The sequence below is a fragment of the Rhodococcus sp. UYP9 genome (assembly GCF_040547235.1).
Taxonomy (GTDB): Bacteria; Actinomycetota; Actinomycetes; order Mycobacteriales; family Mycobacteriaceae; genus Rhodococcoides.
The window spans coordinates 229,684-287,354 of record NZ_JBEPPH010000006.1; the positions used below are offsets into that span (position 1 = coordinate 229,684).

The 57,671-nt window shown below is 62.4% G+C and carries 42 protein-coding genes and 1 pseudogene (2 of these 43 only partly in view); 18 read left to right on the top strand and 25 right to left on the bottom strand.

The genetic code is table 11. The features are described from left to right. A protein-coding gene (locus ABIB36_RS17960) for a TetR/AcrR family transcriptional regulator (protein WP_084345995.1) crosses the window boundary here: on the top strand, positions 1–124 show its end. Its footprint begins 533 nt before the window's first position; the window shows 124 of its 657 coding nt (coding positions 534–657); its start codon lies off the left edge, out of view; its stop codon occupies positions 122–124. Between the two features lie 161 nt (positions 125–285). Here ABIB36_RS17960 and ABIB36_RS17965 read toward each other — a convergent pair whose 3' ends face one another. The 6 genes from ABIB36_RS17965 to ABIB36_RS17990 all read right to left on the bottom strand — a co-directional run bounded on the left by ABIB36_RS17965 (position 286) and on the right by ABIB36_RS17990 (position 11,509). After that, positions 286–4,077 carry a multifunctional oxoglutarate decarboxylase/oxoglutarate dehydrogenase thiamine pyrophosphate-binding subunit/dihydrolipoyllysine-residue succinyltransferase subunit gene (locus ABIB36_RS17965; protein ID WP_354561528.1) on the bottom strand — a complete coding sequence of 1,264 codons (3,792 nt, stop codon included), beginning with the start codon at positions 4,075–4,077 and terminating at the stop codon, positions 286–288. A gap of 111 nt (positions 4,078–4,188) precedes the next feature. Further along, complete coding sequence (locus tag ABIB36_RS17970) at positions 4,189–7,995, bottom strand: ABC transporter ATP-binding protein (protein ID WP_354561530.1); 3,807 nt, start codon at positions 7,993–7,995, stop codon at positions 4,189–4,191. Positions 7,996–8,031: 36 nt separating this feature from the next. Continuing rightward, positions 8,032–8,793, bottom strand: coding sequence for an ABC transporter permease (locus tag ABIB36_RS17975; RefSeq protein ID WP_084345992.1), 762 nt, complete (start codon positions 8,791–8,793; stop codon positions 8,032–8,034). Next, the gene (locus ABIB36_RS17980) at positions 8,790–9,842 is read right to left on the bottom strand and encodes an ABC transporter ATP-binding protein (protein ID WP_354561533.1); all 1,053 of its coding nucleotides are present in this window, start codon (positions 9,840–9,842) and stop codon (positions 8,790–8,792) included. Before ABIB36_RS17980 ends, ABIB36_RS17975 begins: the two co-directional genes overlap by 4 nt. Before the next feature lie 91 nt (positions 9,843–9,933). Continuing rightward, positions 9,934–10,782: an LLM class F420-dependent oxidoreductase gene (locus ABIB36_RS17985; protein WP_502944925.1), complete on the bottom strand. Its 849-nt coding sequence runs from the start codon at positions 10,780–10,782 to the stop codon at positions 9,934–9,936. Positions 10,783–10,819: 37 nt separating this feature from the next. Beyond that, a complete protein-coding gene (locus tag ABIB36_RS17990; RefSeq protein ID WP_179142246.1) occupies positions 10,820–11,509 on the bottom strand; it encodes a hypothetical protein in 690 nt (229 codons plus the stop codon). Between the two features lie 115 nt (positions 11,510–11,624). Between ABIB36_RS17990 and ABIB36_RS17995 the strand changes: the two genes are divergently transcribed. Both ABIB36_RS17995 and ABIB36_RS18000 read left to right on the top strand, forming a co-directional pair. Further along, the gene (locus ABIB36_RS17995; protein ID WP_502944926.1) at positions 11,625–12,458 is read left to right on the top strand and encodes a helix-turn-helix domain-containing protein; all 834 of its coding nucleotides are present in this window, start codon (positions 11,625–11,627) and stop codon (positions 12,456–12,458) included. Positions 12,459–12,490: 32 nt separating this feature from the next. Beyond that, positions 12,491–12,883, top strand: coding sequence for a VOC family protein (locus tag ABIB36_RS18000; protein WP_502944928.1), 393 nt, complete (start codon positions 12,491–12,493; stop codon positions 12,881–12,883). Here ABIB36_RS18000 and ABIB36_RS18005 read toward each other — a convergent pair. Further along, entirely contained in the window at positions 12,865–13,872 is a 1,008-nt protein-coding gene (locus ABIB36_RS18005; protein ID WP_354561540.1) for a glutathione S-transferase family protein, read from the bottom strand. The genes ABIB36_RS18000 and ABIB36_RS18005 overlap by 19 nt on opposite strands. A gap of 10 nt (positions 13,873–13,882) precedes the next feature. After that, entirely contained in the window at positions 13,883–14,593 is a 711-nt protein-coding gene (locus tag ABIB36_RS18010; RefSeq protein WP_354561542.1) for a GNAT family N-acetyltransferase, read from the bottom strand. A 147-nt stretch (positions 14,594–14,740) separates the two neighbouring features. Between ABIB36_RS18010 and ABIB36_RS18015 the strand changes: the two genes are divergently transcribed. Next, a complete protein-coding gene (locus ABIB36_RS18015) occupies positions 14,741–14,944 on the top strand; it encodes a cold-shock protein (RefSeq protein ID WP_068369974.1) in 204 nt (67 codons plus the stop codon). A 176-nt stretch (positions 14,945–15,120) separates the two neighbouring features. Here ABIB36_RS18015 and ABIB36_RS18020 read toward each other — a convergent pair whose 3' ends face one another. Beyond that, the gene (locus tag ABIB36_RS18020) at positions 15,121–16,266 is read right to left on the bottom strand and encodes an acyl-CoA dehydrogenase family protein (RefSeq protein WP_354561544.1); all 1,146 of its coding nucleotides are present in this window, start codon (positions 16,264–16,266) and stop codon (positions 15,121–15,123) included. 83 nt (positions 16,267–16,349) lie between these two features. Between ABIB36_RS18020 and ABIB36_RS18025 the strand changes: the two are divergent. After that, positions 16,350–17,158, top strand: a pseudogene (locus tag ABIB36_RS18025) (enoyl-CoA hydratase/isomerase family protein). Between the two features lie 10 nt (positions 17,159–17,168). Next, positions 17,169–18,101, top strand: a complete 933-nt coding sequence (locus ABIB36_RS18030) for an adenosine deaminase (protein WP_084345985.1) — start codon at positions 17,169–17,171, stop codon at positions 18,099–18,101. Here ABIB36_RS18030 and ABIB36_RS18035 read toward each other — a convergent pair. Both ABIB36_RS18035 and ABIB36_RS18040 read right to left on the bottom strand, forming a co-directional pair. Continuing rightward, entirely contained in the window at positions 18,094–19,593 is a 1,500-nt protein-coding gene (locus tag ABIB36_RS18035; RefSeq protein ID WP_354561547.1) for a molybdopterin-dependent oxidoreductase, read from the bottom strand. The genes ABIB36_RS18030 and ABIB36_RS18035 overlap by 8 nt on opposite strands. A 50-nt stretch (positions 19,594–19,643) precedes the next feature. After that, entirely contained in the window at positions 19,644–20,960 is a 1,317-nt protein-coding gene (locus tag ABIB36_RS18040) for a D-arabinono-1,4-lactone oxidase (protein WP_354561549.1), read from the bottom strand. Positions 20,961–21,037: 77 nt separating this feature from the next. Between ABIB36_RS18040 and ABIB36_RS18045 the strand changes: the two genes are divergently transcribed. Then, positions 21,038–21,679, top strand: a complete 642-nt coding sequence (locus ABIB36_RS18045; protein ID WP_084345983.1) for a TetR/AcrR family transcriptional regulator — start codon at positions 21,038–21,040, stop codon at positions 21,677–21,679. Between the two features lie 132 nt (positions 21,680–21,811). Then, positions 21,812–23,098, top strand: coding sequence for a type III PLP-dependent enzyme domain-containing protein (locus ABIB36_RS18050; RefSeq protein WP_354561594.1), 1,287 nt, complete (start codon positions 21,812–21,814; stop codon positions 23,096–23,098). A 28-nt stretch (positions 23,099–23,126) separates the two neighbouring features. On the opposite strand, the gene ABIB36_RS18055 is transcribed toward ABIB36_RS18050, so the two are convergent. Further along, positions 23,127–26,555 (bottom strand): TM0106 family RecB-like putative nuclease, encoded by a 3,429-nt coding sequence (locus ABIB36_RS18055; protein WP_354561552.1) that lies wholly within the window; start codon positions 26,553–26,555, stop codon positions 23,127–23,129. Between the two features lie 56 nt (positions 26,556–26,611). Here ABIB36_RS18055 and ABIB36_RS18060 point away from each other — a divergent pair, with 56 nt between their 5' ends. Continuing rightward, positions 26,612–27,241: an alpha/beta hydrolase gene (locus ABIB36_RS18060; protein WP_084345982.1), complete on the top strand. Its 630-nt coding sequence runs from the start codon at positions 26,612–26,614 to the stop codon at positions 27,239–27,241. Positions 27,242–27,311: 70 nt separating this feature from the next. Here ABIB36_RS18060 and ABIB36_RS18065 read toward each other — a convergent pair whose 3' ends face one another. Next, positions 27,312–29,099: an AMP-dependent synthetase/ligase gene (locus ABIB36_RS18065; protein WP_179142213.1), complete on the bottom strand. Its 1,788-nt coding sequence runs from the start codon at positions 29,097–29,099 to the stop codon at positions 27,312–27,314. A 336-nt stretch (positions 29,100–29,435) separates the two neighbouring features. Here ABIB36_RS18065 and ABIB36_RS18070 point away from each other — a divergent pair, with 336 nt between their 5' ends. Further along, positions 29,436–31,223: a DEAD/DEAH box helicase gene (locus ABIB36_RS18070; RefSeq protein ID WP_084346338.1), complete on the top strand. Its 1,788-nt coding sequence runs from the start codon at positions 29,436–29,438 to the stop codon at positions 31,221–31,223. A gap of 105 nt (positions 31,224–31,328) precedes the next feature. Here the strand turns inward: ABIB36_RS18070 and ABIB36_RS18075 are convergent, their stop codons facing one another. The 4 genes from ABIB36_RS18075 to ABIB36_RS18090 are packed head-to-tail and all read right to left on the bottom strand — an operon-like array spanning position 31,329 to position 34,651. Next, positions 31,329–32,075, bottom strand: a complete 747-nt coding sequence (locus ABIB36_RS18075) for an amino acid ABC transporter ATP-binding protein (protein ID WP_084345980.1) — start codon at positions 32,073–32,075, stop codon at positions 31,329–31,331. Continuing rightward, complete coding sequence (locus ABIB36_RS18080; RefSeq protein WP_084345979.1) at positions 32,072–33,559, bottom strand: ABC transporter permease subunit; 1,488 nt, start codon at positions 33,557–33,559, stop codon at positions 32,072–32,074. Before ABIB36_RS18080 ends, ABIB36_RS18075 begins: the two co-directional genes overlap by 4 nt. A 41-nt stretch (positions 33,560–33,600) precedes the next feature. Continuing rightward, positions 33,601–34,083 carry a RidA family protein gene (locus tag ABIB36_RS18085; protein ID WP_354561557.1) on the bottom strand — a complete coding sequence of 161 codons (483 nt, stop codon included), beginning with the start codon at positions 34,081–34,083 and terminating at the stop codon, positions 33,601–33,603. Between the two features lies 1 nt (position 34,084). Next, positions 34,085–34,651: a histidine phosphatase family protein gene (locus ABIB36_RS18090; protein ID WP_084345977.1), complete on the bottom strand. Its 567-nt coding sequence runs from the start codon at positions 34,649–34,651 to the stop codon at positions 34,085–34,087. 75 nt (positions 34,652–34,726) lie between these two features. Between ABIB36_RS18090 and ABIB36_RS18095 the strand changes: the two genes are divergently transcribed. The 3 genes from ABIB36_RS18095 to ABIB36_RS18105 all read left to right on the top strand — a co-directional run bounded on the left by ABIB36_RS18095 (position 34,727) and on the right by ABIB36_RS18105 (position 38,104). Beyond that, the gene (locus tag ABIB36_RS18095; RefSeq protein ID WP_084346337.1) at positions 34,727–35,902 is read left to right on the top strand and encodes an acyl-CoA dehydrogenase family protein; all 1,176 of its coding nucleotides are present in this window, start codon (positions 34,727–34,729) and stop codon (positions 35,900–35,902) included. A 10-nt stretch (positions 35,903–35,912) separates the two neighbouring features. Beyond that, positions 35,913–37,010, top strand: coding sequence for an acyl-CoA dehydrogenase family protein (locus ABIB36_RS18100; RefSeq protein WP_084345976.1), 1,098 nt, complete (start codon positions 35,913–35,915; stop codon positions 37,008–37,010). Positions 37,011–37,195: 185 nt separating this feature from the next. Next, positions 37,196–38,104 (top strand): phosphodiesterase, encoded by a 909-nt coding sequence (locus ABIB36_RS18105; RefSeq protein ID WP_084345975.1) that lies wholly within the window; start codon positions 37,196–37,198, stop codon positions 38,102–38,104. On the opposite strand, the gene ABIB36_RS18110 is transcribed toward ABIB36_RS18105, so the two are convergent. The 4 genes from ABIB36_RS18110 to ABIB36_RS18125 form a co-directional block, all read right to left on the bottom strand. Continuing rightward, positions 38,101–39,516, bottom strand: a complete 1,416-nt coding sequence (locus ABIB36_RS18110; RefSeq protein ID WP_084346336.1) for a stealth family protein — start codon at positions 39,514–39,516, stop codon at positions 38,101–38,103. The two genes, ABIB36_RS18105 and ABIB36_RS18110, sit on opposite strands and share 4 nt — an antisense overlap. 228 nt (positions 39,517–39,744) lie before the next feature. Beyond that, the gene (locus tag ABIB36_RS18115; protein WP_256895523.1) at positions 39,745–40,119 is read right to left on the bottom strand and encodes a VanZ family protein; all 375 of its coding nucleotides are present in this window, start codon (positions 40,117–40,119) and stop codon (positions 39,745–39,747) included. Positions 40,120–40,159: 40 nt separating this feature from the next. Continuing rightward, positions 40,160–40,783 (bottom strand): class I SAM-dependent methyltransferase, encoded by a 624-nt coding sequence (locus tag ABIB36_RS18120; RefSeq protein ID WP_084346334.1) that lies wholly within the window; start codon positions 40,781–40,783, stop codon positions 40,160–40,162. Between the two features lie 75 nt (positions 40,784–40,858). Further along, positions 40,859–41,878: an NADPH:quinone reductase gene (locus tag ABIB36_RS18125; RefSeq protein ID WP_084345974.1), complete on the bottom strand. Its 1,020-nt coding sequence runs from the start codon at positions 41,876–41,878 to the stop codon at positions 40,859–40,861. 181 nt (positions 41,879–42,059) lie between these two features. Between ABIB36_RS18125 and ABIB36_RS18130 the strand changes: the two genes are divergently transcribed. After that, on the top strand, positions 42,060–42,572 hold the full coding sequence (locus ABIB36_RS18130; protein WP_084346333.1) for a mycothiol transferase: 513 nt from the start codon (positions 42,060–42,062) through the stop codon (positions 42,570–42,572). Between the two features lie 24 nt (positions 42,573–42,596). Here the strand turns inward: ABIB36_RS18130 and ABIB36_RS18135 are convergent, their stop codons facing one another. Genes ABIB36_RS18135 through ABIB36_RS18145 form a run of 3 tightly spaced genes read right to left on the bottom strand, consistent with a single transcriptional unit; the run spans position 42,597 to position 45,446 of the window. After that, positions 42,597–43,091: an SRPBCC family protein gene (locus ABIB36_RS18135; RefSeq protein WP_084345973.1), complete on the bottom strand. Its 495-nt coding sequence runs from the start codon at positions 43,089–43,091 to the stop codon at positions 42,597–42,599. Further along, a complete protein-coding gene (locus ABIB36_RS18140) occupies positions 43,088–43,912 on the bottom strand; it encodes an SDR family NAD(P)-dependent oxidoreductase (RefSeq protein WP_084346332.1) in 825 nt (274 codons plus the stop codon). Before ABIB36_RS18140 ends, ABIB36_RS18135 begins: the two co-directional genes overlap by 4 nt. Before the next feature lie 52 nt (positions 43,913–43,964). Next, a complete protein-coding gene (locus ABIB36_RS18145) occupies positions 43,965–45,446 on the bottom strand; it encodes a cryptochrome/photolyase family protein (protein WP_084345972.1) in 1,482 nt (493 codons plus the stop codon). Between the two features lie 148 nt (positions 45,447–45,594). Here ABIB36_RS18145 and ABIB36_RS18150 point away from each other — a divergent pair, with 148 nt between their 5' ends. From ABIB36_RS18150 to ABIB36_RS18160, 3 genes are read left to right on the top strand one after another with little or no spacing between them, the layout of a single operon-like run. Continuing rightward, complete coding sequence (locus ABIB36_RS18150) at positions 45,595–47,268, top strand: alkaline phosphatase D family protein (protein ID WP_084345971.1); 1,674 nt, start codon at positions 45,595–45,597, stop codon at positions 47,266–47,268. 44 nt (positions 47,269–47,312) lie between these two features. Then, positions 47,313–48,155 carry an oxygen-dependent tRNA uridine(34) hydroxylase TrhO gene (gene trhO / locus ABIB36_RS18155; protein ID WP_354561567.1) on the top strand — a complete coding sequence of 281 codons (843 nt, stop codon included), beginning with the start codon at positions 47,313–47,315 and terminating at the stop codon, positions 48,153–48,155. Further along, positions 48,148–49,032, top strand: a complete 885-nt coding sequence (locus tag ABIB36_RS18160) for a pseudouridine synthase (protein WP_084346331.1) — start codon at positions 48,148–48,150, stop codon at positions 49,030–49,032. The genes trhO and ABIB36_RS18160 overlap by 8 nt, the downstream gene beginning before the upstream one ends. Before the next feature lie 90 nt (positions 49,033–49,122). Here ABIB36_RS18160 and ABIB36_RS18165 read toward each other — a convergent pair whose 3' ends face one another. Continuing rightward, positions 49,123–54,588, bottom strand: coding sequence for an ATP-binding protein (locus ABIB36_RS18165; RefSeq protein ID WP_354561569.1), 5,466 nt, complete (start codon positions 54,586–54,588; stop codon positions 49,123–49,125). A gap of 875 nt (positions 54,589–55,463) precedes the next feature. Here ABIB36_RS18165 and ABIB36_RS18170 point away from each other — a divergent pair. Continuing rightward, positions 55,464–57,671, top strand: the beginning of a protein-coding gene (locus ABIB36_RS18170) for a PDDEXK-like endonuclease domain-containing protein (RefSeq protein ID WP_354561598.1). The gene runs 2,457 nt beyond the window's last position; only the first 2,208 of its 4,665 coding nucleotides appear in the window; the start codon lies at positions 55,464–55,466; the stop codon falls past the right edge of the window.

A 57,671-nucleotide genomic window follows, 5' to 3' on the forward strand; every position in this document is an offset into this window, starting at 1 on the left:
CTCCTGGCTCCGCGACCCTGAAGTAAGCCGCGAAGAAGTCATCGCGCTCAACGTCGCGGCTCTGCCGGCGGTTGCACTCACACCCGACATGGTCAACGCGCTGTTCGGAGCGGACCTCGGCTAGCTCTTCAGTCTTCGCCCGTTTGCTTGAATGGCGCACTGAAGTTATCTGATCGTATGAGTGGACCATTGAAGCGATGGGGCGGGCGCCTACAGTCCCGAAACGCCGAATGGCGCACCCGGTCGCTCGAAAGTGACCGAATGCGCCATCAGGCGTTGAGTGAACTACTCGCCGACGCCCGAGAAGGCCTCGTCGATGATTTCGAGCTGCTCGACGGCATGCACCTTGCTCGAACCCGAGGAAGGTGCCGACATCGCACGACGCGAAACCCGCTTGATGTTGCTGAGAACGTCCGGCATCAATTCTGGGAACGCGAGACCGAAGAACGGCCATGCACCCTGGTTCGCAGGCTCCTCTTGGACCCAGCGGAACTCGGTTGCGTTGGGGTAACTGTTGATCGCTTCGGTGATCCGGTGGACCGGGACCGGGTAGAGCTGTTCGATCCGGACGATCGCCACATCTTCGCGGTTGTCCTTCTGCTTGCGAGCGAGAAGCTCGTAGTAGAGCTTTCCGCTCACCATCAGGACGCGCTTGACCTTGCTGCGATCACCGGTACCGGAGTCGTAGGTCGGCTCGTCGAACACGGAGTGGAACTTGCCGTCGGTGAAGTCCTCGATGTTGGACACCGCGGCCTTGTTCCTCAGCATCGACTTCGGTGTGAAGACGATCAGCGGGCGACGGATTCCGTCCCGCGCGTGGCGACGCAGGAGATGGAAGTAGTTCGCCGGCGTCGACGGAACCGAGACGGTCATCGAACCCTCGGCGCAGAGCGTGAGGAATCGTTCGATGCGGCCCGAGGTGTGGTCCGGACCCTGTCCTTCGTGACCGTGCGGCAACAGCAGCACGACGTCGGCCAGCTGTCCCCACTTCGCCTCACCGGAGGAGATGAACTCGTCGATGATGGACTGCGCACCGTTGACGAAGTCGCCGAACTGCGCTTCCCACATGACGAGTGCATCGGGGTCACCGACGGAGTAGCCGTACTCGAAGCCGACGGCTGCGAATTCGCTCAGTGCGGAGTCGTAGACCATGAACTTGCCGGGATTCTCGCTGCCGATGTTGTGCAGCGGGGTGTACTCGGCGCCGGTCTTGCGGTCGATGATGACCGAGTGCCGCTGGGAGAACGTTCCGCGACGGGTGTCCTGGCCGGAGAAACGAACGTTGCGTCCCTCGTCCACGAGGCTGCCGAGAGCCAGAAGCTCACCGAATGCCCAGTCGACCTTGCCTTCGTACGACATTTCGCGACGCTTTTCGAGTACCGGCTTCACGCGCGGGTGCACGCTGAAACCGTCCGGAACCTCGAGATGCGCGTCACCGATGCGGTGCAGAACCGACTTGTCGACCGCCGTCGTGAGCTTGGCGGGCAACTGCTGGTCGAGTTCGACCGACTCGCTGGGCTCCGGTGTGTACTTCTCGAGTTCGCGAACCTCGTTGAAGACGCGTTCGAGCTGGCCCTGGTAGTCGCGAAGCGCGTCCTCGGCCTCCTTGAGGGAGATGTCGCCACGGCCGATCAGCGATTCGGTGTAGCTCTTGCGAACGCTGCGCTTGGTGTCGATGAGGTCGTACATCGCCGGCTGCGTCATCGATGGGTCGTCGCCTTCGTTGTGTCCACGCCTGCGGTAGCAGATCATGTCGATGACGACGTCCTTGTGGAACTTCTGCCGGAAGTCGACGGCGAGATGCGCAACGCGTACGCAGGCCTCGGGGTCGTCTCCGTTGACGTGGAAGATCGGTGCGCCGATCATCTTCGCGACGTCGGTGCAGTACTCGGACGAGCGGGAGTGCTCGGGTGCGGTGGTGAAGCCGACCTGGTTGTTGACCACGATGTGCACGGTTCCGCCGGTGCGGTAGCCGCGCAGAAGCGCAAGGTTCAGCGTTTCTGCGACGACGCCCTGGCCTGCGAACGCTGCGTCGCCGTGGAGCATCAGCGGTAGCACGGAGAATCCGCCTTCGCCTGCACCCTTGTCGAGCAGATCCTGCTTGGCGCGGACGAGCCCTTCGAGGACGGGGTCGACTGCTTCGAGATGAGACGGGTTCGCGGTGAGCGAGACCTTGATGTCGTTCTCGCCGAACATCTGGATGTACGTGCCCTCGGCGCCGAGGTGGTACTTCACATCGCCCGAGCCATGTGCGGCTGCGGGGTTCATGTTGCCCTCGAACTCGGTGAAGATCTTCGAGTAGGGCTTGCCCACGATATTGGCGAGGACGTTGAGACGACCGCGGTGCGGCATGCCGATGACGACTTCGTCGAGTGCGTACTCAGCACTCTGGTCGATGACCGCATCCATCATGGGGATGACGGATTCGGCGCCTTCGAGCGAGAAGCGCTTCTGGCCGACGTACTTCGTCTGCAGGAACGTCTCGAATGCCTCGGCTGCATTGAGCTTGCTCAATGTGTACTTCTGCTGTGCCACGGTCGGTTTGACGAGTGTCGTCTCGACGCGGTCCTGCAGCCAGGCGACCTGATCGGTCTCGAGGATGTGGGTGTATTCCACACCTACGTGGCGGCAGTAGGAGTCACGTAGGACGCTGAGTACGTCGCGAAGACGCATCTTGTCCTTGCCGTGGAATCCGCCGACCTTGAACTCGCGATCGAGGTCCCACAGCGTGAGGTCGTGGCTGATTACATCGAGATCCGGGTGCATCCGGAACTTGTCCTTGGTGAACTGCAGCGGATCGGTGTCGGCCATCAGGTGACCGCGGTTGCGGTACGCGGCGATCAGTTCGAGAACGCGAGTGTTCTTGTCGACCGTTCCCTCGGGCAGATCCTTGCGCCAGCGAATCGGCTCGTACGGGATCTTGAGTGAGTGGAACAGTTCGTCGTAGAACTCGTCGCTGATCAGCAAGTTGTGGATCGTGCGAAGGAAGTCGCCCGATTCCGCACCCTGGATGATTCGGTGGTCGTACGTCGAGGTGAGGGTCATCAGCTTGCCGACGCCCAGCTCGGCGAGACGTTCGTCGCTCGCGCCCTGGAACTCCGCAGGATATTCCATTGCGCCGGCGCCGATGATCGTCCCCTGGCCGCTCATCAGACGTGGAACCGAATGCACGGTTCCGATACCACCGGGGTTGGTCAGCGAGATCGTGACGCCCTGGAAGTCCTCGCCTGTCAGCTTGCCGTCACGCGCACGACGGACTACGTCCTCGTATGCGTTGTAGAACTGAGCGAAAGTGTGATCCTGTGTGCCCTTGATCGCGGCGACGACGAGGGTGCGGTTGCCGTCCTTGCCGGGTAGGTCGATGGCAAGACCGAGGTTGGTGGCACTGGGTGTGACCGCGTTCGGCTTGCCGTCGATCTCGGCGAAGTGGGTGTTCATGGTCGGGAACGACTTGATCGCCTGAACGATCGCAAATCCAAGGATGTGCGTGAACGAAATCTTTCCGCCGCGTGTACGCGCGAGATGGTTGTTGATCACCAACCGGTTGTCGACCATGAGCTTCGCCGGGATCGCGCGCACGCTGGTCGCTGTCGGGATCTGCAGAGAAGCAGTCATGTTCCGCGCGACGGCTGCTGCAGCTCCGCGAAGAATTTTGTTGGTCGGTTCGCCGGCGTCGCTCGTGGACGCAGTAGCGGGCTTTGCGGCAGCAGCGGTCAAGGTTCCACCTGCGGCTTTCGACGTCGCGGGCTTGGAGGTCGGCGCAGGCTTGACTGCGGCGGCCTTGGGCGATTCGGTCTTCACCGGTGCACTTCGGGGAGCTGGAGCGGTGCCGTTCGATCCGGAAGCGCTCGTCGCCGATGCGTTGCTCTCGGAAGTAGCGGCGCTGCTGGAGGCGGGCTTCGCTGTACTGCCATTCGGGACAGACGCAGTGTCACCTGCCGGAGCGTCCGGGTCGTAATCGGTGAGGAATTCGTGCCAGCTCGCATCCACAGACGCTGGGTCTTCCTTGAATCGCTGGTACATCTCGTCGACCAGCCATTGGTTTTGTCCGAATTGGGTAGTAGAGCTGCTGCTCACGGCAGTAGTTCGCCTCGTCTCTTCTCTTTGTTCCCGATCAACGCGCGTACATAGCCAGGCTAACCCGCTCCCGGTATGTGCAAGCGCCCGGGACGGAGCCGTGATAAGTACTCACGAGTAACTATCGGCTTCATTGCTGATGACTCCTCGGTCTATCGGTTTATTCCCTCCTCGTGTTTCGGCCGCATTCCACAGCTGTGTGTAGAAGCCTCCGCGAGCGCGTAAACGATCGTGTGTGCCTACCTCGACGATACGTCCGGAGTCCACGACGACGATCATGTCGGCGCGCGCCGCAGTCGCCAGCCGGTGCGCCACGACGACAGAGGTCCGCTTGCGGAGCACGGCGTCACTCGCCGTGAGAACTATTCGCTCGGTAGCGGGGTCGAGCGTGGCTGTCGCCTCGTCGAGGAGCAATAGGTCGGGGTCGACCAATTCGGCTCTGGCCAGCGCGATCAGCTGTCTTTGGCCGGCGGACAAGCCTTGCCCGCGCTCACCGACCGGCTGGTACATACCGCTGCGAAGTCCGGCGATGATGTCCAAAGCCCCGACCGCGCGGGCGGCGGATTCGATGTCGGCACGGCTCGCATCGGGGCGTCCGAAGGCGATGTTGCTTGCTACATCGCCGGTGAACAGGTGCGCTTCCTGCGGTACGACTCCGAGTCGGCGACGGTATTCGGAGAGCCGATATCGACGCAGATCGGTGCCTCCCACACGAACCGAACCTGACGTCGGATCGTAGAAACGGGCCAGCAATTTGATGACCGTCGACTTGCCGGCGCCGGTGTGGCCTACGAGTGCAACGGTGGTTCCCAGGGGGATTGTGAGATTGACCTCAGTGAGTGCATCGGTCTGGGCGCCTGCGTAGCGAAAGCTCACATTGTCGAGATGAACATCGCTGCGCAGCTGACCGCCCTCGATCGGCACGGTGTCGGTGTCCGAGCCGGCCTCGATGGAACTCGGCGTCCGCAACAGATCGCCGATCCGGCTCACACCCACACTGGCCTGTTGGTAACCGTCGAAAATCTGGGACAGCTGCTGGATCGGTCCGAAGAGTAGACCGAGGTAGAGCACGAACGCGACGAATGTGCCTGCCGAAGTCGAACCGGTCGCCACCTGATGGGCCCCGACGAAGACGACGAAGGCCAATGCCACGTCCGAGAGCAGTGTGATGAACGGGAAGAACACCGAGATCGCTCGCTGAGAGCGCATCCGGCTCCGACGGTATCGATCGGCACGTTCGGCGAACTGGGTAGCGGCGAACTCTTCGCGACGATATGCCTGTGCGGACCGGAGTCCGGCGACGTTTTCCTGGAAGTCGGCGTTGACGGTCGAGATTCGTTCGCGGGATTGGGAGTACGCGACGGCGGAGACCTTGCGGAAGATGATCGTCGCGAGTATCAGCGGTGGGACCACCGCGAGTGCGACGAGTCCGAGTGTGAGATCGGTGACCAGCAGTGCGGCGGCGATGCCGATCACGGTGAGCAGTGAGACGACGGCGGTGGATGCACCGGTCTGGATGAACGACGACAGCGCGTCCACGTCGGTCGTCATCCGAGTCATGATGCGGCCGGAGAGTTCGCGTTCGTAGTAGTCCAAGCCGAGTCTCTGGATGTGCGCGTAGCTTTTGACCCGTAAGCCGAACAGGACTCGTTCTCCGGCCCGTGCGGTGATCATGGTGGTCGCGGCGATGACGAACCATCCCACTGCTGCGAGTACGACGCCGAGTGTTGTCGCGGCCCACAGTGCACTCGGATTCCCTTTGCTGACTCCGTCGTCGACGGCAAAACGCACGATCGAGGGAAAAGCAATCGCCGACAGTGAGTCGAGCGCCAGCAACACCACGACGGTCGCAAGGAGGAGTCGGACGGGTTTCAGTAGACGTGAGAGTCGAAAATGTGGGTCCGCGGCTCGTATCTCCGCATCGGAGGCATGCGGATCCTCGGTTGCCGGTGGTAACGCGTCGACTGCAGCTTGCAGTTGCGGCGTCGATGCGACATTGCCGAGTGAGCCCGATGTCGGTCTGCCCCTGCCCGTCGGTGGGGCGGAGGTGAGCGTGCGGTGGGAAGCGGAATCGACCGGCTTGTCGAGTTCGGGCCACAGCATCGCCTCGGTCGGCTCGGCACTTCTTTCGCTGGTGCCCGCGGGGATGTCTTCGTGTCCTTCTCCGTTTGCGAGCAGCAGGCGGAACAGTGGGCAGCGCTCGTCGAGTTCGGCGACCGTCCCGGAATCGATGATGCGGCCGTCATCGAGTACTGCCACGCGGTCTGCCAGGGTCAGCGTCGAGCGTCGGTGCGCGAGTATCAGGGTTGTTCTCTTACGCCCAGCGCGAAGCGCATCGAATATTGCTGCCTCGGTGGTTGCATCGACAGCCGAAGTCGCATCGTCCAGGACGAGGATTCGCGGATCGGTCAGGAGTGCTCTGGCCAGTGCGATCCGTTGCCGCTGCCCACCGGACAGGGTGAGGCCGCGTTCGCCGACGACCGAGTCGTAACCGTCTGGCAAGGCGTCGATGAACGAGGATGCTTCGGCCAGAGTTGCCGCGCGGGCGATGTCCTCGGCGGTGGCGTCGGGTCGGCCGAGGGCGATGTTCGCGGCAATGGTGTCCGAGAACAGAAACGGTTCGTCGAAGACGAGACCGACGGCGCCGCGGAGTTGCTCGGCGCTGATGTCGGCGACGTCGAATGTCCTCCCGTGCGACGTCAGCGCAACCGAGCCGATTCGGGGGCTGTAGAAGCGGGGGAGCAGTAGCGACAGTGCGGTCTTTCCTGAGCCCGCGTGCCCGACTATCGCGACGCTTTCCCCTGGCGCGACGGTGAGATCGAAGGATCGAAGCACGTCGCGTTCTTCCTCGAAGCCGAAGGTCACGGCGGAGAGGTCCACTCCCAGTGGTCCGTCGGGGAGGTGGGTGGGATGCTCGGGCTCGGGGACCGAAGGCTCGGTGTCGATGACCTCGTAGACACGCTCGACGGCTGCTCGGGAGAGTTGCGCCATGATGATGACCGAGGACAGCGTGCGGGTTACCGCCGACAGCGTTGCCACGTACGTCGCGAAGGCGAGGAAGGTACCGATAGTGATGTGGTCGGTCATGGCGAGGTATCCCCCGAGTGCGATGACACCGACGAGTCCCAGTTGGGGGATTGCCGCCATCGACGGAGTGAATCGGGAGTTGATTCTGGCCGAGCGCATGCGTTCGGCGAAGAGTGTGCGGCTCAGGTTCTCGAGCCGGTCGACCGCTCTGGCTTCCTGCCCGAAACCTTTGACGACGCGCACTCCGGTGACGGTTTCCTCGACGTGCTGGGCAAGGTCGCCCGCGCGTTGTTGCGCCGACCATGTTGCTGCATACAGGGTCGGCCGAATGCGATAGACGACGATCGACACTGCTGGAACGATCAACAGTGCTACTGCGGTCAACAGTGGCGACAGATACGCCATCACGACCAGGGCGAGGACGAACTGCAGCAGTGCCCCGGCCGACAACGGCACCATCGCCAGCAACCCCTGAACGAGTTGCAGATCGGTGATGGTCCGCGAGACGACCTGCCCGGTTCTGATGTCGTCCTGGCGTCGACCGTCCAGGCGTTGCAGTGACGCGAGTAGACCGAGCCTCAGATCGTGTTGGACGTCGATCGACAGTCGGCCGGCCAGGAATCGTCGACCGAACTGGCAGCCGAACCGAACGACGCCGAGTCCACCGATCGCGATGGCGATGGCACCGATGGTGCTGCCTTCGTCTGCGCTTGCGTCGTCGATTGCGATGCGTGTGAGCAACGGGAAAGAGATATCGATGACGGCGGCGATCATGGTTACCGCCAACGCACCCGCGGCGGTGCGGCGGTGAATCCAGCATTGAGCTCCGAGACGGCGGATCCAGCCAGGGGATCTTCTCACCGATCGTTGGGCGCTAGGGGTAGTCGACATCACGGTCAAAGGTAGACCGCGCTACCGACATGGTTCTCAGCTGATATCGCGTTCCCTGGTCCGCAGCCAGCCGACACCGGCAATGGCGAGACCCCACACGAGCAGGCCGAACGGCGCCACCGGCCATGGCATGAAGAATTCGCTCTCGACCTCGCCCACACTGACCGTCGCGAGAGTGACCGCCGACGGCGTCACCACCGAGATGTTGCCGAGGCCGATACCCGACACTATCGAGGTCGCAACGAGTTCGCCGATCGGATACCACGCGACGATGATGATCGCGGGCCAGGTCGGGGAGCCCATCAGGAGTCCGAGCCCCGCCCCGATCAAGGACCAGACGACGACGGCGAACAACCCCATGGCGAGCATGCCGATCACCGCGCCGGACAGCACGAAAGGTTCGCTCGAGAACAGCAGCAGGCACACCAGGCTGACGATCTCGACCAGGAGGCCGTATCCGAGTGCGAACAGAGCGGTGACACCCAGCTTGGCGGCGATGACGCGGTCACGACTCGTCGAGGTCAGAAATGATGTGGTGATCGTGTCGTACCGGAATTCGGTGCCACCGTTCACCGCTCCGAACACCGCGACGAACATCATCGTGAACCCGAGGGCGACGTAGAGCCCCACGATTCCGAAGCCGCCCGACAGTTCGAACTCGTAGTCGGAGGTGGAGTTGGCTATCGACGCGGCGATCGCGCTGGCGCAGATCCCGACGAAGACCGGTGGTATGGCCAGCGCCCACCAGAATTTGAGGGTGGTCACCTTGCGTATCTCTGAGGTGATCAACGTAGTCATCGTCGACCTCCGTCCCAGGGAGACTGGCCGTAACCGAGGGGAGGAGCGTAAGCAGGGGGCTGGGGATAACCCGGTGGTGGTCCGTACCCAGGCGTTCCGATAGTGCCCGCGGGTGTCGCGGTGTACTGCCCGGCAGTCATCGAAAGAAATACTTGCTCGAGGTCTGCGTGCTCGTAGGAAGCACCGAAGACGGTCAACCCGGACTCCGACGCTATGCGCGTGACGGTGTCCGTGTCGCTCCCGGCGACGCCGAGTCGGCCGTCGGGAAGCAGTTGTGCGTTCGTGATTCCGTTGGATGCAAGTGCCAGGGCGAGTGCGGCCGGATCCGATACGGCAACGAGTGTTCGGCTCGGCCGCGAGGCACGAAGCTGATCGATCCCACCCTGATACATCAGTGAACCGCCACTGATGATCACCAGATTGTCGACCGTCGCCTCGACTTCGCGGAGTAGGTGGCTGGAGATGAGTACGGTCCTTCCGCCTGCCGCGTAGGACTTCAGAAAGTCGCGGAGCCAGGCGATTCCCTCGGGGTCGAGTCCGTTGGCAGGCTCGTCGAGTACCAGAATCTCGGGATCGCCCAGGAGTGCCGTCGCCAAGGCGAGTCGCTGACGCATTCCGAGGGAAAATCCGCCGACCTGACGGTTTGTCGCGTCCCCGAGGCCGACGAGTCGGAGAACGTCGTCGGCGCGGCTGTCGGGCACACCGATCGACGCGGTGAAGATGCGGAGGTGGCCGGCCGCGGTGCGCTTGGGGTGCAGACTGCGTGAATCGAGTACGGCACCGACGGCGCGAGCCGGGTGGCGCAGAGCCGAGAAGGGTGCACCGGCCACGAGACCGACTCCGGCGCTCGGTTTCGCCAGGCCGAGCAGCATCCGCAGAGTTGTGGTCTTACCGGATCCGTTGGGGCCGAGAAATCCTGTGATGGATCCGCGTGGGACCACGAAGCTGAGGTCGGACACTGCGCGAATCGAGCCGAAGACCTTGGTGAGGCCTTGCGCTTGCAGTGCGTGGACCGCGAAGCCGTTCGTCCCTGCGTAGCCGCCTGTCATGGATTCGATTCCCCCGGATCGTCGAACGTGAGCTACCCGGGATCGAGTGAACTTCCCGACCCCGGGTTCAGGTTACGACGTTCGCGAGTGCTCAGAGAAACGCGGCAGCAATCTCGCGATACACCTCGGACGGATCCGCCTGGTCCGGCAACGCATGCACGATGACGTGGGAGGCGCCGGCGTCGATGTGCTGGCCGAGTCGCTGGGCGATCGCGGCTGCATCTCCATGGGCGACAAGGGCATCGATCAACCGGTCGCTGCCGCCGTCGCCGATCTCCTCTTTGGAGTATCCGAGGCGCTCTAGGTTGTTGGTGTAGTTCCGCAGGTGCAGGTACGGATTGTTCACCGGTGGCCGCCCGATGTCTCGGGCCCTTTTCGGATCGGTGTCGAGGACCACTTTGTGCTCGGGGGCGAGGACTTTGTCCGGTCCCAGAATCGCCCGAGCCTCGGCTGTATGTTCGGGAGTCGTCAGATAGGGGTGGGCTCCCGCGGTGCGGTCTGCGGACAGCTTCAACACTTTCGGTCCCAAGGCCGCGAGTACCCGACGCCCGATGGGGACCCCGCCCTCGTCGAGGGCATCGAGGTAGTCGACCAGTGCCTCGTACGGCTTCTTGTATTCCTGCGTTGCCTCCGGGTGCCCCGCACCGACACCGAGCAGGAATCGCCCCGGGTGTTTCTTTTCGATGCGGTGGAACGATTCTGCGACCTCCGGTGCGTCCGCGGACCAGATGTTGACGATCCCGGTCGCCACGACGATCGACTCGGTTGCATCGAGAACCTCCTCGGCCGAGGCCAGATTCGCAGGCGGGGAGCCGCCGAGCCAGATGGCGCCGTAACCGGCTCCTTCGATCGTGTGGGCCAACTCGGGTGGGATCCCCGAATAGTGACGCCAGATTCCGATCGTGCCGAGTTCAGGTGTGACGGTGATGGTCATGTCCATGACCAACACCGCTGCGCACGGCTCTAATTCCTGCGGACTACTCGTCCGGCTCGATGATCCGGGTCTCCGGCCACGCGCGCGGTGCCGGTCCGAATGCTTCGCGTGAATTCTTGATGACGCCTTTGCCGATCATGCGGTTGCCTGTTCCACCGATCACCGCGCCGATTCCGGCAGGCAGAAGTTTGCCGAACAGCAGAGCGCTACGTTTGGCGAAATACTTCGAGACGAACTTCTTGGCGAGGGACTTGTTCATGTTGGTCATCGCTCCACCCGGAATTCGAGTGGTGACGAGCGATCCCCAGTTACGTGCGCTGGTCCCGACGGTCTTCTGCACGATCTGCATTCCCGATTCGCCGAGCGCGACCGACAGGACGAGCGCACGTCGCTGCTGGTGGTCGTGGACCGCGATACCGTGCACCGAGGCCACCGACAGCGTCAACAGTGCGGAAGACTCGATGAAGAATGCCGTCTCTGCACCGACTGCAGCAAGGGAAGCTACGGTCCCGATCGCCGGTACCGCTGCGGCGCCACCCACCGCGCTTCCGCTTCCGGTCACTGCGAGCAGAAAGCGATTCTCCAGGCGCTCGATCAGCTGCGCGGGAGTGTCGTTCGGATGGGCTCGACGCATGTACCCGACGTACTTCTCGACGGCCGGTCCCTGGATCCTGCTGCCGTGGTCGAGGATTTTCACGAGCGCCTGTTCGAGGCGACCGCCCTCCTTGATCATCTCGACCTGATCCTTGTTCTTGTCCTTGCTCGCCATCCGCACTCCGATCGATGTGAATTCTTTGGTTTTCGGTCGTTGAGCGCTGGTACCCGTTCACATTCGGTTCTACCCTGCAATGGTGGCCGGTGTATCCGAGGGCGCGCGCGGAACCCCGAGCGCTCGGCTGCGTCCGTATGTCGCGTCGTACAGCGGATATCGACTGTCGGGTTACGAGCCCGGTGAGCATATCGGGATGCCGAGTCCGCATCTGACTGTGATCATCGCCATCGGCCCCGAGCTCGAGATCGCAGATTCGCCGCGACAGGGGTCCTGCGCTTTCGAGACACTTGCCAGTGGCATCTCCGCCGAACCTGTCATCATCACGCACGACGGCAACCAACACGGGATTCAGCTGTCGTTCACCCCCGCCGGTGCCCGTGCGCTGTTCGGGATCCCCACTGCCGCGCTCGGTGACTGGATGGTCGACCTCGGCGACGTCATGTCCGGCGCTGGCGAACTCCTCGATCGAGTCGCCGCGACCGAAGACTGGGACAGACGGTTCGACGTTGTCGACGAGATCCTGGCTCGCAATCTGGAAGAACGGCCCATCGATCCGACGCTCGCAGAAGCATGGCGGCAGTTGGTCGGGTCGGGTGGCTCGGCACGGGTGGGTGAGGTAGCCCAGAACGTTGGATGGAGCCGGCGACATCTGATCAACAAGTTCACCGCCGAGTTCGGTGTCGCGCCGAAGGACTCGGCCCGCATTTCGCGGTTCCACCGCTCACACCAAGCTCTGCGCAGGCCGTCAGTACCTCTGTTGTCCGAGGTCGCTGCAGGCTGCGGCTACTACGACCAGGCGCACATGGCCCGGGAATGGCGTGAGTTCGCGGGCATGTCTCCGTCGCAGTGGCGTCGAGTGGAGGAGTTCGCATTTGTCCAAGACCACGACGGCAGTCGGAGCGCACGATGATGTCCATGACCGAAACAACGATGACTTCCAAGATGACCACCAACACTCGAACAACGATCTGGCCCACCCTCAACTACAACGACGCGCATGCCGCCATCGGATACCTCGTCGACGTTCTCGGCTTCGTGGAGAAGGCCGTCTACGGCGAAGGCGACCGTGTCGACCATGCAGAACTGCTGTGGCCGACAGGAGGAGGCGTGATGCTCGGGAGCGTCCGCGAGGGCAGCGCTCTCGGCGGCCTCCCCCCGGGAGTCGGGTCCGTCTACATCGTCACCGACGAACCCGACGCGATTCACGACCGCGTCGTGTCCGCCGGTGGCAACGTCACTCAGGGGTTACAAGACGAGGACTACGGCAGAGGGTTCACTTGCCGCGACCCCGAGGGCGTTCACTGGAGTTTCGGGACCTATGCCGGAACCCAATGATCGGCGGGCACCACTTCGTCGGCCTTGGGCGGTGAGGGGGCGGTGCCCTCGCCGAATGGTCGACCGCCGAGTGATTCGCGTCCGTGCGGCTCCAGCCAGCCGTGCAGATACGGGCCCTCGGGCACGATGCCTGTCGGGTTGATATCGGTGTGCACGAGGTAGTAATGCCGCTTGATGTGGTCGAAGTCGACTGTGTCGCCGAAGCCCGGTGTCTGGAACAGATCGCGCGCGTAATTCCACAGCACTGGGATTTCGCTGAGTTTGCTGCGGTTGCATTTGAAGTGGCCGTGGTAGACCGGATCGAACCGCACGAGCGTGGTGAACAGGCGGACGTCGGCTTCGGTGATGGTGTCGCCGACGAGATAGCGCTGGCCGCTCAGACGTCCGGCGAGCCAGTCGAGGGCGGTGAACAGTCGGTCGTACGCCTTGTCGTAGGCCTCTTGCGATCCGGCGAAACCGCAGCGGTAGACACCGTTGTTGACCTCGGTGAACACTCGCTGGGCTACCTCATCGATTTCGGCGCGCAGCGGCTCGGGATACAGATCCGGTGCGCCCGGGCGGTGGTACTGCTTCCACTCGGTGGACAAGTCGAGTGTGATCTGCGGGTAGTTGTTGGTGACGACCTCGCCGGTAGCGATCTCGACCATCGCGGGCACGGTGATGCCCCGCGGATAGTCGGGGAAACGCGCGAAGTACGCCTCCTGCAGGCGCTCGATCTTCAGCACTGGATCTACCCCGCCCGGCTCCTCGTCGAAATTCCAACTGCGCGGGTCGTGCGTAGGGCCGGGAATCGACAGCGACAGCACATCCTCGAGTCCGAGCAGACGACGAACGATGATCGATCGGTGCGCCCACGGGCACGCCCGAGCGGCGACGAGTCGGTAGCGACCGGGCTCTACGGGATAGCCGTCGCGCCCGTCGGCGGTTATCCGCGTTTCGATGTAGTTGGTGTCTCTGTTGAATTCCTTGCCTGGTTCGACGTAGGTCATGGAGCCAACGTTACGTAGTTCCCAGCTCGACGGAGATGAACACGCCCCACTCCTCATAACCGAGACGTGAACCGAGCCTTCGGGCGGTCCCGTTCTCCGTGCTTGTCTGCCACTGCGGGATCAGTCCCTCGTCTATCGCGTCGTTCGTTGCGAGCCGTGCGACGACCTGAGCGTTGCCGCGTCGGCGCGCGAGCGGTGCGGTCAGAACGCCGACGTCGGCGAGAATGCCTTCCCACTCGAGGTACGCCGCGCAGGACAGGGGCGCGGCGGACTCTGCCGGGCGATCGTCGGAGAGGAGAGTGAACCACGACCGCTTGCGCGTCAGATCCGCACTGAGTAGGTCATCCGGCGCGCACAGGGCGTCCAGTGCGAGAACGTGCCCTAGGTCGTGGGAAATGAGTGGGTCGTGAAGATCGATGGTCGTGCCGATGTCGGCGGCATAGGACAAGACGATGGGTCCGCGGCTGCGTCCGGACACCGAGGAATCCAGTAGCGAGAGAGTTCCACGCTCGGCCAGCTCGTCGTCGGATCGGTGTTCTGCGGCCTCCAGCGCCTGCTCCGGCCCCACCAGGACGCTTGCGTCCCCTAGCCGCAGGAACGTGACCTCGGTCGCATCGGGATCTACCTGCAGATATCGGATACCGGGCTTCAGCGCCGCGTCGGGCAGTCCGAGGCGGCGGGACCAGGCGAGTCGGACAATGTCGTGATGATGTGAATCCACCGGTCCAAGGGTATCCGGGCCCGCCGAAAAATAAGTTTTAAGACTTTTTTCACCCCGGCGTATCGCAAATGCCAAATGAATGGCATGATCGGGAGTGAGATTGGAGCTTCGACGTGAAGGTCCAGCTCGCTACAGAAGGTTTACGGTATGACGCAGGGCAGTGTTAAGTGGTTCAACGGCGAAAAGGGCTTCGGCTTCATCGAGCAGGATGGTGGCGGACCTGACGTGTTCGTTCATTACTCCGAGATCCAGGGAACTGGCTTCAAGTCTCTCGACGAGGGTCAGCGCGTGGAGTTCGAGGTTGGACAGGGCCAGAAGGGCCCCCAGGCCACCGGCGTTCGCGCTATCTGATCCCCCTAAAGGATCGCCACCCGGAAATGCTGACGGCTTAAGCTGTCCGACTCCGAGTTTTCAAAGGCCGGATATCCGAAGAGAAATCTTCGAGTATCCGGCCTTTGTGCTGTGCGCCTCCGCCGCAGGTGAGTGGGAGTGCGGCCCATCAGGTCGTACTCCCACTCGCGTGCGCGCTACAACCCGAGATCGCGCCCGATCAGTTCCTTCATGATCTCGTTCGATCCGGCCCAGATCTTGGTGACGCGTGCGTCCTTCCATGCGCGAGCCGCTCGGTATTCGTTCATGAACCCGTAGCCGCCGTGCAACTGCACGCAGTGATCGAGGATCTCGTTCTGCACCTGCGAACTCCACCACTTTGCTTTCGCGGCATCGATGGCAGTGAGTTCACCGGCACCGTGAGCGACGATGCAGTTGTCGATATATGCCTGCGCCACATCGAGTTTCGTGGTCAGCTCGGCGAGCAGAAACTTGTTCCACTGAAGCGAACCGATTTGCTGGCCGAAGGCCTTACGGTCCTTGGCGTACTGCAGTGTCTCTTCGAGGATCGGTCGTGTGTGCCCAAGATTGGCAACCGAGCAGCTGATGCGCTCCTGAGGGAGCAGTTGCATCATGTGGATGAACCCTCCGTCGAATTCACCGATCATGTTGCTCGCGGGCACGCGAACATCTTCGAAGAAGAGTTCGGCGGTGTCGGACTCGGGCTGGCCCACCTTGTCGAGCTTGCGTCCACGGGAGAACCCCACCGCGTCCTTCTCGACGGCGAACAAGGTGATGCCCTTCGCCTTCTTCTCAGGCGTGGTGCGCGCGGCGACGATGACGAGGTCGGCGCTGTTCCCGTTGGTGATGAACGTCTTGGATCCGTTGATGATGAAGTCGTCACCATCCCTGACTGCGGTGGTCTTCAACGCGGCGAGGTCGGAGCCCCCGGAAGGCTCGGTCATCGCGATCGCGGTGAGCAACTCGCCGGTGCAGAACTTCGGCAGCCAACGCTGTTTCTGCTCCTCGGTCGTCAGTTTTACCAAGTACGGCGCGACGATGTCGACGTGAATGCCGAAGCACGACGCTACTGCCGCGCTCGAGCGGGAGAGTTCCTCACCGAGGACGGCGTTGAAGCGGTAGTCCTCGGCGCCGCTACCACCGTATTCTTCTGGAACCTCGAGCCCCAGGAACCCGTTTCGGCCGGCTTCGAGCCAGATGTCGCGGTCGATGAAGCGCTGTTCGATCAGCTTCTCTTCGCGCGGGGTGATGGTGCGGGTGACGAACTCGCGGACGGATTCGCGGAACGCGTCGTGGTCCGCGTCGAACAAACTGCGCTTCATGTATTCCTCCAAGTAAGGGCACTCTTGGAAAATGTACCCGTTGGTAACTTCTGCTTCTGTGGCGATGTGGCACGCTGAACCACATGGCTGACCACCCCACTTCGCTAGTTCGATACTTCACCGATGCCGGCGCCGAGGTTGCCGTCCTGACTTTCGATCACGGACCGCTCAATTTGTTCGATCAGGCGATGTTCGACGCCGTCGCCGCGGATGTAGCTGATCTGACTGCACGCCCGCCGCGCGCGGTGCTGCTGCGCGCGGAGGGCAAGGTCAATTCCGCAGGGGTGGATGTGCAGGTCTTCGAGGGACTCACTGCGCAGCAGGGGGCCGATATGTGGCGTCAGCTTTTTGCTGACATCGCCCACCCGCTCGAGGCGCTGCCGTGCCCGGTCGTCTACGCCGCTCATGGGCTGACTCTGACCGCGGCATTCGAGATTTCCCTCGCCTGCGACATCATTGTCGCTGGGCCCAAGGCAAGATTCGGCCTCGTCGAAACCGTCGTCGGGCTGACTCCGTCGATGGGCTGACTCCGTCGATGGGCGGCCCGCAGCGCTTGGCCGAACGGGCAGGTTCGGGTCGCGCTCGCGAGCTCGTCATGACCGGTGATCTGTACGACGCCGAAACGATGCGTGAGTGGGGCGTCGTCAACGCCATCCACCCCGATGTCGACGCGGCAGGAAGTTCCCTGGTCGAGCGGTTGGCCGCCGGTCCGACGGTGGCTCACGCTGCCACGAAAAAGATTGTGGCAGCGTGGCGCTCGGGAGGTGTCGCGCATGCTGACGAGATCACGTCGGAGGTGTCGGGTGCGTTGTTCGAGACGGATGATCTACGCGGTGCGGTGAAGAGTTTTCTGGAAAACGGCCCCGGTAAGGCGGTTTATTCGGGCAAGTAGTGTGGGGTGGATGAGTTTGCCTCTCGCTGAATTGCACATGCACATCGAGGGTTCGTTGGAGCCCGATCAGATTTTCCAGTTCGCGGAGCGTAACGGTATTCGGTTGCCGTATGCGGATATCGACGAGTTGCGTGGGTTGTACGAGTTCACGGATCTGCAGTCGTTTCTCGATCTTTATTATGCGAATACTTCGGTGCTGCGTACTGCTGAGGATTTCGCCGATCTGGGGCGGGCGTATTTCGCGCGTGCCAAGGTTGCCGGTATCACGCATGCGGAGGTTTTTTTCGATCCTCAGGCCCACACCAGCAGGGGTGTTGCGTTGGAGGCGGTGGTGGAGGGGTTGGCCGATGCTGCGGCGTCGAGCGAGCGGGAGTTCGGTGTCACGAGCGGTTTGATCGCTTCGATTCTGCGGGACAAGCCGGTCCTGCATGCCAACAAGTTGCTCGAGGATTTGTTGGCGATGAAGGCGCCGATCATCGGCCTCGGTCTCGATTCGGCGGAGGTGGGTTTCCCGCCTTCGTTGTTCGTGGATGTGTTCGCGCGCGCGCGGGCGGAAGGCTTGCATGTCGTTGCTCATGCGGGGGAGGAAGGCCCGGCCGAATACATCTGGCAGGCGCTGGACTTACTGGGCGCCGAACGTATCGATCATGGGGTTCGCTGTCTGGAAGACGAGGCGTTGGTGAATCGTCTTGTCGAAGAGGAAATTCCATTGACCGTCTGTCCGTTTTCGAATGTTCGGCTCAAGGTCGTCGATACGCTTGCCGATCATCCGATTCGTCAGATGATCGAGCGGGGGCTCGTGGTGACGGTGAATTCGGATGATCCGGCTTACTTCGGCGGCTACGTCGACGACAACTTCGCTGCCCTGACCGATCAGCTCGGTCTGACCGAACGTGAGCGAGAGATTTTGTACGACAACTCGATTCGCGCGTCGTTCAGCTGACGGATACCGAAATTTGCGGGTATCCGGTTGCGCCGTCGGGTACGGTGTCGGCGGTCATGGATGTCTGGATGTCGCCGTTCGCGTCGCTGGCTCGTGCACGAATGGTGTGATTGCCCGGTGGCGCGTCCCATTCGAGGACCCATTGCCGCCAGGTATCTTTCGAGTATTCCTCGGACAGCGTCGCGGGCATCCAGTTGCCTTCGTCGATCTGGACGTCGACCCCCGAAATTCCGAGGTGCTGGTGCCAGGCGACGCCGGCGATCATGGTCTTTCCTGCCTGGACGGTTCTGCCGGAGCGGGGCGTGTCGATGCGTGAGGCGGTCTTGATCGGTCCGAGTTCGCCCCATCCCCGGTCGGTCCAGTATGCGGTGACCTTGTCGAATCGGGTCACTTCGAGGTCGGTGACCCATTTGGTGGCGGAGACGTAGCCGTAGAGTCCGGGCACCACCAGTCTGGCTGGATAGCCATGGCGGACGGGCAGTGGTTGGCCGTTCATACCGACTGCGAGCAGTGCATCGCGGCCGTCGAGCAGCACCTCCAGTGGGGTTCCTGCGGTGAACGCGTCGTAACTCGAGGAGAGTACCATGTCGGCGCCGTCTTGGATACCGGCTTCTTCTAGAAGATCTTTCAGCGGGTAACCGATCCAGGTGGCATTGCCGACCAGGTCGCCGCCGACGATGTTGGAGACGCAGGTCAGGGTCACGGTCTTTTCGACGGCTTCGCGTTGCATCAGATCCTCGAAGGTGATCTCGAGTTCCCGCTCCACCATGCCGTGGATGCGGAGTTTCCAGGTGTCCGATGGCACTTGCGGTAGCACCAGTGCGGTGTCTATTCGGTAGAAGTCCTCGTTCGGGGTGATGTATGACGGAAGGCCGTCGATGTTCATCGTGGTGTTCAGATCGGCGCCGGGCGGGATCGGAACTTGTGGTTTCGGTGTCGGAAGCAGAAATGCGAGGCGGTTGGCCGTGACGTTGCGGGCTTGTCCGATCATCCGGCCGGCGGTTCCGGCAACTACCGCGAGCGCTCCCGCAGCAACGGCAAGGCCGAGGAAACTCCGTCTGCTCATACCTTGTGTCGGCTCGGGTGATTCGGCGGCGCGGATCAGCGCGTTCAACACCACGATCCCGACGGCGACGCCCGTGACGGTCGGGATGGCGTCGAGCAGGTTGTTTCCGGTGCGAGTCAGCGCTGCAATCACCCCGACGGCGCCGAGTCCGACGAACAGCACGGCGCCGTGTGGAGCGCGCATTATGCCCGCGAGGGCTGCGAGCGCGGCGATGATCAGTGACATCCCGACGAAGAGGGCCGTTTTGTCGGAGGTGCCGAAGGTGTCGATCGCCCATTCGCGGACTGCTTCGGGGGTGTTGTCGACCACCGCCGAGCCCACGGCATAGAACGGAGAGGAGTTCGGGCCGAAGGGAACCGAGACGAGTTCGCCGACGCCGAGAATCACTCCTGCCGCAAGGAGACCGGATAGTGCACGCTTCAACATCACTCCACGATAAGCGGTGCTCTCGCCGGACCCGGGTCTTCGGCTCGCGTCTACTTGCGTAACCGCTGCTGAAGGTACTCGTTGTCGAACAACCTGTCCGGATCGAACTTGTCACGGATGTCGCAGAAGTCGTCGAAGTGCTCGTACGTTCCGGCGAACTCCTCGGCCCGAAGCGAGTTCAGCTTTCCCCAGTGCGGCCTGCCACCGACACTGCGCGCAATCGCTTCGACCGCGTCGAAATACTCGCGATGGTCCACGCGGTGATATTGATGGACGGCGATGTAAGCGGTATCTCGGCCGTAGGCGGTCGAGAGCCAGATGTCGTCCCCCGCAGCGAACCGCACTTCTACGGGAAACGCGACCGTGACGGCAGAAGACTCCAGCCATCGATCGATTTCGCGCAACACATACGTGGTCGATTCTGCCGGTACCGCGTACTCCATTTCGCGGAACCTGACGGTGCGGGAGGACGCGAATACCCGATAGCTACGGTCGGTGAACTCGCGAGCAGACAATGCCCGTGCAGAGAACATGTTGATGCGCGGAGTTGCACGGGGAAACCTCGTCACTGCTCGATTGACGACCTCGAAGACCGTGTTGGACAACAACTCGTCGTCGATGTAGGCCCGAACCGACCCGAGCGGGGACAGTGGCGTGTCCGCCGGTAGCCGCGTGTTTCGCTTGGTCAGCACCCGATCGGTGTGCGGAAACCAGTAGAACTCGAAGTGGTCGACGCCGGAGACGGACTCGTCCAGGTGCGCAAGCGTTCCGTCGAGCGTCGCCGGTGCCTCGACGGCGTGCAGCGCAAAGGCAGGCTCGCAGGCCAAAGTCACCTTGGTGATGATGCCGAGCGCACCGAGCCCGACACGGGCAGCGTCGAAGAGGTCGGTATCGAACATCGCCGAACAGTTGATCAGCTGTCCGTCGGCGGTGAGTATCTCGAGGGCCCGAACCTGTGTGGCGAGGCCACCGAACCGTGCACCGGTCCCGTGGGTACCCGTCGAGATTGCCCCCGCCACGGATTGAGAGTCGATGTCGCCGAGATTGGTCATCGCCAGCCCGAGGTCCCACAGACGAGCCGTCAGCTCCCGCAATCGAGTCCCGGCGAGCACGGTCACCAAAGTGGAGCCGTCGGCCCCGGGGACAACCGATTCGATTCCGTAAAGCATGTCGAGGCTGACTTGCACTCCGTCGGTCACGGCAATCGAGGTGAACGAATGGCCGGCGCCGACGCATTTGACGCGAAGGCCACTCTCGGCTGCCCGTAGGACCACCGACCTCAGCTCGTCGATCGTTCGAGGCGCGAGGTACTCCGCCGGACGTGCGATCTGATTTCCGGCCCAATTTTTCCACGTATGCCCCGTCATGGCATAACTATGGATCGCACGCCCGACACGGTCAATTTTTCCGGCGTATTGCTCTGCCTGGGCCTACTATCGTGGGCATGCAGACCCAGTTGTCGGCAGATGCGCGCCGCGCGCAGTTGGTGGCTTATGCGGTGCAGCGAGCCGAGCACGTCGGCCTCGAGGCGTTGACCGTTCGCGGCGTCGCCGAAGAAGCGGGCGTCACCCAGGCTGCTGTCTACTACTGGTTCGAATCGAAGGAAGCTCTCGTTATTGCCATGGGTGAGCGGCTGATCGCCGAGGTGATCGGCGCGTTGCACGGCGCATTCGAACGAGCGGTGGATGCACGCGAACTTACCGGCGTCCGCGGACTTCGAGAACTTCTGCACAGCGGCCTGAGCGGTATCTGGCCGGTCATCGAGCAGTCCGCAGACCGCCAACTGCTGTCCTACGAGATCAAGACGTACCTCTTGCGCCACCGCGCACTCGGTTCGGAACAGGCAGCCCAGATCGCCACCGGTCAGTACGCCATCCGCGACACCGAAGCCCTGGAGTTCTTCGAGCGCTGCGCCGCTCATGCCGGTATCCGATGGCTGGAGCCACCTGACGCGGTGGCACGGTTCGGCATGGCCGTCATCGACGGTATGGTCCTGCGTTGGCTGGTGGATCGAGACGAGATGGCAGTGATCGCGCAGCTCGACGAACTGTCTGCTCTGATAGCGGCCAAGGCCGTCGATCTGTGACGGTCGCTGGGACAAAACCGTGCTCCCGATGCTTGACTGACCGCCCCCCGCAGTATCGATCGGACAGTATTGATCGGACACTAGCGATTAGACGAAAAGGAAGACAGCTCAGTGACGTCACTTCTCGGTCGGATCAAGCATGACGCAGCCACTCACGACACTGCCACGCAAGACGCGGCCCTCGAACGTATCGCTTCGGCCACCAAGGATCTGGAACCACCTTTCGCTGCCGTGGACTCGGTTGCGTTGGACTTCAACGCGTCCCAGTTGATTACTCGCAGCAATGCGCTACCGGTTCGGGTCGCCAGCAAGTCGGTGCGATCGCGAGCGATACTCGGCCGTGTCCTCGGAAGGGATCGGGTCACCGAAACCACGGCTGGATCGAATACGGCTGCCGGGCAAGGGTTCCAGGGAATCATGGCGTACTCGACGGCGGAAGCCCTGTGGCTCGCAGGTGCCGGTGATCAGCACGGAGTCGATGGCGCCGTCGACATCCTCATGGGGTACCCGAGCGTCGACACCACATCCCTTGCCGCGATCACCCGTGATCCGGTGCTGTCTTCACGCATCACTCTCATGGTCGACGACGTTGCACATCTCGATATCATTCGGGCCGCAGCAGGTTCCGATCGACTCGCCCCGCGCATCTGTATCGATGTCGATGCTTCGCTGCGGATCGGACCCGCTCATATCGGGGTGAGGCGCTCTCCGCTACGTGAGCCGGCGCAGGTCGCCGAACTCGCACGCATCGCGCATGCGCGAGGCTTCCACGTCGTCGGAGTGATGTTCTACGAAGCCCAGATCGCGGGGTTGCCGGACTCGAATCGCGCTGTCGAGCTGATGAAGCGTCTGTCGGCATCGGAGCTTCTGGTGCGGCGCCAGGCAGTGGTCAGCGCAGTGACCGACGTGGTCGGACCCTTGGAAATCGTCAATGGTGGTGGTACCGGTTCACTCGAGGTGACCTCGGCGGATCCCGTCGTCACCGAGGTCACTGCCGGTTCGGGACTTTTTCTGCCCGCGCTGTTCGACCGCTACAAGGCTTTTCCGCCGAATCCGGCCCTGTATTTCGCGTTGCCGGTTCTCCGCAAGCCCACCGCGTCGATCGCGACGGCATTCGGCGGCGGGTACATCGCTTCGGGTCCGGTGTCGGCGACGCGAGTGCCGTTGCCTGTCGGGTTCTCGAATGTGGTGCGCGGGGTGACGCGTGGCGGGTTGAAGCTGATCCGAAACGAAGGCGCAGGCGAGGTTCAGACGCCGCTGCGTAATGCCGAATCGGTTGCGATCGGTGACCGAATCTGGTTCCGTCACGCCAAGGCAGGTGAAGTGTGCGAGCGCTTCGACACGCTGTACGTCATCGACGCGGACGGTGGACGGTCGGCGGTCCCGACCTACCGAGGAGAGTCGAAGAACTTCGGCTAGTCATGCCCGCTGTTACCCCTGCCCGCTGTTACCCCTGCCCGCGATTACTCAGTGCCATGAAGGTTCCCAATGTGACGAGCCCGTCGGGGGTTGTGGGGAGGTGCTGAGTGAGGCTGCGGGACCGGATGAGAAATGCGGCCCACTGGCCACGCGAGATTGCTACGTTCAGTCTGTTGCGTGAGAGCAGAAATCCCATTCCTCGGGGGACGTCGTCGACGGACGAGGCGGCCATCGAGACGAGGACCACCGGAGCCTGACGGCCTTGAATCTTGTCGACGGTTCCCACCGGAACCTCGTCGAGGCCGACCTCTGCGAGGTGGGCGAGGATGACAGCGACCTGTGCGTTGTATGCGGCGACGACGAGAAAGTCCGATGCGGCGAGTGCTCGGGTCCCCTCGAACGACGCAGGGTCCGTCCACTCGTTGCCGATCAGTCCCTGAATGCGAGTGGCGATCTCCGCGGCTTCTTCCGGCGAGCCCGTCGAGTTCCCGTGATGATCGACAAGGACGGTGTGCAGGCCGGGGGCGAGTCCGTCGAGGTTTCGTGCCTCGGTCACCTCGCAGTTCGACTCGAGGCGCCCCTCGTACGCCAGCGCCGATACTGGCGCGCACAGTGCCGGATGCATACGCCACGTGGTAGCCAGGAAGTAACCGCGATCGGCAGGAAGGGCGCCGTGTCCGGCAGCGAGCCAACCGAGCGCCGATCGGTCGACGGGTTCGGGGTGGGTTCCCTGGCTTACCTGGGGTAGTTGTTGTGGATCGCCCAGCAGCAACAGATTTCGAGCTGCACCGGCGACGGCGATGGTGTTGGCCAGTGAGAATTGGCCGGCTTCGTCGATCACGAGAAGATCGAGCGACCCAGGAACTACCCGGGTGGAATGCGAGAAGTCCCATGCCGTCCCGCCGACGACGCAGCCGCGATCTGCGTCGGCAACGAAGCCTGGGTACTCGGTTTCTTTCAATACGGTCTGTTCGGTCGGTGCTTTCTTACCGACCGATCGGGCGTCGACTCCTGCCTTGACGACGGTGGCGAGAAGATTGTCGACCACCATGTGTGATTGTCCGACAACTCCGATGCGCCAATGATGCTCGTGCACAAGGTGGGCTATCACCTTGGATGCGGTGTAGGTCTTTCCTGTTCCGGGCGGGCCTTGAACCGCAAGGTACGAGTGGTCGAGGTCGAGAAGCGCTGCAGTGATGGCCGAGGCATAGTCGTTTCCGTTTACGGGTGGAAGCCGATTGCCCGATGTGGTTCGAGGTGGCGACAGCGCCATCAGGTCGGCCACGGCGGTCAGTGGCAGATCGGGCAGCGTGTCATCGACCTCGGTGGCGGCGGTCTCGATTGCGGACTCGAGGCTTGCGGTGGGTACGGGTCGATCCGGAGCTGTCGCGATCGGAGCATCGAAATACGGCTCGGTGCCCGCTCTCAGAGATTCCTCGACGATGACGGCATCTCGGGTGCCGGCGAACCCGACGTCGACGATCTTCGCCATGGACGAACCACGATGGGTCTGGTGCAGCTTGTCCAACCCCTCGGGTGACGGATTGTCGTACAACAGTCTGACCGTATGACCGACTCCACCGATGACACCATTGGACAGTTCACCGACAACTCTCAGTTTCCTACGTAGAACTCGTTGGCGTGGCGCGGTTTTCATCCAATCGTGGAGAACTTCCACGTGATCGATCTTCATGACGTCGGCGGCGTCGGCCCACTCGTCGACAGGGTCGGTCAGTCTGTCGAAGTGCGCCCACCAGAAAGGCTTACGTTCGCGTCGGTGAAAGCCGACGGCGCCCGCGTACATGGCAACCGCCTGCTGAGCCGGTGTTCGATTCCAGGGCAGGCCGGCGTACTCGCCGAGTGAGATTTCCAGTGGGGTTGCAGTGTCTTCCCTTTCCACGACCGGTTCGCTCGGCTTGCGGGGCGTGACCCCGGCGTCTGAAGCCCTGGCGAGAAGCCAATCGCGGAGCTCGATCGTGGAGACGCAGTCCGTCCGGTTGTACTCGGCGATCTCGTTCAGCAGTTCCGCCGCCGCGACATCCTTGCCTGCATCGCGGAACTCGCACCAGTGTGCGTACTCGACGATCGAGGCCGCGGCATTCGTGACGTCTCCCGATCTGTCCGCGGGCATGTAGAGCGGTTCGAGCTTCTTGATGCTGTACGACCTGGCACCGATGCGGACCGACGCGCGCACGATCGGATACAGATCCACCAGGACCTCGTGCCGCAACAAATCGTCCACGGTGTCCTCGCCGACGCCGTACCGGCCTGCCAGCCGAAGTAACGCTGTTTTCTCGTACGGGGCGTAGTGGTAGACGTGCATGTTCGGGTATTCAGCGCGCCGGGCCGTGACGTAGGCGAGGAAATCGATCAGCGCCTGACGTTCCTGGTTGCGATCGTGTGCCCAGAACGGCTCGAACGACAAGTCCGTGTTCAGAACACCGAAGAGGTACTCCAGACCCCAGTCGTTCGGATGTGCCGGATCGGCCCAGAGCGGGTCGCCTTCGAAGTCGAAGAAGATGTCACCAGGGTCCGGTTCTGGGATCGAGCCGAGACCCTGAGCGTCGAAGATGTCGAATTCGGCGGCGCCGGTGCGCTCCTGACGCACCTGCAGTGCGGCCTGTGCCCGCAGACTCGTCGATGTTCTGTCCGACATGCCGTCCACCGGACCGGCCGAGGCGGCGAGCTCTTCGATAGTCGAGATGCCTGCGTCGATCAGTCGCTCGCGCGCCGAACTGCGCATACCCGCAACAAGGATCAGGTCTCGGTGTTCCTCGACCTGCACCGCGCAGGTATCGCACCGGCCGCACGCGGAATATCTCGTATCTGCCCACCCGACAGCGGTCCCCTCCGCCTGATGTTCGTCGAGTATGCGTTGAAGGTTCTCGCGGGACTGCCGATAGACGGCAAGTATTTCGGTGAGGGTGTGGCTGGAAGTGCTGCCGTCGCCGAGCATCAGATGCACGTGATCGGATGGCGTGATTCCACCGCGCTGCAGTGAGTCGGCGTACGCCGCCAACTGAAGTAGCGCAGGAACCTTTGCATGACGAGACAATTTGGTGTCGTAGACGCTGTAGCGGTCCCCGTCGGCTACCAGGAAGTCGCAGAATCCGAGGAATCGGCCGTCGAAGAAGGTCGCCTGATAGAGCACCGGGGTGCGGGAGGTCAACGCTGTGAACGTCGACCAGTCAGCGTCGGCGAGTTCTTGACGGGTGCGGCCCGGTCTCTCCATCGTCAGCACTCCGCCCGGAAACTGCTCTTCGAACCGTGCCAGCTGCGTGCGTTCGTGTGCGAGGCCGAGTGCTGATGTTCGCTCCAGCATCGGATCGGGTTCGGCGGCAACACGCCGCACGAGCCCGTTCAAGCTGTCGAGTCGTCGGAGCAGACCGAACTCGCAGGACGAGGCCGCCGCGAGATCGCTGGCGCTGTAAATTACCTGATCGTCCAAGAGGAACACGCGCATAACTGTAGGGGAATGCACCGACACGGAACCTAAACAGGCAAGATGGTCCAATGCCGTTTTTCGAGGGAGTCACCGGTGCCGTTCATTACCGATCATGGACGACGGCACACCCCCGTCTCATCGTGGTGTTCCTCCACGGATTGGGACAGAACAGCGGCCATTACCATCGGTTCGCGCGGGTGATGAACGGGTGCGACATCGATGTATGGGCCATCGACCACGTCGGCCACGGTCTCACCGAGGGCGAGCTGTCCGATGCCTCGCAGATCGAAGGTCTTGCTGACAACGCCCTTCAGCTCGCAGCGATAGCGCAGTCCGAGCGTGACGGCATCCCGGTGGCCCTGATGGGGCATTCGTTGGGCGCGGCAACCGCGATTGCTGCTCTCGACAAGGATTCGAGCCGATTCACCTCGGCGGTGTTGTGTGCGACCCCGAAGTCGGTCGTCGGTGCAGCCGGCGCTGATCTGTGCAGCTCGACCGTGCCTATCCTGGCGCTGCACGGCATGGACGACCGGATGGCGTCGATAGATGCTGTTCGCACGTGGATTCCGTCGGTGCCGGGTGCTCAGTTGAAGGAATACGACAATGCCGGTCATGATCTGTTGCACGAGAAGATCCACCGGACCGTCTCGCTCGACGCGGCCGAGTTCATGCTCGGCTGTATAGATACAGCTGTATAGACATAGGTGTGTAGGCATAAAGGTGTGACGTGCATGCCCGAACAGCAGACATGCACGTCACACGGGTAGGTCAGCTGTAGATCGACTCGATGACCGAGCTGCGCTCCTGGTGGATGATGTTCCGCTTGAGCTTGAGCGTCGGGGTCAACTCTCCGGTCTCCACCGTGAAGTCCTGCTCGAGGATCTTGTACTTCTTGATCTGCTCGGGCTTGGAGACCTTCTTGTTCGCTTCGGCGACGGCCTTGTCGATCTCGGCAACGAGATCGACGTGGATCGACAGTTCCGCGAAGGCAACGGTTTCGGACAGCCCGTGGCGTTGCTTCCAGCCGGGCAGTGCCTCGGGATCGAGGGTGATCAGCGCGCCGATGAAGGGCTTGGCGTCGCCGACGACGAGGGTCTGGCTGATGAGCGCGTGCGCGCGCAGTGCGTCCTCGAGTACAGCGGGTGCAACGTTCTTGCCACCGGCGGTGACGATGATTTCCTTCTTGCGGCCGGTGATGGAGACGTAACCGTCCTGATCGATGGAGGCGAGGTCCCCGGTGTGGAACCATCCGTCGACAATGGACTCGGCGGTGGCTTTGTCGTTGTGCCAGTAGCCGCTGAAGACCACTGGCCCCTTGAGGAGTAGTTCGCCGTCCTCGGCGACCTTAACAGCGTGACCGTTGAGCGGTTTGCCGACCGTGCCCACGCGCTGCTCTGCCGTGGTGTTGACGGTGACTGCTGCGCTGGTTTCGGTGAGGCCGTAGCCCTCGTACACCGGGACGCCGATTCCGCGGAAGAAGTGCCCGAGGCGTGCTCCGAGGGGGCCGCCGCCCGAGACGGCCCGCACACAATTGCCGCCGAGAGCGGCACGCAGCTTGGAGTAGACGAGCTTGTCGAACAGTGCGTGCTTGAGATTGAGAACGAGGCCGGCTCCGCCCTTTTCCTTGGCCTCGCTCCACTCGATTGCGGTTGCGGCGGCCTTGTCGAAGATTCCGCCCTTGCCGCCATCGTGCGCCTTCTGCTTGGCAGAGTTGTAGACCTTCTCGAACACGCGCGGTACCGACAGGATGAAGTCCGGCTTGAAGACGGCGAACTGGTCGACGAGGGTCGTGACGTCGGCCGTGTGCCCCACGGTGACTTTGGATTCGAACGCGCCGAAGGAGATTGCCCGCGCGAACACGTGTGCCATCGGCAGGAACATGAGCGTACGGTTGCCCTCCTTCATCGAATCGTGCAGCGCCAACTGAACTGCCTGGACCTCGGCGTAGAAGTTGGAGTGCGTCAGCTGCACGCCCTTGGGGCGGCCGGTGGTGCCGGAGGTGTAGATCAGCGTTGCAGGCGAGGACGCGCCGACCTGCTTGCGACGGGTGTGCAGTTCTTCATCGGTGATCGCTGCGCCGCGCTTGCTCAGTTCTTCGACTGCGCCTGCGTCGATCTGCAGTACCTCACGCAGGTCGGCGGCGCCTTCGGTGACCTCTTTCAACGCCTCGGCATGTGCCACGGATTCGATGAACAGGATCTTGGTAGCGGAATCTTCGAGGATCCACTGAGCCTGATCAGCCGAGGATGTCTCGTAGATCGCGACCGTGCATCCGCCGGCGGTCCAGATCGCGTAGTCGAGGAGAACCCACTCGTAACGAGTTGCGGACAGGATTGCGACGCGATCGCCCAGTTCGACTCCGGAGGCAATGAGTCCCTTTGCAACTGCAGATACTTCCTTGGCGAACTGAGCTGCGGTGACGTCGGTCCACGAACCGTTCTGCATCCGCACGAACGGTACGAGGTTCGGGGACTCCTTTTCGTACCGGAACACCGAATCTGCCATGGATGCGTCTTCGGGAATGGTGAATGACGCAGGTACAGAATATTCTCGCACTGTGGGACCCCTCCGGGAAAATGACGTAATAGATGTGCATTTCATCACACTCTTGGCCGGCGTGCACTACCGATGGGGTGTCCGGATTGCGAACTTTCGGCTAGATCTACCGAGTTTTGGTGTAACTCTGGGTGGACCTTAACCGTTGTCGCACGGAGGTTCGAGGCTTCTCTCCTTATCTGCCCCCGATATCGCCGTCGGTCGGATCGGGGGATGAGAACCACTGCGGCCGGTGGGTGCGTGACCATGAATTCTCGGCACTCGGTCCACTGGGTCGGTCGCAGGGACTAAACTGGGTTGCATATGAGCACAACAGAGCCGAATCAGGATGCCGCCGTGACGAGTGACGAAGCAATTTCGAATAGGTCGGCACCGGCGCCCACCGACTCGACCCCCGCCCCGGACGCTGCGTCCGAAGAAGCTCCGCAGCTTACTTTCGCCGACCTCGGAATCGAGGAACGTGTTCTGCAGGCCCTGCGGGACGTGGGATACGAGACACCGTCGCCTATTCAGGCTGCCACCATTCCGCCGCTGATGGCAGGCAACGACGTTGTCGGATTGGCTCAGACCGGTACCGGCAAAACTGCGGCGTTCGCGGTGCCGATCCTCTCGCGGCTCGACGTGTCGCGGCGTGTTCCGCAGGCGTTGGTGTTGGCACCGACGCGTGAGCTTGCGCTGCAGGTGGCCGAGGCGTTCGGCAAGTACGCCTCGCACATCCCTGGCCTGCACATCCTGCCTATCTACGGCGGTCAGGCATACGGTATTCAGCTCTCGGGTCTGCGCAAGGGTGCGCAGATCATCGTGGGTACCCCCGGTCGCGTCATCGATCACCTGGAGAAGGGCACGCTCGACCTGTCCGCCCTCGAGTATCTGGTTCTCGACGAGGCCGACGAGATGCTCAAGATGGGCTTCCAGGAGGATGTCGAGCGAATTCTCTCGGATACTCCCGAGTACAAACAGGTCGCTCTCTTCTCGGCCACGATGCCTGCTGCGATCCGCAAGATCTCCAAGCAGTATTTGCACGATCCTGTCGAGATCACCGTCAAGACCAAGACCTCGACGGCACCGAACATCACGCAGCGCTACGTGCAGGTCGCACATCAGCGCAAGCTCGAGGCACTGACACGAATCTTCGAAGTCGAAGAATTCGAAGCGATGATCATGTTCGTCCGAACGAAGCAGGCCACCGAGGAGCTCGCCGAGAAGCTGCGCGCACGGGGATTCTCCGCGGCCGCGATCAACGGTGACATCGTGCAGGCTCAGCGCGAGCGGACCATCGGTCAGCTCAAGAACGGCCAGATCGACATTCTCGTTGCCACCGACGTCGCGGCTCGTGGTCTCGATGTCGATCGCATTTCACACGTCATCAACTACGACATTCCGCATGACACCGAGTCGTACGTGCACCGCATCGGTCGTACCGGGCGAGCGGGCCGAGCCGGTCAGGCGTTGCTGTTCGTAGCGCCACGGGAGCGTCACCTGCTCAAGGCGATCGAGCGTGCGACGCGTCAGCCGATCACCGAGATGCAGTTGCCGAGTGTCGACGACGTCAACGCGCAACGCGTCACCAAGTTCGGGGACTCGATCACCGAGAGCCTCGAGAGCGAGAATCTCGCTTTGTTCCGCCGGCTCGTCGAGGATTACGTGCAGGCACACGACGTCCCGCTCGCGGATATCGCAGCAGCGCTCGCCGTGCAGTCCCGCGACGGTGAAGCGTTCTTGCTCAAGCCCGAGCCGCCCGCCCCGCCGCGCGCACCACGGGAGCCACGCGAGCCGAGGCCTCCGCGCACGTTCGACGCAGACGCGGCCGATTCTCATCACCGTAAGACCGGTCAGGAGATGGCGACGTATCGGATCAGCGTCGGCAAGCGTCATCACGTCGCGCCGGGTGCCATCGTCGGAGCTATCGCGAACGAGGGCGGACTACGCCGCAGCGACTTCGGGCACATCAGCATCAGACCGGATCACTCGCTCGTGGAACTGCCTGCGGATCTAGCCGACGAGACGGTCGAAGCGTTGCGTCGTACTCGGATCAGTGGGGTGCTGATTCAGCTGACCCCCGACTCCGGGCCTCCGGGACGCAGTGGCGGCGGCGGCAAGTTCAAGGGCAAGCCCAGGCGCTGAGAAAGCCGATAAGTAGACAGACACCGTCTGCCTACGCGTCGCGCCCTGTTTCAGACGGTGCGACGCGTAAGTGGACGGTGTTTCTCTTGGGCGGACCCGCCTTCGTCAGCCCATGATCCGCTGCAGAAACTGCCTCGTCCGCGGCTCGGTCGGATTGACCAGTACTTCCTCTGGCGTTCCGCGCTCGAGAACGATGCCGTCCTCGATGAAGAGAACTTGATCGGCGACCTGCTGGGCGAAGCGGATTTCGTGGGTGACGATCACCATCGTCCACCCCTGTGCTGCAAGATTTTTGATGACGGCGAGTACTTCGCCGACCAGTTCGGGATCGAGGGCGGAGGTCGGTTCGTCGAACAGCATGAGCTTCGGTCGAAGCGCCAAGGCTCGGGCTATCCCGACGCGTTGTTGCTGGCCGCCGGACAGTTGGAACGGGTATTGATCGGCTTTGGTTTCGAGGCCGACCTGCTCGAGCAGGGTGAGAGCGTCGGCGATCGCTTCGTCTTTCGGACGCTTCTGGACGATCACCGGACCTTCGATGATGTTCTGCAGGACGGTTTTGTGTGGGAACAGATTGTGGCTTTGGAAGACCATTCCGCTTTGCGCCCGCAGGAGTCGAAGGTCTGCCGCGGACACTGTGGTTGCGAAGTCCACAGCGACGTCACCGATCCGGATCGACCCGGAATCGGCGGGGTCGAGTGCATTCAACGATCTGAGCACCGTCGTCTTGCCGGATCCGGACGACCCGATGATCACGGTGACGCTCCCCGCCGGGACGGAGAAGGAGACGTCGCACAGCACGTCGATCTCGCCGAACGACTTTTTGAGTGCCTTGACGTCGAGAAGGTCGGTCATTTCGCCACATACCTGTCGAGTCGGACTTCGAGTTTTCCTTGGAAGAAGGAAAGAATCATGCAGATCACCCAGTAGTACAGAGCGGCAACGCTGTAGAGAGCGAAGAAGTCGAACGTCGGTGCGGCTGCCAATTGCGCGACGCGAAGCAATTCGGTCACCAGAATGGTCGACGCCAGCGAGGTGTCTTTGACGAGTGAGATCAACGTGTTCGACAGCGGAGGCACAGCGGTACGCAGAGCCTGGGGAAGAATGATGCGCTGCAGCGTCGTTCGGTAACCCATGCCGATGGTCTGCGAGGCTTCCCATTGCCCCTTCGGCACGCTGAGGATGGCCGCTCTGATGACCTCGGCCGCATAGCCGCCGACGTTCAAGCTGAATGCGACCACCGCAGCTGGGAACGGGTCGATCACCACTCCGAACTGCGGCAGCGCGTAGAAGACGATGAACAACTGCAGCAGTAGCGGCGTGCCTCGAACGATGGACACGTAGAAGCGCGCTACCGAAGACAATGCTGTGTTCGACGAGATGCGCGCCAGTGCAACTGCGAGCGCGATGACGAGACCGATGGCGAAGCTGATGGCCGTCAGCGGGATGGTCATCGTCAGCGTTGCCTTCAACATCGGCCACAGATTGTCGAGGATCAGATCGAACTTGGATTGTGGTTCGACCCCTGATGCGTCCGACGTCGGTGCCTGGGTGTCTGCCGTCGGCGCGGCGACGGCGGAACCGAAGTACTCGGTGGAGATCCGGTCGAGCGTTCCGTCCGCCTGCAAAGTGTCTATCGCATTGTCGATTTCGTCCATCAGGCCGCTGTCTTTGCGGGCCGCGAATGCCTGGTAGCTGGTGTCTCCGGTCTGCGCCGCTACTTTGACGCCGGTGTCGCCGGTCTGTTTCAGATACTCGGCGATAGCGAGACTGTCGTTGACGGTGGCGTCGACGCGCCCGTCTTTGACGAGAGTGACGGCTTGCACGAACCCTTCGACGGCTTCGACTTTTGCGCCTGCGTCAGCGGCGACCTGAGCCCAGTTGCTGGTCGAGGATTGTGCGGTCGTCTTGCCGGCGAGGTCTGCGACGGAGGTGATCGACGTGCTGTTCGCCGAGTCGAGGATTTCGCCTTCGGAGACCGTGTACGGCTTGGACAGGTCGTATGCGTTCTGTCGATCGGGGTTGATCGTGACCTGATTGGCGATCAGGTCGAAACGCCCGGATTGAAGTCCGGCGAAGATCGAGTCGAACGGCGTTTGTACGTACTCGACGCGGACGCCGAGTTCGCCCGCGACGGCATCGACCACGTCGATGTCGTACCCGGTGAGTTGTCCGTTCGAGCCCTGAAAGCTGAACGGGCTGTAGGTGCCTTCGGTACCGACGACGAGGACACCGTTGTCCTTGACCGTATCGATCAGTGGTCCTGTGGAGGACCCACACCCGGCCACGGACATCAGTGCGACCAGCACGGCCAGCAGGGCGAGCACTTTGCGATGCACTTCGAAGTAGGCCTTCCGTCATCTCGTTCGGTAGAGGAAACCTACCCGTCGATCTCTATTTCTGCCGATACGACCACGGCGTTGTTCATCGGTAGTGCTGCCGTTCCGATGGCGCTGCGCGCATGAGCTCCGACTTCGGGGCCGAACACTTGCAGGATCAGATCGGAGAAGCCGTTGATGACGGTCGTCGTCTGGGTGAACCCGTGATCGGCGTTGACCATTCCCGAGACCGTGAGCCAGGCGCTGATTCGATCGAGGTCGCCGATAGCGCGTTGCACGCTGGCGAGTACCGCCAGGGCCGTGTCTCGTGCAGCGTCCGTGGCCTCGTCGAGGGAGATGTGCGACGGCACTGCGCCGAAGGGGCCTGCCATCGATCCGTCCGCCCGCTGCGGTGAGTGACCCGTGACGTACACCCGGCTGCCTCGAACGCGAACCCATTCGAAGGAGAATTGGAATCCCGGCGGCGCGTGAGCCTCGGCGGGAAGGACGAATCCCAGTTCTTCCAACTTGCGTTCGATGTGCATCTCAGTGGTACCTCCGTGCCGGAATTCCGTTGATCGTGCGCACCGTCCATCCAGTCTCGTCGCGGACGAGAGTGGACACCCCTGCGTTGAGGATGCGCGGCGACGGTACACCGCGGATGGCGCCGAGAATCGCTCGGATGATGCCGCCGTGGGCGACCGCGATCACGGAGGAGTCCGAAAACGTTTGCGCAATCTCATCGACAGCGCGCACTCCCCGCTCGATCAGGGTGCCGCGCGGCTCCAGCCCTGGATACAGTCCGTCCGGCCAGTGTGAGTACGCGTCGTAGTCGGTGAATCCCTCGGCCTCGCCGAAGTGTCGTTCGGCGAGATCGGGATAGGTTGCGCTGCGCTCGATCCCGAGATGCGATCCGATGATGTCCGCCGTCTCGGAAGCCCTCGACAATGGCGAACTCACCAACAGGTCCCAGGTGTGGCCCTCGAGTTCGTACACGGCTTCGCGGGCTTGCGCGCGGCCGGTCGAGTTCAGTGGGATATCCGAGGAGCCTTGGAGGCGACCGTGCAGATTCCAGTCGGTTTCGCCATGTCGAACCAGTGCCAGCAAAGTCATAGTGTCCGGAGAGTATCCCAGCTACTGGAGAGTACGGTCGAAAGAGACAACGTGGTCGAGTCCGGAGGGACCAAAATGAATCTTGCCCTGACAGAGAAGGAAGCCGCATTTCGTGATGAAATGCGGACTTTTTTCACCACTGAGATTCCCGCGGAAATACGCGAGAAGAGCAAGGTGGGCATCGAGCTGAGCCGTCAAGACATGGTGACGACGATGCAAATTCTCAATGCGAACGGTCTGGCTGTTCCGCATTGGCCTGCAGAGTTCGGCGGGCGGGATTGGACGCCGGTTCAGCGTCATATCTGGCTCGACGAGATGCAGCTGGCCTCGGTACCCGAGCCACTGGCATTCAACGCCTCGATGGTCGGACCGGTGATCGCTACTTTCGGCTCGCAAGAGATGAAGGAGAAGTTCCTCCCGAAGACGGCGAATCTGGACATCTGGTGGTGTCAGGGATTCTCCGAGCCCGAGGCAGGATCGGACCTCGCATCGCTGCGAACCACCGCCTTGCGCGACGGCGACGACTACATCGTCAACGGCCAGAAGACGTGGACGACGCTAGGGCAGTACGCCGACTGGATCTTCGCTCTCGTCCGGACCAACCCGGATGCCCCGAAGAAGCAGGCGGGGATCTCGTTCCTGCTGATCGATTTGAACACGCCCGGCATCACGGTGCGCCCGATCAAGTTGATCGACGGCAGCGTCGAGGTCAACGAGGTGTTCTTCGAAAACGTCCGTGTTCCAGCGGAGAACCTTGTGGGCGAGGAGAACCAGGGGTGGAGCTACGCGAAGTTCCTACTCGGCAACGAACGCACCGGTGTCACCCGGGTCGGACACACGAAGGTTCGTCTGGAACAGGCAAAGAAGCATGCGGCCGCCACCGCCGTTGCCGACGGCACGCTGCTCGAAGATCCGATCTTCGCGGCGCGGTTCGCCGAGCTCGAAAACGAAGTTCTCGCACTCGAACTCACACAGCTGAGAATGGTGTCGGGATCTTCTGACGGCAAGCCGAATCCTGCGTCGTCGATTCTGAAGCTTCGCGGATCGGAGTTGCAGCAGGCGGCTACCGAGATGTTGATGGACATCGCAGGACCCGATTCGCTTCCCTACGAGGCCGGCGACGACATCGACAGTCCCGGTTGGGCACAACGTTCGGTACCGACGTACCTCAACTACCGCAAGGTATCGATCTACGGCGGCTCCAACGAAGTGCAGCGGCAGATCATCGCATCGACGATTCTCGGATTGTGAGGGGCAGGACATGGATTTCGAACTGAACGAAGAACAGAAACTCCTGCGTGACACCACTCGTGAGGTGCTGTCGAGGGCGTATGACACCGAGAAGCGGAACAAGATCGTTGCCGCGGAACCTGGTTGGTCGGCCGATGTGTGGAAGCAGCTCGCCGAAGTCGGGCTACTCGGACTGAGCTTTTCCGAGGACGACGGCGGCATGGATGCCGGTCCGGTGGAGATCATGGCCGTCATGACCGAGGTCGGACGTCGCCTCGCCCCGGAGCCGATACTCGATGCGGTGCTCGTGCCGGGCGGGTTGATCTCCGAGGTCGGAAGTGTCGATCAGCGTCGACGCGTCTTGCCCGGCGTAGCCGAAGGCAGTACGTTGCTTGCCTTCGCGCACAACGAAACCGGCAGCCGTTGGCCGAACGTCACGGTGAGTACTTCAGCGACCGAGGACGGCGGTTCGTGGTCCATCACCGGTACGAAGAATCCGGTCCCATCAGGCGGCAGCGCCGATGTACTGGTGGTCAGTGCCACGCTTCCCGGCGGCGGGGTAGGCCTGTTTCTCGTCGACGGCGATGCGACGGGGCTCGATCGTAAGTCCTACCAGACTCACGATGGCGGCCGGGCGGCCCAGATCACGCTGACCGATGTCGCGGCCGAGCCGTTGGGTGATGGCGTAGATGCGAGCGCGGCCATCGTCGCTTCGGAGGTGAAGGCTCAGGCTGCACTGTGCGCCGAAGCTGTCGGTGCCATGGAAGAGGCATTGAGGCTGACGACGGACTATCTGAAGCAGCGCAAGCAATTCGGTGTTCCGCTCGCCAAATTCCAGGCGTTGACGTTCCGGGCAGCGGATATGTACGTCTTGCTCGAACTGGCGCGCAGTATGGCGCTGTACGCGACAATGAATCTCGCGGACGACGTCGTCGATCCGCTCGTGGCCTCGCGGTCGAAGCTGCAGATATCTCGGTCCTCGCGCAAGCTGGGGCAGGAGGCGATTCAGCTGCACGGTGGTATCGGCGTCACGGCCGAATATCCGGTCGGACATTACGTCAGCAGGCTCGTCGCGATCGAGCACACGCTCGGTGGTGCCGACGAGCACCTGCGCGTGCTGTCGAAGTAGCAAGGTCCGACAGGTGAGTGGGAATCGGAGAGATTCCCACTCACCTGTGTGGGGAGCTGTCTCGGTGTTCGTTCTCCGTAAATTCTCCGTACCCCGAGTGTTTCCTTTGGAGGGTTTGGCTACTGTGAACTACAGGGCATGCGAAAAGTGTGCCCACGAGAAGGCCGATCGGAAGCGAGACACCGATGAAGGCTCGGACGGCTGAGTACCCACGCCCGAATCACTGCCTCCTGCACCTGAGCGATACCCACCTTGTCGAGGGTGGTGATTTGTACGGTGGAGTGGACAGTACGGCCACGCTGCGTCGCATCCTCGCAGACGTCGAGACGTCCGGCGTGCGCCCCGATGCGCTGGTATTCACCGGCGATCTCACCGACCGAGGTGAGCCGGGTGCTTACGACACGCTGCGGGCGCTGGTCGAGCCGGTTGCCGATGCGCTAGGTGCCCGGATCATCTGGGCGATGGGAAATCACGACGACCGTGCGACCTTCCGGTCCAGGTTACTCGACCAGGCGCCGACGACCGTGACGGTCGACCGTGTGCACGAGGTGGCAGGACTTCGCATCATCACGTTGGATTCGACGGTTCCCGGTCACCACTACGGCGAAGTGACGCAAGCCCAATTGGATTGGCTTGCAGGCATTCTCAAGACGAAAGCCGAATTCGGCACCATTCTGGCGATGCATCACCCGCCGGTGCCTGCGGTGTTGGATCTTGCGGTGCTGGTGGAGTTGCTCGATCAGCACCGACTCGCGGATGTGCTCCGTGGGAGCGACGTCAGATCCATCCTGGCCGGTCACCTGCACTATTCGACTTCGGCGACCTTCGCAGGCATTCCGGTGTCCGTTGCGTCCGCTACCTGCTATACCCAGGACCTCAACGTCCCACCCGGTGCTACCCGGGGCCGGGATGGTGCTCAGGCCTACAACCTCGTCCACCTCTACGACGACAACGTCGTGCACTCGGTTGTCCCCATCGGAACCTACGAGACAGTCGGTGAATACGTCTCCGCCGAAGAGGTCGTTCGGCGTCTGGACGAGGCTGGGGTGACCATCGCCGAAAGCGCACGGCGGCCGAGGTTCAGCAGTATCTAGCTTTCCCAGGGCGCGACGATGGGGAAGTACCTTTCGAGGAACTCGGTGACCCGACGGGTCCGCACCTCGAGGTCGACCTCGGGAAAGCTGCCGTCGTTGAGGCAGAAGAAGTCGATCGAGCGTTTGGGCAGAAGGTTCTCCATGGAATGGAGTCCCGAATGCGACGTGGTGTCGATGTAGGTCACTTTGGCGTTCGTCTGCACCACTGCCCGGCCGCTCATCAACGCGTAGTAGTGGTAAAGCGAGTTGGTAACCGAGATGTTGGTGCTGGCCCGGAACACGCTTGCGGCAGTGGCAGCGAACTCGTCGGCGAACTCGTTCTCCATCTCCTGCATGACGCTTTTGCGCAGTGGCGTTGCCGCGTGTTCCAGGTGCCTGGTGGTCATCAGACCGAAGCGGTCCTGCAGCAGTCGACGGTTGACCCGGGCAGCGTTCTCGAACCCGCTGCGATCTTCGTCGTTGTAGCCCAACCCAATTCGGGTGCCGGCTTCGATGAACATGCTGATACCGCCGGGTGAGAAAAACATCTGCGGGCCGACGGGGCGTCCGAAGAACATGTCGTCGTTGGAGTAGAGGAAATGTTCGGACAGGCCGGGGATGTGATGCAGCTGGGATTCGACGGCCTGTGAATTGTGCGTCGGCAGAACGGAGGTGTCGACGAAGAACGTTTCGCTGGGCACGAACGTCACGCGCGGATCTTCGGCGAGCCAGCTCGGTCGGTCGGAATCGGTTGCGACGAAGATGCGACGAATCCACGGTGCGTACATATGGATCGAGCGAAGCGCATACTTCAATTCGTCGATCTGCCGGAATCGTGCGGGTGAGGAGTCACCTTCTCCGACAATGTAGTTCTGCATGCGGCGTGCGCGTTGAGCTTGGAACTCCGCGGAGGAGCCGTCGACCCAGGAGAACACGATGTCGATATCGAAATTGATGTCCGACGCGTGGTCGGCGAACATGTTCTCGATTGTCGGCCAAGACTTTCCGAAGCGTTCGACGGTTCCGCGCACCGCTTCGTCGCGTCGGATGGTGCGGCGGGTCAGTGAGTTCTCGACGGGAAGCACGATCTCCTGGGGCGAAAATGCCCACAGTTCGATCTGAACTGCCGTCGAGGCGCCGTAATGCAGGCCACTGTTCGGTTCGATTCGGGGGCGGTAGAGACGAAAGATGCGGGCGTCGGAGGCGGGCGACAATGATCCGTCGGCTACCAGTACCGTCTTGGCTCGCTTGATGTCAACCGTTTTGGAGTAGAACGGCTCTTGCATGCACGCCTCGACCAGTGCTGCACGCAGTGGCTCGCGCTCGGCAGCATCTATGGCAATGACGGGTCGCTTGTCGTTACCGCGAACCAGCAGGTACCGGATGCGTGCACTGTCGAGTGCCGCGCGGATGAACAGCAGATCGAAGACCATCGCCTGGTGGGGCGTCGTGGACGTGATCGACAAGGCGAATCTTCCGTCGTACGCAACCACATCTGTTCGGTCCGTCAGACGCGCGACGGACTCGGGCGATTCACCGATCACCGGGTCGAGCGTGTCTTGCTCGGGGGCGACCAAATAGATCTCATGGGGCGTGGACGTCGAGGTAATGGTGACCCTTCCGGAAGTGGCGTGCGAGCCGAGAACCCCCGGAGCGTGCCGTCAGTCTATAGCGGAGTGAACCGGAACTATGCGCATGGCAACGAGCACCCCCACGGCCGCGCCTGCCACATCGAATGCGGCGTCGAGGAGGGAACCGCTACGGCCCAACGGTAGGACGGCCTGAAGGATCTCGGACGCTATCGCGAAAGTTGTCGTCCAGAGGGCGGTCCGCAACACCGACACCGCTGCGATACGTGAGGTGTACGCGAGGGCGAAGAAGAGCGTGAAGTGAATGATCTTGTCGCTGTGGGTGAATCCGCTGGGCACGCCTGATGCGGGGGTGAACAGAATGATCATCGCGACGATCAGTGCCAGAGCCAGTGGCACGTAGTAGCGCAGCGGCAGAGGCAACCAGTAGCGGTGCGGCAAGGACATCGCCATCACTCTAGTTGCCCCTGCATTCCCTCTCGCGAGGTCAGAGCTTGCGAAGCACTGCGACGGCGTCGACGCGCTCGACCTGCTCGCCTTCGGGGGTGGTTCCGGTTCGCGCACGATTCTCGGCGACGACGACGGACCATGCCTCGGTGGGGAACAGTGCGGTGACCTCATCGGCTGTGAACAGGATCTCGGCGTGTCCGTGCTGCGCGGCCAGGGCGTCGGAGGGGCTGTGTCCGACGATCAGGAGGTGTCCGCCCGAGGTGACTGCGTCGCCGAAGCGAAGGACTGCCGGCTGGAACTGGGCGGGTGGCAGGTGGAAGAAGTGGGCACTGACCAGGTCGAACGACGTGGCGGGTGGAGCCCACTCGGTGAGATCGCGGTGGAGCCACTTAACGGTTCGGTCACCTTGTGCCTGCCGAGCGCGTTCGAGGGCAATGGGGGAGATGTCGGCGCCGGTGGTCTTCCAACCGTTGTCCGCGAGCCAGAATGCGTCGGCTCCTTCGCCGCTGCCGATGTCGAGGGCGCTGCCTGGCGTGAGCTTCGACGCTTCTGTGGTCAGTACCTGGTTGGCGTGGCCGCTCCAGATGTTGGGTCGTTCCGAGTACAGGTTGTCCCAGAACGGCTGGTCGAAGGCTGCCGGAGCGTCGTCGTGTGTGTGCATATCCATGACAATGCCGACGCACTCGCAGATGCGCAAGTTTATTTGCGGATTCGGCAAATGCGGCCGAAAGGTGTGTCAGACATCGATGAGAACTTTTCCGGTCACGCCGTTCTGAACTGCCTCGTGCGCAGCGGCTGTGCCGGACAAGGGGAACCGGTGCAACGGTAGACCGGCGCTCTCGCCGACCTCGAGAACACCGGCACCTGCCGCAGCGCTGACGTCTTCCCGAGCTGCCTTCAGGGCCGCCTCGCCGACGGTGTAGAGCAGAATGAACTGGTAGCGAGTGTTGAGCACCATGTTCGGTCGTACATCGAGGGTGATCGTGTTGCCGCCGTTGTTGGCGTACACGGCAATCGAGGCACGCGTGGAGATGACAGCGGCATTCAGCTCCGCGTTCTGCGCCGGGGCGACCTCGACCACCAGATCGACCCCGTCCGGGGCGATGGCTCGGATCGAGGCAGCGGCATCACCCGTTGTGTAATTCACTACGTGATGTGCCCCCGCGGAAGTGGCGAGGGCTGCTTTTTCCGGGCCGCTGACGGTCGTGACGACCGTTGCTCCCGCCCAGCGCGCGAGCTGGATCGCCGCATGCCCGACCGCTCCCGCACCACCTGCAACCAGGACCGTCTTGCCGACGAGCGCGCCGGGATGTAACCGCGAGGGGCCATCCTCGGAGACGGTCAGTGCGCGGTGGGCTGTCATGGCGGGTACGCCGAGACTGGCCCCGACGTCGAAGCCGACGTGTTCGGGGAGTCGTACGACGCGTTCGGCCGGGACGACGGTGTATTCCTGTGCTGTTCCGGTCGGCCTCCGGTGCTGTGAGAGGTACAGCCACACCCGGTCACCGACTGCCAGACCTTCGACGCCGGTGCCTGCCGCATCCACGGTCCCTGCACCGTCCTGGTTGGGCACGACCTCTTCGAAGTCGAGTGCGTCCCCGGGGCGCGCACCCGCTCGGTTCTTCCAATCGGTGGGGTTGACACCGGATACGGCTACCTTCACTCGAACCTCGCCCGGTCCCGGTTCAGGTATCTCTCGGTCCACGAGATCGAGTACAGAGGTGTCGCCGGTCCTGGTGTATGTGATTGCCTTCATATCAGGGTGCAACGGGTTGGGCAGTACCGGAAATTCCGGTGATGAAAATTGCCCAGTCGGGTATGCACGTCGAACCCGGTGATGAAAATTGCACAGTCGGGTCTGCACGTCGAACACAGTCGGGTATGCCCGTCGAGGTAGGTATCCCACCACGCCATCTGCACCGTATTTCGAAAGGACAATTCACGTGAATCACGCCGGAGTACTCATCGACGCCTTCGACCGCATCAAAGGGGTCGTCCACGACACCCTCGACGACATTTCTCCCGAGGCGCTCACCTTCAGGCCGGACGAGGAGGCCAACACGATTGCGTGGCTGATCTGGCACTTGACCCGCGTTCAGGATGATCACGTGGCAGGCGTCGAAGGAGGGGAGCAGGTGTGGACCTCGGACGGCTGGGAGGGCAGATTCGGCCTACCGTTCGAGAGCTCTTCGATCGGCTACGGCCACAGCGCCGACGATGTCGCCCGGGTGAGCGCCGACGCCGACCTTCTCCGCAGCTACCACGACTCGGTACACGCCAGGACAGTCGCCTATCTCGGCTCGCTGACGGCCGAGGATCTCGATCGCGTCGTCGATCAGCAGTGGGATCCCCCGGTGACACTCGGCGTGCGGCTGGTGTCGGTGGTGTCCGATGACCTCCAGCACTGTGGACAAGCGGCCTATGTACGGGGCTTGTTCGAGCGGAAGTAGCTGCTCACCGTACGTCCGCTTGGCTCAGCCGTAACGTTTCTGCAGGTTGTCGAGGGTTTTCGCGATGTTCCGACGTTGGAACTGCGGGAACGTCTTTCCGCTCGTGGCGATCTTGTCGAATACGAGCGCTACGGTATCGGGCCACTTCGTGCGGTCGTCGGTCCATGTCTCGGTGACCTTGGTGCCACCGGGCGCCGGTTCGAAGTCGTACCGCCACGTCGCGTTGGCACCTTTGAAGCGAGGAGTCTTCACACCGATCGCGTGGACGCGGAACTCGAACGCGGACCCGGGATCTGCGACAGTGACGGTGCATCGGGTGATCCAACGTGCACGCCCGCGCTTGTTCTTTCCGTCGAACACCATTCCGACGTAAGCGCTTTCGAAGGGGTTGTGCACCACGGCGCCGAGGTTTTCCGGGCTCCAGTTACCCATCTGCGTCGGATCGCTGATGGCTGCGTAGAGAGTGTCGGCGTCAGCCTTGACGATGGCGCTGTCGGACACAGTGAATTCGCGGGTCATGAAGTGGATCCTTTGCGTAGGCCTGGATGGTTGCGAGCGAGGAGTGGTACCAACAACTTTCGTGGCGTCACCTGGGCGAACATCGATGCGATACGGTTGATGGTGCCGGGTATCGCGACCATCTGCCCTTTCGCCATGCCGTCGACGGCGGTCTTTGCGACATCTTCGGGCGATACCCACATCACGGACGGAAGTGCAGCCTCGGCATCTTCCTTCGAAAAGCCCGCTGTCTCACCGAATCCGGTATCCACCGGTCCGGGGCACAAAGCCGTCGCGGTGACTCCGGTTCCGTGTAGCTCGCCACTGAGACTTTGGGTGTACGAAAGGACGAATGCCTTGCACGCGCCGTACCCAGCTTGACCGGGGAGCGGCTGAAACGCCGCGGTCGACGCAACGTTCAGTACGGCACCGCGTCGTCTCGCCGTCATGCCTGGCAGGAATCGGCTGCAGAGGTCGGCGACGGCAGCCACGTCGACCTCGATCATGTTCAACTCGGCTTCCGGGTCCGAGGATGCGACCGGGCCGAGCGTGGACAGTCCTGCGTTGTTCACCAGGATGTTCGGTACCAGTCCCAGAGCTTCGATTCGGCCCAATAGTTCGCTCCGCGCAGATCGCTCGGACAGGTCCGCGGAGAGGACCTCGGCTCGGACTCCGCGCGCATTCAATTCCTCGGCCAGAGCGCTCAATTTTTCGCCGCTTCGCGCCACGAGGGTCACCCCGTGCCCACGGCCGGCTAGTTCGCGGGCAATCGCTGCCCCGATTCCGGAGGAGGCCCCCGTGACGACGGCAGTGCTGTCGGGCGTAGGTCGAGGGAGGCTCATGGGTCCACCGTAGCGAAGCAACAGTTCGAGCACCCCCTACTCATGAGCGCGATCAGAACATCTCTCGCTGGGATTCTTGTTCGAGCACCTGGTCGAGATCGGCGAGTCGATGCATCGCCGACACCTGCCGCGCTGTTCGATGGTTCTTTGCCAGCCGCTCCCGGTGGCGGTGTACGAACGACCAGTACCCGGCCGTGAACGGGCACGCGTCCGGGCCGAGGCGCTTCTTCGGGTTGAATTCGCAACCACCGCAATGATCGGTCATGCGATCGAGGTACGCGCCACCCGATGTGTACGGCTTCGTGGCGATCAACCCGCCGTCGGCATGCTGGCTCATGCCGATCACGTTGACCGGCATGACCCAGGCGAATCCGTCGACGAATGCGGTGGCGAACCATTCGGTCAGTGCTTTCGGGTCGTATCCACGCTGGAGTGCGAAGTTGCCGAGAATCATCAATCTGGGGATGTGATGCACCCACCCGCGCGCATTCAGTTCCGTCAGAGTGTGTGACAGGCACGCCGCGATCGGGTGTTCACCGTCGAGGTCGGTGAACCACTTCGGTAGTGGCTCATGGGCATCGAGCTCGTTGCGGTCGAGGTAGTCCGGGCCGAAATGCCAGTACAGGTGCCATACGTACTCCCGCCAGCCGAGCACCTGGCGGATGAATCCTTCCACCGACGCGAGCGGGGCATCGCCGTCGCGCCAAGCCTGCTCGGCGGCCTGGACTACGTCGAGAGGTTCGAGGAGTCCCATGTTCAGCGGCACCGACAGTAGTGAATGCGCCATCGCCCAGTCCTGACTCATCACGGCGTCCTCGTATTTGCCGAAGTCGGCGAGACGATAGGAGACGAAGTGCTGCAGGGCTTCCCGAGCCTCGTCGGCGGTTACCGCGAACAGTCGTGGGCCGTCCTGTCCGACGGTCGGGAGGTCCACAGCATCGAGGTCTGCCCGGACGGAATCGTCGATGTCGTCCTCGGTCGGCCACCACGGCGGATCGATGCCGAGTGTCGATCGCTTCTTCGGAGGTGGTTCACGATTGTCCGCATCGAGGTTCCACACCCCGTCGACCGGCTCCTCACCTGCCATGAGTACCTCGAAGCGTCTGCGCTGGTCGCGGTAGAACGCCTCTAGGCGGAACTGATTGCGGTTGCCGGCCCACTCGGCGAAATCCGTTCGGCTCAGCGCGAACATCGGTGTCGGCAACACATCCAGGACGACACCCTCGTCGAGAAGTTTCTGGACGAAACGCTCCGCAGCGTGCGAGGTTGGTTCGAACACCAGCACCGGCCGTCCGTACTGTTCGAGGCCGTCTCGGTACGTTTCGGTCTTCAGATAGGTCGAGCGATCGCCTAGTTCCGCGGCGAGATGTCGCATCCCCGAGAGGACCAGATGCAGCTTCTGTCGATGGAACGGACGTGTCCGGCACACTCGTGCGCTCTCGATCAACAGGACTTCGCGATGGATGTGCTCACTCGTCGAGTGAAAGTGCGGGCCGAGTTGATCACCGAACAACCAGAGCGGAGCGGAGGACATAGTTGCAGAGTGCTCGAGTCGAGGGAAGAACAAACTCTTCCTCGGTCAGGTACATGTATTTCGAACACCGAGCGAGCGGAAAGTGAATCTTTACCCTCGGTGGCCAGCCGGACTTGACCGCGGCCTCTCGATCGCATCAACTTGTGGCGTGACCGTGAAAAAAGGTGTGTCCAGACGTGGATTTCTTCGGTCCTCGTCCATCGCAGTGGCAGCGGTCGGAGCGGCTTCGGCGGTCCCGGTCCTCGCTCACGCGCAACAAGGCTCGTTCGTCCCGTTCCAGCACGGCGTCGCCTCGGGTGATCCGACGCCCGAGGCCGTCATTTTATGGACTCGGGTCACTCCTACTCCTGATGCCCTCCCCGGTTCCGGCATCGGGCCTGCCACCGAGGTTCGATGGAGAGTGGCTACCGATCCGGAGCTGACGGCGATCGTCCGCAGCGGCACGGTGTCGACGAGCCCGGACTCCGATCACACGGTCAAAGTCGACGTCGACGGCCTTTCGCCGGCGACGACGTACTACTACAGCTTCGAAGTCCAGGGTGGCGATGCAGCAGGCACGCAATCGGTAGTCGGCACGACCCGCACGGCTCCGGCCAACGACGCCGAAATCGACGGACTCAGGTTCGGTGTCGTCTCGTGCTCCAACTGGGAGTCCGGGTTCTTCGGCGCCTACCGCCATCTGGCCACACGCACCGATCTCGACGCGATCATCCATCTCGGCGATTACATCTACGAGTACGAGACCGGTGGTTTCGCCGGCAAGAACGGCGTCGTTCGGCAGCACGATCCGGTGCACGAGATCGTCAGTTTGCAGGACTACCGGATCCGGCACGGTCAGTACAAATCCGATCCGGATCTCAAAGCCGCTCACCTCGGGGTGCCGTGGATCTGCACGTGGGACGATCACGAATCGGCCAACGATGCGTACGACGGTGGCGCGCAGACTCACCAGCCCGAGACCGAGGGACCGTGGTCGGTTCGTAAGGCGAACTCGGTACAGGCCTATTTCGAATGGATGCCCGTACGCGCAGCCGGTACCCCGCAGAATCGCCACATCTACCGACGATTGCGCTTCGGAACGTTGCTCGAGCTGTCGATGCTGGATTTGCGGACCTATCGGTCCCAGCAGGTGTTGCCGTTCCAGGGCGGCGACGTCGATTCCCCGAATCGCACGATCACCGGGGCGGACCAGATGGAGTGGCTCACCGAGGGACTGGTGAGTTCGCCGACGCAATGGAAGATCGTCGGGAATCCGGTCATGATCACCCCGGTTCTTCTCCCTCCGCTCGAGAGCGAAGCGGCTGCCGCGTTGACCGGCCTGCTCGGGATTCCCGCTGGTGGGTTGCCGTACAACGCCGATCCATGGGACGGGTACACCGCGGACCGTAAGCGGCTGCTCGGTGCGATCGCAGAGAAGAACGTGCGCAACACCGTCTTCATCACCGGCGATATTCACTCTTCGTGGGCATGTGACGTTCCAGTCGACGCAGCGCGCTACTTCCAGACCGGTGCCGTCGCCACCGAGCTCGTCGTCACGTCGGTGTCCTCGGCGAACATCGATGATCTGACGAAGACGGACCCGCACACGCTCAGCAGAGTCGCCGAGGCCGCATTGACCACGCTCAACCGCCACATCAAATACGTCGACCTCGACAGTCACGGGTTCGGCGTCTTCGATGTGACGCCCGCGGGCGTCCAGATGGATCACTGGTACCTCGATGCCAAGGAAGACCCGCTCAGCGGCATCTATTGGGGTGCGGGATTCGCGGTTCCCGACGGGTTGGCGCGGGTGGATCCGGTAGCTCTACCCGTTCGCGCGTAGTCGCTCCTGACACCGACTCGGTACGCACCGGCATACTTACATCTATGGCTGTACCGAGAATCGTGCTGTTCTACGTCTTCACCCCGCTACCGGACCCGGAGGCAATCCGGCTGTGGCAGCACACGCTGGCCGCGTCCAACAATCTCGGTGGCAGGATCATCATCTCCGAGCATGGGATCAATGCGACCGTCGGCGGCGAACTCGCCGACGTCAAGCGCTATGTCCGAGGAACGCGGAGCTACCCAGCCTTCAAAGACGCCGACATCAAGTGGTCGGAGGGTCTGGGTGAGGACTTTCCACGGCTTTCGGTCAAGGTCCGGTCGGAGATCGTGACCTTCGGGGCAGCGGAGGAACTGAAGGTCGACGCCGACGGAGTGGTCGGCGGGGGAGTGCACCTGAGTCCCGCGCAAGTGAACGAACTTGTCGATCGTCGTGGTGACGACGTCGTCTTCTTCGACGGCCGCAATGCGTTCGAGGCGCAGATCGGCAAATTCAAGAACGCTGTGGTGCCCGAAGTGGACACCACCCGCGACTTCGTTACGCAACTCGACTCGGGGCAGTTCGATCATTTGAAGAAGAGTCCCGTCGTCACTTATTGCACCGGTGGAGTGCGATGCGAGGTGCTTTCCTCGCTGATGCGCTCACGAGGTTTCGAAGAGGTCTATCAGCTGGACGGTGGAATAGTGCGCTACGCCGAGGCCTACGGCGACGATGCGCTGTGGGAGGGATCGCTGTACGTCTTCGACAAGCGCATGAATATCGACTTCTCCGACCACACGTCGGTGATCGGCCGGTGCACGGTGTGCGCGAACCCGACTTCCCGATACCAGGATTTCGACGACGACGAGGGCCGCGGGCTCCGCCTGGTCTGTGTCGATTGTGCCTGAGCCACTTCCGTATCGGCACGGTTTGGCGCCGTTGCGCATTCGACTTCCGCACCAGGAGTCCTCGAAGACCGTGCTCGAGTACCTCAGTCGCGACTACCCGGCCGATCCGTGGGGCCAGTCGATGATCTCCGGTGAGGTCGTCGACGAGAAGGGGCGGCCGTGGTGCAGCGAAAGTGCTTATGCTCCTGGTCGATTCGTGTACTTCTACCGAGACCCGGTGCCGGAGACTCCGGTGCCGTTCGAGATGGACGTCCTCTACGACGGGGACGGCATCGTCGTGGTCGACAAGCCGCACTTTCTGGCAACGATCCCGAGGGGAAGACACGTCACCGAAACCGCGACGGTGCGTGCGCGTCGGATGTTCGACTGTCCGGACCTCACGCCGGCCCATCGGCTCGATCGGGCGACGGCGGGAGTCCTCATCTTTACCCGCACCAAGGAACTCCGACGGCCGTACCAGGAGCTCTTCTCGTCGAGATCGGTACTCAAAGAGTACGAGGCGATCGCGCCTTACGATCCGACACTGGAATTGCCGCGGGTGGTTCGCAGTCGAATCATCAAGGAGCACGGGGTCATGGTGGCGCATGAGGAACCGGGCGAGCCGAACAGTGAAACACGGGTCGAAATGATCGAGATCTTGGGTGCACGCGCGCGCTATCGACTCTTCCCGAAGACGGGCAAGACGCACCAGCTACGAATTCACCTCTCTTCGTTGGGCATACCAATCGAAGGTGATCCGTTCTATCCACGGTATCGGTCGGTGCCGGGCGACGACTTCACCGAACCCTTGAGGCTTCTCGCGCGGGCGGTGGAATTCGAAGACCCGATCACCGGCGCTTCGCGTCGCTTCCGAAGCGAGCGGAGTCTGTCCGACTGAACTGTTCTCGGCTACGCGCCGATAAGAGACACTGCGAACGAACGCACCCCCGGCCGCAGAGCGGGCGGGGGTGCATTCGAGGTGAAATCGTTACTGCGCGCGAGCCATCCCGCGCTCTATGGCGGCGATGATCTGCGGACGTAGCTCGGCAGCGGGGACGATATGGTCCACCGACCCGACCTTTTGTGCGCGTTGAATGTTGTGGATCGCCTCGAATTCGGCGGCCACTTCACCGAGCTTCGAGTTGCGGACGTTGCCGCGCTCGGTTGCCAACTCGACGCGGATGCGAGCGCGTTCGGCGTCGGTCTCGGCGGCCGTCAGCTTCGCCTCGATGTCGAGGACTCGCGGATCGGCTGCGGTCCTGGCGTTGACGTCCCGCGTGAACACCACTGCCGCTGCCGGTGCGCCACCGAGAACGGAAGCGAACGATCCCTCGACCGCCAACACCTCCATGTTGTCGTTGAGTGCTCCGGAGAACACCACGAATGCGCCTCCGTGGTAACGGGATACGACGCAGAACACGATTGGACCGTCGAAGTTGACTATCGCGCGGCCGATCTCGGCGCCGTACTCGAGCTGGATGTTGCGTAGAGACTCCGGTGAACCGTCGAACCCGGACAGGTTGGCGAGCACCACGATCGGCCGACTTCCACTGGCGGCGTTGATGGCTCGTGCGGTCTTCTTCGAGGAATTCGGGAACAGTGTGCCCGAAGTCCACTGGTCGGGCCCGTCGGACGGGAACCATCCCTTACGCGGGATCGCTCGCGACTCGATGCCGATGACGCTGACCGGAATACCCGCCAGGTGGGCGTCGAAGACGACCGAAGTGTCCGCGTCGGCCATGTCTGCCCACCGTTCGAGGACAGAGTGATCCTGGTCGACGACGGCACGCATGACCGTGCGAATGTCGAACGGCTTCTTGCGATCCGGGTTGGTGGCGGAGGAGAAGATGTCACCGACGGTGGTGAAGTCGGAAGACGGGTGCACGTGGGGGTAGCTCCGCACGTCGCGTTCGGTCGGGTCGGTGGTGAGAGCGCGTCGCGGGAACTTCTCACCCGGTGCCGTATAGGCATGTTCGTAGTGCGCGAACAGCACCTCACACGCGGCACGCAGGTTCGGCGCCCAGTACTGTGCCTGGCCGTTCGGGCCCATGACGCGGTCGTAACCGCCGATGCCGAAGTTGTCCTCTGCGGAGACTCCGCCGGAGTAGTCGAGTGACTGCTTGCCGGTCAGGACCATGGCACTGTCCGGGGTCATCACGAGAATGCCCTTGGTGTGCGCCAACATCGTGGCCTCGGCATTCCAATACGGCTGTGCGCCGACGTTGATGCCCGCGACGACGATGTTGATTTCGCCGCCCGCCTGGGTGAACGTGATGATGCGACGAAGCCCACGTGATACCCAGTCCATGTTCTCGGTACCGGTACTCATCGAGATGGTGGCACCGGAGGACAGTGCGAACCACTCGACGGGGGCGCCGAGGCGCTCGGCAAGGTCGATTGCTGCGACTATCCGTGAGCACTCGGCCTCGGCTACGGTTCCCAGCGACTTGGTCGGGTCACCGAACAAGGCAACTCGGGTGACGCCTTCGGGATAGCGGTCGGACGGAGTCGACACGAGTCCGACGATGATGCCCGCCGTATTCCGGCCGTACGGTCGATCGACAGGCGCCAGGGTGGCGGTCTCGTCGAAGTCGTACTCGGTGAACGTCCCACCCGAGCCCGTGAGCAACGGGATCAGCTCGTACGGGTACACGGTTCCGCGTGCCTGCGAGCGCTGAACCTTCTGGGTGTATTCGTCCAGCGGACGCAGTGGCTCGGTCGGCCTGTCGGTGACCTTGGCGACGACACCTGCGCCGGAGCGGTACGAGAATCGGATTGCGACCTCGCGAACAGTCGCACTCGGTCCGTTCCTGAGCCTGGCGATCATCGTGATTTCTTCGAGCCCGGCACCGATGGTGGACGGCGCAATGTGCCGTGCGATTGCAGCGAGGCGATCCTCGGGCACATCGAGTACCGGCCACACGTAGAGGGTGACGCGGTTCGCGTCGAGCCGGTTCTTACCCCGCTGGCTCTGGGCGCGCCGGATCCCGTCGAGGCAGGAGGCGACGGTTCTTTCGATCTCGGGAACAGCGACGACGATGCCGTTGTCATCGAGTTGTGTTGTCACTCCACGAATTTCGGCAAGAGCCATCAAACGCTCGTCGGACGGATTCTCTTTCGCCGTCAGATGGAACAAGTAGGTTCCGGGCGTGGCAGGAAGCCTGGTGCCGTCGAAGTTCTTCAGGCGCCAGAGGTCGAGGCGCTGCCCTGTCAACGGATGCATGTCGCGAATGACGAGGTCCTCGGCGAGAGGTTCCGAACCCTCGACGCTCGGGCGTCGGAACGTTACATGGCGAACATCGGTGCCGCATACGGTGATCGTGATCCGACGCCAGTTCTTGGTCCGGGGATGTTCGGTGAGAACGGACTGGACGGTGCTCGCGATGTCGTCGCCGCTGGCCGGGGCATCGGGCCACGCCAGATACAGGTCGACGGCAAGGTGTTCCGGCGCAGGCCCGGCGATGTCGTCGATCGCATCGATCGTCGCGGACAGTGAAGCGAACGTGGTTGCGGCCGAGACCAACTGGAGTCGCTCGCCGGCGAGCTCGAAATTGCCGGTGACGAACCGAACCCCGTCTCGGTCGAATGCCTCGACGTCTTCGAGATCGCGAATCTCGTAATACTGGCGAGTGATGACCTCGAGCAGTGCGCCGGGCTCGTCGATCCGTGAGCCCAACAGATCGATCAACGGCTCGGGGGTTGAGACGAGCGCATCGATGCGAGCCGCGTGGTCCGGCGCGTCGGGGTTTTCGGCAAGGTACTGCAAGCTGCCACGTACCCCGTCGTGGACCTGGTCGCGTGAACGTCGGATCGAAGGGGCGTCGAAAAGGCGAAAGCGCAGGTTGCGAGCGACGTCACCGATGACGGGGTACCGAGCCTGAGTCGCAACGATCAGGCGCTCGAGAACCTCACCGATGGCCGAACCTGCAGCGGGCTGCGCTGCCGAATCCGTCAGCCAACGATCGAGGAGTGCCGAGACGACCGGAACTTGATTCTCGATACGTTGAAGTGCGAGGAATACCCGATATACGGCCTCTTCGAGTTCTGGGCTGCGCTCGAGGTCCTCGGCGCCGTAGTGCCGCAGTGCGCGAGAAAGCCTGCCGCGGAACGACTCCGGAAGTCCCTGAATGTCTGCATCGAGAGAGTGCAGAAATGAGTGGAAGTGTTCGCGCGGGCTGTGTACCCGTTCGTCCGTGTTCTCCTCGTCCATGGTGGGACGGTTGCGGGAGAGTTCGCACATATCGGCGAATGTGTTGAGAAGTGCCAACTCTGCGTCGACGACCTGAGAATCATCGCACGCAACCTCGTTGCGCACTGTCTCGTAGTCGGAGAGCAGAGCCTGTACGCGGGAGGCGTTGACGTCGAAACCGGTGATGAGGGCCGACAGCTCGTCGAGATACGACAGCGCTTTGCATCGCGGTGTCTCACCTTCGGGGCGGTCCACGGTTCGGAACTCCACGCGAGCGGTCTGTGTGGATGCCTTCTGCTCGCCTGCTTGATCGACACGCAGCAGAGCGGCACCGGAATCGACCTGGCCGTTGACCGAGGCCAAGACCTCGCGCACGCGGCCGGCGTACGGCGACCGGACGGCAGTTTCCATCTTCATGCTCTCGAGCACGACCAGGGTCTGGCCTGCCTCGACCTCGTCGCCGACCGCAACCGGCACGGCAACGACGACGGCGGGCGCTGGAGCACGGACCAGTCCGGCTTCGTCCTGGCTTATCTGATGGCTGATGCCATCCACTTCGACGAGGAAGTGCGCGGCGCCTGCGACGGTGACGATCGAGAAGCGGCGGTTGCCGAGGACGAGGCGGCTCTCGTACTGACCGAGGCGCTCGATGTCGACCTGCACGTCGCCGCTGTCTCCGTCGACGCGGTAGAGGTGCGGTCCGATCTGACCGACGCCGAGCTTGTAGGCCTGGCCCTGGTAGTTCAGTTCTACGGTCCGGCCGATGGTGTGGCTTGCACGAGGACGGCCACCGCGGGCCGAGGACAGGAATGCGGCACGCTCGCGTCCTTCCTCGACGTCGTAGGCATCGATTGCCGCTGCGATGAGCGCGATGTCTGCCACGGCCGTTGGGCCGGTGGCCGTGCCTGCTTCGGATCTATCGAGCCAGCCGGTGTCGGCGGAGGCGGAAATGACCTCTTCACGGTCGAGCAGATCGATCAGAAACGACTTGGTGGTCGTTCCGCCGTCGATGACCACAGTCGTCTCGCGTAATGCGTTGCGCAGCCGGGCAAGTGCTTCACCCCGGTCACGCCCCCAGGCGATGACCTTGGCGACCATGGAGTCGTAGTCGGGGGGAATGACGTCGCCCTGTGCGATGCCGGTGTCGACGCGGATGCCGCTGCCGAGGGGAAACTTGAGAAGTTCGACGGTTCCCGGTGCGGGTGCGAAACCGTTGTCGGCATCTTCGGCGTTCAGACGCGCTTCGACGGCGTGACCGAACTCGGGTGGGCAATCACCTTCGAGGTGATCACCGTTGGCGACGAGGATTTGCAGTTTCACCAGGTCGATACCCGTGGTGAATTCGGTGATGGGGTGTTCGACTTGTAGTCGGGTGTTGACTTCGAGGAAGGTGAAGATCTTCTGCTCGGGCTGGTAGAGGTACTCCACCGTCCCAGCGCCGGTATAGGAGGCGGCGCGCACGAGTTCGCTGGAGACGGTGCGCAGGTGATCGGCTTGCTCTTGCGTCAGGACCGGCGAACTGGATTCTTCGATGACCTTCTGATTGCGACGCTGGATGGAGCAGTCGCGTACCCCTGGAGCCCAGACGTTGCCGTGGTTGTCCGCGATGACCTGGACCTCGACGTGGCGGGCGTCGGTGACGAGTCGCTCGATGAATACCACCGGGTCGCCGAACGAGCGTTCGGCTTCACCCTGCGTACGTTCGAGCGCGAGTTCGAGTTCGCTCTCCTCGTAGACCTTGCGGATGCCGCGACCGCCGCCACCGCTGCGAGCCTTGATGATCAGTGGGTAGCCGATGGCCTGTGCGTGCCTGCGAGCATCGGCTCGTGTTTCGACGGGTCCGCCGCTCCACGGTGCGACGGGAACACCGACCCGTTCGGCGAGTAGTTTCGCCTCGACTTTGTCCCCGAGAAGGCGCATCGCGTCGGCGGAAGGTCCGATGAAGGTGATCTTCAGTCGTGCGCAGAGGTCGGCGAAGGCTGGATCTTCGGCGACGAAGCCCCATCCGACCCACACGGCGTCTGCGCCGGATTCGACGAGTGCCCGCTCGAGTTCGGCGTGATCGAGGTACGCGGATCCCACCTCGGGCTTACGTAGTACGACGGTCTCGTCGGCCCGCCTGACGAACATTGCGCGGCGTTCTGCCTCGGTGTGGAGGGCAACCGTCCGAATGCCGTAGTCGAACTCGGCGTTGAGTTCCTTGACGGCCCTGATCAGGCGTACTGCCGCCTCGCCTCGGTTCACTACTGCAATCCGTTTGAACAACGTCTCTCTCTCCGTCAGGTGGGTGAAAATGCTCTTCTCGAACGCCGGGCACGTCGTGACGCCCGCGGGTTCTTGTCACTTATCGGGCTTGCTGGGGACGAAACGACACACTCGATCTCGAGAAATGTCTGTGTGGACCAAAGTGGGAGTCGATGTAACAGCCCCCACTCATCGACCTCGATCTCGTTCGTTACCCCGCTGATCCCTCGTCGAAGACGTGGAACAGGTCTGAATGTCGTCCTATTCTAACGGATCACATGATTCTTACCATGTCAACGGCGATATGGGTCGATGTGATTGATCTCGCTTCGTTCAAACCTCCACTACAGCAATGTATTTCACCGAAGTTTTGGAATGTCACTGAAAAAGGTCAGCGAAAGCTTGACGGAATACTGATGAGTAGCGTTGCGACAACGGACATTTCGGTGTCGACGACGTTCATTGATTACCGGCGGGTACGTTACCGGTCGGTACGTGCCACTCGGCGCCGATCGGAATCGGACATAAGGCGCGAAATCCAGAATGCGGGCCCCATACTGCCGATCGAGCTCGGATCACTGGTGGCGGAGAATCGGCTGTGAACCCGAATGGGCTTTTCTTTCGCTTCTTGTGATCTGCCACGACGAAAAGAACCTAGGGTCCGTAGACCGTGATCAATCCGGACGCAGAGACTAGTCTGGTGCGTGCGCGCAAGCACCGTCCCGGTTAACGGACGGCCGTTCGAGGATTTCAGAGGTTCAACAGTGTCGACTGCATCGGTTCCCGGTCGTGGCCAGCAGCCGGATCCCAGCAGGGTCCCGGCTGAAGGGGGCGTTTTCGTGGAGGGCGAAGTATTGACGGAAGGGCATGAAGAGCTCACGGACAGGGTTCTGCGCATGCTGCAATTCCTGCGCGAGATCGTCACCGCTCGCACCGAGCCCGTTTTGCATTACGAAAAACACCTTCGCGTCGAGTGGCTTCAGGCCGACTCGCCCGCGTCTCATCTGGATGCGTCGGCCGAGCAGGGTGGGGTCGTACTCAGGGCCCGGCGGGTCGAGTTCGAAGAACCGCCGAAGCTCCCGGAGATCCTCGAAGGATTCGTCGATACCGAGATGGTGGTCGACAGCCGTCATCTGGACATCGAATTGATCGAATCGGCTTTGGCATCACCTGCGAGCGAGGACGTCGATGCCGACGCCGACTTCGATGTCCGACATGCGTACCAGGTTCGACGTGCGTTCGAAGCGTATTCGACCGAGTGGCGTCGATGGGCAGAATCGGATCGAGAGCAGCGACCGGAAGCCTCGCTCTACCACGCTCTCCAGCTGATGATGCAAGAACTGACTTCGCAACCGGAGTCCATCGAGCTGGTAGTCGCCTCAGGCCTGTTGAGTCTTTCGGCTCTGGGAACTGCAGGAGAGGTCGAGACGCACCTGCTGACCCAGTCGGCAGCAATCGAGTTGGACGTCCGCACCGGAGACTTGCTGGTCAAGCTTGCTGCCAATTCTCAACCGCGATTCGAGGACACTCAGCTGCTGACCGGCCGGGCCGGCTTCGACCCGTCCGGTTCGGTGAAGATGCAGAGTGACCTGCCGAGGCGCATCACCTCGCCTCTCGACGACGACGTCGTGTCCCTACTCGTGGAGTGGGCCGATACTGCGCTGGACATACCCGTCGACGTTCGAGCCGATCTGGATCGGCCGTCTACCGCCGACGCTCCCGAGTACGGGGCGACGGTGACGTTGTCGCCCGCCCTGGTCATGCGTAAGCGAAATGCCTTCGCGCTGCGTGACTACTACGAACAGATGATCGCGGATCTCGCCAAGCCCGGTTCGAGGCTTCCGCTCGGTTTGGCGCAGTTGGTGGAGCCCATCGAACCCGCCGAACGTTTGGCCTGGTTGGAGCGAATGGGGGCGGCCGAGACTCGCTCGCTCGCTACGGATCCACTCTTTCCGCTTCCGGCGAACGCCGAACAGTCACAGATCCTGCGCAGGCTCGGCCGTGACAGCGGTGTAGTCGTCGAAGGTCCTCCCGGTACCGGGAAGACGCACACCATCGCGAATCTGGTGTCGGCATTGCTCGCCCACGGCCAGCGTGTGCTCGTCACCAGTGAGAAGTCACAGGCGCTTCGCGTGCTTCGAGACAAACTTCCACCCGAACTTCAGGAACTTTGCGTCTCGATCACCGATCTCGGGCGCGGTGGATCCGAGGAGCTCAATCGCAGCGTCGCTCGTATCGCAGATCGCAAAGCGGCGTACAACGACGTGGATGCGGCCGAGAAGATCGCGTCATTGACCGCGCGACGGGCGGATGCTTCGGAGCGGCGTGCCGTGCTACTCGATGCCATCGCCGACCTGCGCGTGTCGGAAACTGTTGTGCATCAGCATGTTTCCGATGGATTCGAGGGGACCGCGGCTGCAATCGTCCGCAAGGTCAAGGCAGCGGAAGAGGCTCACGAGTGGCTTCCGGGACCGTTGTCGACGGATCGCCCCACACTGATCGGAACCGAGGTGGATCGGCTGCGGAAGTTGATCGCGACTGCGCCGGATGGGCGTGCGGCACGAGCCGGGCAATCACTCCCACGGCTGGACACCATTCTGCCGAATTCGGCCGAACTACGTTTGTTGTGTCGGCGAGCGAGCGCCAATGTGCATGTGGAGTCCGAGCATTCGTCCAGGCTTGTCGAGTTCCTCCGCGGAGTCGATCCTGCTGCAGCGCTGGGTATTCGGCAGCTGTGCGAAGAACTCGACGCGCGAGTGCGTGACGTTCTCGAACTGGACCAACTCTTCCAGCAATTGACCGATTCCGTGTTGTCCGGCGAAGCTGCGCACCTATGGTCACGGGTAAGCGGGATTTCATCCATGGCCGAGGTCGCGGCTCGGGCCGATCGCTTCATCGGTGCTCATGATGTGCAGTGTTCCTCGTCGACGACCGCTGCGCTCAACGCGATGGAATCCCTCACTGTCGCTTTGGAATCGGGAATCGAGTGGAAGCCTCGGTTCCGAAAGAGCGAACAGCAGCGTGTTGTCGAAGATCTTGGCATCACGGCGACCGTCGATGGCGTTCCAGTTGCGTCGGCGAGCGACGGCAGGCTCGTGACAGAG

Bases quoted from the DNA above. Each gene is read 5' to 3' on its own strand.
- ABIB36_RS17970 (WP_354561530.1), bottom strand. From the start codon at position 7,995: ATGTCGACTACCCCTAGCGCCCAACGATCGGTGAGAAGATCCCCTGGC.
- ABIB36_RS17975 (WP_084345992.1), bottom strand. From the start codon at position 8,793: ATGACTACGTTGATCACCTCAGAGATACGCAAGGTGACCACCCTCAAA.
- ABIB36_RS17980 (WP_354561533.1), bottom strand. From the start codon at position 9,842: ATGACAGGCGGCTACGCAGGGACGAACGGCTTCGCGGTCCACGCACTG.
- ABIB36_RS17985 (WP_502944925.1), bottom strand. From the start codon at position 10,782: ATGGACATGACCATCACCGTCACACCTGAACTCGGCACGATCGGAATC.
- ABIB36_RS17990 (WP_179142246.1), bottom strand. From the start codon at position 11,509: ATGATCAAGGAGGGCGGTCGCCTCGAACAGGCGCTCGTGAAAATCCTC.
- ABIB36_RS17995 (WP_502944926.1), top strand. From the start codon at position 11,625: ATGGTGGCCGGTGTATCCGAGGGCGCGCGCGGAACCCCGAGCGCTCGG.
- ABIB36_RS18000 (WP_502944928.1), top strand. From the start codon at position 12,491: ATGACCACCAACACTCGAACAACGATCTGGCCCACCCTCAACTACAAC.
- ABIB36_RS18005 (WP_354561540.1), bottom strand. From the start codon at position 13,872: ATGACCTACGTCGAACCAGGCAAGGAATTCAACAGAGACACCAACTAC.
- ABIB36_RS18015 (WP_068369974.1), top strand. From the start codon at position 14,741: ATGACGCAGGGCAGTGTTAAGTGGTTCAACGGCGAAAAGGGCTTCGGC.
- ABIB36_RS18020 (WP_354561544.1), bottom strand. From the start codon at position 16,266: ATGAAGCGCAGTTTGTTCGACGCGGACCACGACGCGTTCCGCGAATCC.
- ABIB36_RS18030 (WP_084345985.1), top strand. From the start codon at position 17,169: ATGAGTTTGCCTCTCGCTGAATTGCACATGCACATCGAGGGTTCGTTG.
- ABIB36_RS18035 (WP_354561547.1), bottom strand. From the start codon at position 19,593: ATGTTGAAGCGTGCACTATCCGGTCTCCTTGCGGCAGGAGTGATTCTC.
- ABIB36_RS18040 (WP_354561549.1), bottom strand. From the start codon at position 20,960: ATGACGGGGCATACGTGGAAAAATTGGGCCGGAAATCAGATCGCACGT.
- ABIB36_RS18045 (WP_084345983.1), top strand. From the start codon at position 21,038: ATGCAGACCCAGTTGTCGGCAGATGCGCGCCGCGCGCAGTTGGTGGCT.
- ABIB36_RS18060 (WP_084345982.1), top strand. From the start codon at position 26,612: ATGCCGTTTTTCGAGGGAGTCACCGGTGCCGTTCATTACCGATCATGG.
- ABIB36_RS18075 (WP_084345980.1), bottom strand. From the start codon at position 32,075: ATGACCGACCTTCTCGACGTCAAGGCACTCAAAAAGTCGTTCGGCGAG.
- ABIB36_RS18085 (WP_354561557.1), bottom strand. From the start codon at position 34,083: ATGCACATCGAACGCAAGTTGGAAGAACTGGGATTCGTCCTTCCCGCC.
- ABIB36_RS18090 (WP_084345977.1), bottom strand. From the start codon at position 34,651: ATGACTTTGCTGGCACTGGTTCGACATGGCGAAACCGACTGGAATCTG.
- ABIB36_RS18095 (WP_084346337.1), top strand. From the start codon at position 34,727: ATGAATCTTGCCCTGACAGAGAAGGAAGCCGCATTTCGTGATGAAATG.
- ABIB36_RS18100 (WP_084345976.1), top strand. From the start codon at position 35,913: ATGGATTTCGAACTGAACGAAGAACAGAAACTCCTGCGTGACACCACT.
- ABIB36_RS18105 (WP_084345975.1), top strand. From the start codon at position 37,196: ATGAAGGCTCGGACGGCTGAGTACCCACGCCCGAATCACTGCCTCCTG.
- ABIB36_RS18110 (WP_084346336.1), bottom strand. From the start codon at position 39,516: ATGGTCTTCGATCTGCTGTTCATCCGCGCGGCACTCGACAGTGCACGC.
- ABIB36_RS18115 (WP_256895523.1), bottom strand. From the start codon at position 40,119: ATGTCCTTGCCGCACCGCTACTGGTTGCCTCTGCCGCTGCGCTACTAC.
- ABIB36_RS18120 (WP_084346334.1), bottom strand. From the start codon at position 40,783: ATGCACACACACGACGACGCTCCGGCAGCCTTCGACCAGCCGTTCTGG.
- ABIB36_RS18125 (WP_084345974.1), bottom strand. From the start codon at position 41,878: ATGAAGGCAATCACATACACCAGGACCGGCGACACCTCTGTACTCGAT.
- ABIB36_RS18135 (WP_084345973.1), bottom strand. From the start codon at position 43,091: ATGACCCGCGAATTCACTGTGTCCGACAGCGCCATCGTCAAGGCTGAC.
- ABIB36_RS18140 (WP_084346332.1), bottom strand. From the start codon at position 43,912: ATGAGCCTCCCTCGACCTACGCCCGACAGCACTGCCGTCGTCACGGGG.
- ABIB36_RS18145 (WP_084345972.1), bottom strand. From the start codon at position 45,446: ATGTCCTCCGCTCCGCTCTGGTTGTTCGGTGATCAACTCGGCCCGCAC.
- trhO (WP_354561567.1), top strand. From the start codon at position 47,313: ATGGCTGTACCGAGAATCGTGCTGTTCTACGTCTTCACCCCGCTACCG.